Annotated in this window: 50 protein-coding genes, 5 tRNA genes, 1 pseudogene and 1 riboswitch; of the genes and pseudogenes, 39 read left to right on the top strand and 17 right to left on the bottom strand. The window is 43.5% G+C overall.

What is annotated here, in order from left to right; translation table 11 throughout:
* The first annotated feature begins 95 nt into the window (after positions 1 to 95).
* Both murD and ftsW read left to right on the top strand, forming a co-directional pair.
* Entirely contained in the window at positions 96 to 1454 is a 1359-nt protein-coding gene (gene murD / locus F973_RS13645) for a UDP-N-acetylmuramoyl-L-alanine--D-glutamate ligase (protein WP_004762358.1), read from the top strand.
* A gap of 11 nt (positions 1455 to 1465) precedes the next feature.
* Complete coding sequence (ftsW, locus tag F973_RS13640; RefSeq protein ID WP_004762357.1) at positions 1466 to 2671, top strand: putative lipid II flippase FtsW; 1206 nt, start codon at positions 1466 to 1468, stop codon at positions 2669 to 2671.
* A gap of 59 nt (positions 2672 to 2730) precedes the next feature.
* Here ftsW and gluQRS read toward each other — a convergent pair whose 3' ends face one another.
* From gluQRS to thiC, 5 genes are all read right to left on the bottom strand, one after another.
* A complete protein-coding gene (gluQRS, locus tag F973_RS13635; protein WP_004762355.1) occupies positions 2731 to 3594 on the bottom strand; it encodes a tRNA glutamyl-Q(34) synthetase GluQRS in 864 nt (287 codons plus the stop codon).
* Positions 3595 to 3672: 78 nt separating this feature from the next.
* Positions 3673 to 4206: an RNA polymerase-binding protein DksA gene (gene dksA / locus F973_RS13630; protein ID WP_004680758.1), complete on the bottom strand. Its 534-nt coding sequence runs from the start codon at positions 4204 to 4206 to the stop codon at positions 3673 to 3675.
* A 191-nt stretch (positions 4207 to 4397) separates the two neighbouring features.
* Positions 4398 to 5213, bottom strand: a complete 816-nt coding sequence (cpdA, locus tag F973_RS13625; protein WP_004680757.1) for a 3',5'-cyclic-AMP phosphodiesterase — start codon at positions 5211 to 5213, stop codon at positions 4398 to 4400.
* Between the two features lie 21 nt (positions 5214 to 5234).
* Positions 5235 to 5846 (bottom strand): NUDIX domain-containing protein, encoded by a 612-nt coding sequence (locus tag F973_RS13620; protein WP_004762353.1) that lies wholly within the window; start codon positions 5844 to 5846, stop codon positions 5235 to 5237.
* Between the two features lie 75 nt (positions 5847 to 5921).
* Positions 5922 to 7817, bottom strand: coding sequence for a phosphomethylpyrimidine synthase ThiC (thiC, locus tag F973_RS13615; protein ID WP_004762352.1), 1896 nt, complete (start codon positions 7815 to 7817; stop codon positions 5922 to 5924).
* Positions 7818 to 7901: 84 nt separating this feature from the next.
* A riboswitch (TPP riboswitch) is annotated at positions 7902 to 8035 on the bottom strand.
* Positions 8036 to 8174: 139 nt separating this feature from the next.
* On the opposite strand from thiC, the gene phoU reads away from it, so the two are divergent.
* The gene (gene phoU / locus F973_RS13610; protein ID WP_004762350.1) at positions 8175 to 8897 is read left to right on the top strand and encodes a phosphate signaling complex protein PhoU; all 723 of its coding nucleotides are present in this window, start codon (positions 8175 to 8177) and stop codon (positions 8895 to 8897) included.
* A gap of 293 nt (positions 8898 to 9190) precedes the next feature.
* On the opposite strand, the gene F973_RS13605 is transcribed toward phoU, so the two are convergent.
* A complete protein-coding gene (locus F973_RS13605) occupies positions 9191 to 9463 on the bottom strand; it encodes an oxidative damage protection protein (protein ID WP_004762347.1) in 273 nt (90 codons plus the stop codon).
* A gap of 9 nt (positions 9464 to 9472) precedes the next feature.
* Positions 9473 to 10906 carry an argininosuccinate lyase gene (argH, locus tag F973_RS13600; RefSeq protein ID WP_034432690.1) on the bottom strand — a complete coding sequence of 478 codons (1434 nt, stop codon included), beginning with the start codon at positions 10904 to 10906 and terminating at the stop codon, positions 9473 to 9475.
* Here argH and F973_RS13595 point away from each other — a divergent pair.
* The 29 genes from F973_RS13595 (at position 10897) to F973_RS13455 (ending at position 39673) form a co-directional block, all read left to right on the top strand.
* Complete coding sequence (locus F973_RS13595) at positions 10897 to 12051, top strand: sensor histidine kinase (RefSeq protein ID WP_004762343.1); 1155 nt, start codon at positions 10897 to 10899, stop codon at positions 12049 to 12051. The two genes, argH and F973_RS13595, sit on opposite strands and share 10 nt — an antisense overlap.
* A 57-nt stretch (positions 12052 to 12108) precedes the next feature.
* Complete coding sequence (locus tag F973_RS13590; protein WP_004762341.1) at positions 12109 to 12849, top strand: LytR/AlgR family response regulator transcription factor; 741 nt, start codon at positions 12109 to 12111, stop codon at positions 12847 to 12849.
* Positions 12850 to 12952: 103 nt separating this feature from the next.
* Positions 12953 to 13870 (top strand): hydroxymethylbilane synthase, encoded by a 918-nt coding sequence (hemC, locus tag F973_RS13585; RefSeq protein WP_004762339.1) that lies wholly within the window; start codon positions 12953 to 12955, stop codon positions 13868 to 13870.
* Positions 13870 to 14646 carry a uroporphyrinogen-III synthase gene (locus F973_RS13580; RefSeq protein ID WP_004762336.1) on the top strand — a complete coding sequence of 259 codons (777 nt, stop codon included), beginning with the start codon at positions 13870 to 13872 and terminating at the stop codon, positions 14644 to 14646. The genes hemC and F973_RS13580 overlap by 1 nt, the downstream gene beginning before the upstream one ends.
* The gene (locus F973_RS13575) at positions 14643 to 15473 is read left to right on the top strand and encodes a hypothetical protein (RefSeq protein WP_004762334.1); all 831 of its coding nucleotides are present in this window, start codon (positions 14643 to 14645) and stop codon (positions 15471 to 15473) included. The genes F973_RS13580 and F973_RS13575 overlap by 4 nt, the downstream gene beginning before the upstream one ends.
* A gap of 6 nt (positions 15474 to 15479) precedes the next feature.
* Complete coding sequence (locus F973_RS13570) at positions 15480 to 16673, top strand: heme biosynthesis protein HemY (RefSeq protein ID WP_034432781.1); 1194 nt, start codon at positions 15480 to 15482, stop codon at positions 16671 to 16673.
* An 8-nt stretch (positions 16674 to 16681) separates the two neighbouring features.
* Positions 16682 to 17122, top strand: a complete 441-nt coding sequence (locus F973_RS13565) for an acyl-CoA thioesterase (protein WP_004762331.1) — start codon at positions 16682 to 16684, stop codon at positions 17120 to 17122.
* A 387-nt stretch (positions 17123 to 17509) separates the two neighbouring features.
* Positions 17510 to 17836: an H-NS histone family protein gene (locus F973_RS13560; RefSeq protein ID WP_004680745.1), complete on the top strand. Its 327-nt coding sequence runs from the start codon at positions 17510 to 17512 to the stop codon at positions 17834 to 17836.
* A 179-nt stretch (positions 17837 to 18015) separates the two neighbouring features.
* Positions 18016 to 18759: a type II secretion system protein N gene (gene gspN, locus F973_RS13555; RefSeq protein ID WP_034431288.1), complete on the top strand. Its 744-nt coding sequence runs from the start codon at positions 18016 to 18018 to the stop codon at positions 18757 to 18759.
* Complete coding sequence (locus tag F973_RS13550; RefSeq protein WP_004762328.1) at positions 18759 to 19601, top strand: type II secretion system protein N; 843 nt, start codon at positions 18759 to 18761, stop codon at positions 19599 to 19601. The genes gspN and F973_RS13550 overlap by 1 nt, the downstream gene beginning before the upstream one ends.
* Positions 19602 to 19671: 70 nt before the next feature.
* Entirely contained in the window at positions 19672 to 21930 is a 2259-nt protein-coding gene (gene gspD, locus F973_RS13545) for a type II secretion system secretin GspD (RefSeq protein WP_004762326.1), read from the top strand.
* 64 nt (positions 21931 to 21994) lie between these two features.
* Entirely contained in the window at positions 21995 to 22618 is a 624-nt protein-coding gene (locus F973_RS13540) for an FHA domain-containing protein (RefSeq protein ID WP_004674333.1), read from the top strand.
* 66 nt (positions 22619 to 22684) lie between these two features.
* Positions 22685 to 23377, top strand: a complete 693-nt coding sequence (locus tag F973_RS13535) for a phosphoglycolate phosphatase (protein WP_034432686.1) — start codon at positions 22685 to 22687, stop codon at positions 23375 to 23377.
* Positions 23378 to 23458: 81 nt separating this feature from the next.
* The gene (gene trpE, locus F973_RS13530; protein WP_004762324.1) at positions 23459 to 24952 is read left to right on the top strand and encodes an anthranilate synthase component I; all 1494 of its coding nucleotides are present in this window, start codon (positions 23459 to 23461) and stop codon (positions 24950 to 24952) included.
* A gap of 98 nt (positions 24953 to 25050) precedes the next feature.
* A tRNA-Thr gene (locus F973_RS13525) sits at positions 25051 to 25126 on the top strand.
* Between the two features lie 52 nt (positions 25127 to 25178).
* Positions 25179 to 25262, top strand: a tRNA-Tyr gene (locus tag F973_RS13520).
* A 33-nt stretch (positions 25263 to 25295) separates the two neighbouring features.
* Positions 25296 to 25371: transfer RNA gene (locus F973_RS13515), tRNA-Gly, on the top strand.
* 11 nt (positions 25372 to 25382) lie between these two features.
* Positions 25383 to 25457: transfer RNA gene (locus tag F973_RS13510), tRNA-Thr, on the top strand.
* Positions 25458 to 25622: 165 nt separating this feature from the next.
* Entirely contained in the window at positions 25623 to 26813 is a 1191-nt protein-coding gene (tuf, locus tag F973_RS13505; RefSeq protein ID WP_004762323.1) for an elongation factor Tu, read from the top strand.
* A 54-nt stretch (positions 26814 to 26867) separates the two neighbouring features.
* Positions 26868 to 26943: transfer RNA gene (locus F973_RS13500), tRNA-Trp, on the top strand.
* 76 nt (positions 26944 to 27019) lie between these two features.
* Complete coding sequence (secE, locus tag F973_RS13495) at positions 27020 to 27457, top strand: preprotein translocase subunit SecE (RefSeq protein ID WP_004674339.1); 438 nt, start codon at positions 27020 to 27022, stop codon at positions 27455 to 27457.
* Between the two features lie 7 nt (positions 27458 to 27464).
* On the top strand, positions 27465 to 27998 hold the full coding sequence (gene nusG, locus F973_RS13490) for a transcription termination/antitermination protein NusG (RefSeq protein ID WP_004674340.1): 534 nt from the start codon (positions 27465 to 27467) through the stop codon (positions 27996 to 27998).
* Between the two features lie 112 nt (positions 27999 to 28110).
* Complete coding sequence (gene rplK / locus F973_RS13485) at positions 28111 to 28539, top strand: 50S ribosomal protein L11 (protein ID WP_004637639.1); 429 nt, start codon at positions 28111 to 28113, stop codon at positions 28537 to 28539.
* A gap of 3 nt (positions 28540 to 28542) precedes the next feature.
* The gene (rplA, locus tag F973_RS13480) at positions 28543 to 29238 is read left to right on the top strand and encodes a 50S ribosomal protein L1 (protein WP_004674343.1); all 696 of its coding nucleotides are present in this window, start codon (positions 28543 to 28545) and stop codon (positions 29236 to 29238) included.
* A 248-nt stretch (positions 29239 to 29486) separates the two neighbouring features.
* Positions 29487 to 29993 carry a 50S ribosomal protein L10 gene (gene rplJ, locus F973_RS13475; protein WP_004659354.1) on the top strand — a complete coding sequence of 169 codons (507 nt, stop codon included), beginning with the start codon at positions 29487 to 29489 and terminating at the stop codon, positions 29991 to 29993.
* Between the two features lie 48 nt (positions 29994 to 30041).
* A complete protein-coding gene (gene rplL / locus F973_RS13470) occupies positions 30042 to 30410 on the top strand; it encodes a 50S ribosomal protein L7/L12 (RefSeq protein ID WP_004762322.1) in 369 nt (122 codons plus the stop codon).
* Between the two features lie 309 nt (positions 30411 to 30719).
* Positions 30720 to 34808: a DNA-directed RNA polymerase subunit beta gene (gene rpoB / locus F973_RS13465; RefSeq protein WP_004674346.1), complete on the top strand. Its 4089-nt coding sequence runs from the start codon at positions 30720 to 30722 to the stop codon at positions 34806 to 34808.
* Positions 34809 to 34951: 143 nt separating this feature from the next.
* Positions 34952 to 39145, top strand: a complete 4194-nt coding sequence (gene rpoC / locus F973_RS13460; RefSeq protein ID WP_004762321.1) for a DNA-directed RNA polymerase subunit beta' — start codon at positions 34952 to 34954, stop codon at positions 39143 to 39145.
* Between the two features lie 162 nt (positions 39146 to 39307).
* Entirely contained in the window at positions 39308 to 39673 is a 366-nt protein-coding gene (locus F973_RS13455; protein ID WP_004680734.1) for a hypothetical protein, read from the top strand.
* A 163-nt stretch (positions 39674 to 39836) separates the two neighbouring features.
* Here the strand turns inward: F973_RS13455 and F973_RS13450 are convergent, their stop codons facing one another.
* Positions 39837 to 40799, bottom strand: a complete 963-nt coding sequence (locus F973_RS13450; protein WP_004682288.1) for an IS30 family transposase — start codon at positions 40797 to 40799, stop codon at positions 39837 to 39839.
* Positions 40800 to 40977: 178 nt separating this feature from the next.
* Here F973_RS13450 and F973_RS13445 point away from each other — a divergent pair, with 178 nt between their 5' ends.
* Complete coding sequence (locus F973_RS13445; RefSeq protein ID WP_004762320.1) at positions 40978 to 41337, top strand: YMGG-like glycine zipper-containing protein; 360 nt, start codon at positions 40978 to 40980, stop codon at positions 41335 to 41337.
* A 59-nt stretch (positions 41338 to 41396) separates the two neighbouring features.
* Here the strand turns inward: F973_RS13445 and F973_RS13440 are convergent, their stop codons facing one another.
* Positions 41397 to 41909 carry a DUF4442 domain-containing protein gene (locus F973_RS13440; RefSeq protein WP_034432681.1) on the bottom strand — a complete coding sequence of 171 codons (513 nt, stop codon included), beginning with the start codon at positions 41907 to 41909 and terminating at the stop codon, positions 41397 to 41399.
* Positions 41910 to 42001: 92 nt separating this feature from the next.
* Between F973_RS13440 and F973_RS13435 the strand changes: the two genes are divergently transcribed.
* From F973_RS13435 to htpG, 4 genes and pseudogenes are all read left to right on the top strand, one after another.
* A complete protein-coding gene (locus tag F973_RS13435; protein ID WP_004762318.1) occupies positions 42002 to 42874 on the top strand; it encodes an alpha/beta fold hydrolase in 873 nt (290 codons plus the stop codon).
* A gap of 76 nt (positions 42875 to 42950) precedes the next feature.
* Positions 42951 to 44315, top strand: a complete 1365-nt coding sequence (locus F973_RS13430) for a Na+/H+ antiporter family protein (protein WP_004762317.1) — start codon at positions 42951 to 42953, stop codon at positions 44313 to 44315.
* Between the two features lie 29 nt (positions 44316 to 44344).
* Positions 44345 to 44631, top strand: a pseudogene (locus tag F973_RS15315) (lysozyme inhibitor LprI family protein).
* 103 nt (positions 44632 to 44734) lie between these two features.
* Complete coding sequence (htpG, locus tag F973_RS13420) at positions 44735 to 46654, top strand: molecular chaperone HtpG (protein WP_004762314.1); 1920 nt, start codon at positions 44735 to 44737, stop codon at positions 46652 to 46654.
* A gap of 91 nt (positions 46655 to 46745) precedes the next feature.
* Here htpG and F973_RS13415 read toward each other — a convergent pair whose 3' ends face one another.
* From F973_RS13415 to F973_RS13400, 4 genes are all read right to left on the bottom strand, one after another.
* Entirely contained in the window at positions 46746 to 47807 is a 1062-nt protein-coding gene (locus F973_RS13415) for a hypothetical protein (RefSeq protein ID WP_004762313.1), read from the bottom strand.
* Positions 47808 to 48131: 324 nt separating this feature from the next.
* Positions 48132 to 49556 carry a hypothetical protein gene (locus tag F973_RS13410; protein WP_004762311.1) on the bottom strand — a complete coding sequence of 475 codons (1425 nt, stop codon included), beginning with the start codon at positions 49554 to 49556 and terminating at the stop codon, positions 48132 to 48134.
* Between the two features lie 11 nt (positions 49557 to 49567).
* Positions 49568 to 49753 carry a hypothetical protein gene (locus F973_RS13405; RefSeq protein ID WP_004762310.1) on the bottom strand — a complete coding sequence of 62 codons (186 nt, stop codon included), beginning with the start codon at positions 49751 to 49753 and terminating at the stop codon, positions 49568 to 49570.
* A gap of 392 nt (positions 49754 to 50145) precedes the next feature.
* Positions 50146 to 50841, bottom strand: coding sequence for a DsbA family oxidoreductase (locus tag F973_RS13400; protein WP_004762309.1), 696 nt, complete (start codon positions 50839 to 50841; stop codon positions 50146 to 50148).
* Between the two features lie 176 nt (positions 50842 to 51017).
* Here F973_RS13400 and F973_RS13395 point away from each other — a divergent pair, with 176 nt between their 5' ends.
* Entirely contained in the window at positions 51018 to 51767 is a 750-nt protein-coding gene (locus F973_RS13395) for a hypothetical protein (protein WP_004762308.1), read from the top strand.
* Positions 51768 to 51825: 58 nt separating this feature from the next.
* Here the strand turns inward: F973_RS13395 and F973_RS13390 are convergent, their stop codons facing one another.
* Positions 51826 to 52524, bottom strand: coding sequence for a YidX family protein (locus F973_RS13390; RefSeq protein WP_004762306.1), 699 nt, complete (start codon positions 52522 to 52524; stop codon positions 51826 to 51828).
* A 304-nt stretch (positions 52525 to 52828) separates the two neighbouring features.
* Between F973_RS13390 and F973_RS13385 the strand changes: the two genes are divergently transcribed.
* Positions 52829 to 53341 carry a hypothetical protein gene (locus F973_RS13385; protein ID WP_004762305.1) on the top strand — a complete coding sequence of 171 codons (513 nt, stop codon included), beginning with the start codon at positions 52829 to 52831 and terminating at the stop codon, positions 53339 to 53341.
* Between the two features lie 55 nt (positions 53342 to 53396).
* Here F973_RS13385 and F973_RS13380 read toward each other — a convergent pair whose 3' ends face one another.
* From F973_RS13380 to fadB, 3 genes are all read right to left on the bottom strand, one after another.
* Positions 53397 to 54020, bottom strand: a complete 624-nt coding sequence (locus F973_RS13380; protein WP_004762302.1) for a PH domain-containing protein — start codon at positions 54018 to 54020, stop codon at positions 53397 to 53399.
* Positions 54021 to 54185: 165 nt separating this feature from the next.
* Positions 54186 to 55361 (bottom strand): acetyl-CoA C-acyltransferase FadA, encoded by a 1176-nt coding sequence (fadA, locus tag F973_RS13375; protein ID WP_004762300.1) that lies wholly within the window; start codon positions 55359 to 55361, stop codon positions 54186 to 54188.
* Positions 55362 to 55373: 12 nt separating this feature from the next.
* A complete protein-coding gene (fadB, locus tag F973_RS13370; protein WP_004762298.1) occupies positions 55374 to 57527 on the bottom strand; it encodes a fatty acid oxidation complex subunit alpha FadB in 2154 nt (717 codons plus the stop codon).
* Positions 57528 to 57671 lie beyond the last annotated feature (144 nt).

Here is a 57671-nt window from a genome sequence, read left to right as displayed (position 1 = left end):
AAAAAAGCCTGAATAAAACCAAAACTGAAAAAGCATTTAAAACAGTAAAGTGCTAACATTTTTGCCATTCTGTGAACTGCAAAAATGGAACGAAAATGTTAATACAACGTGGTGGATTAAAAGTCGTGGCGGGCCTGGGGATTTCAGGTGTGTCGGCGGTTAACTTTTTACATGAACAAGGCTACCAGGTTGCAGTTACGGATTCTCGGGAAACTCCCCCTGGGCATGACCAGATTCCCGCTGGAGTGAAAACCAGCTTTGGGAAACTCGATTCAGAACTTTTACAACAAGCAGAAGAAATTATCCTAAGTCCAGGCCTTGCGCCGCAGCTACCTGAAATCCAGCAGGCGATTGAGCAGGGTATTGCTGTTGTGGGCGATATCCAACTGTTACGTCGCGCAACAGCAGTTCCAATTATTGCAATTACAGGCTCAAATGCAAAAAGCACCGTGACCACATTGGTTGGCTTGATGGCGCAGGATGCAGGTAAAAAAGTGGCTGTGGGTGGCAACCTTGGCCGTCCTGCACTGGATTTACTGAAAGATCAACCTGAGCTGATTGTGCTGGAACTGTCCAGCTTTCAGCTTGAAACAACTTCCCACCTGAATGCGGAAGTGGCTGTGGTGTTGAACATGAGTGAAGATCATTTGGATCGTCATGGCAATATGTTGGGATACCACAAGGCCAAGCACCGTATTTTTCAGGGCGTGAAAAAAGTAGTCTATAACCGTGATGACAACCTAAGCCGTCCACTGGTTCCAGATGTCACGCCGATGCAAAGTTTTGGTCTTAATGCGCCTGACCTGAATCAGTATGGCGTGTTGCGAGATGCAGATGGTACCATGTGGTTGGCGCGTGGACGTGAACGGTTACTTAAAACTTCCGAAATGTACATTCAGGGGATGCACAACGTTGCCAATGCACTGGCCTGCCTGGCATTGGGTGAGGCGGTTGGCTTGCCAATGCAATCCATGCTTGACACCCTAAAAAACTTTAAGGGGCTGGAACATCGTTGCGAATACGTCAAAACAGTTGATGGAGTACGCTACTATAACGATTCCAAGGGAACGAATGTTGGCGCAACACTGGCGGCAATTGATGGTCTGGGGGCTGCGATTGAGGTCAAGAAAGGCAAGCTGGCACTGATTCTCGGGGGGCAGGGCAAGGGACAGGACTTTAAGCCATTACGTGATGCCATCCAGAAATATGTCAAGAGTGTGATTCTGATTGGTGAAGATGCGGCAGTGATTGAACAGGCCATTCAGGGAACCACCATCATCCAGCATGCCAATAGCCTAAAGCATGCGGTGGATTTGGCCCAACAGGCGACCCATGCAAAGGATGTGGTTTTGCTCTCGCCAGCATGCGCCAGCTTTGATATGTTTAAGAGCTACAATGATCGTGGACATCAATTCGTGGCCTGTGTAAATGCCTTGAATGAAAATAAAAACTAGGGATTAGAGTTATGGCTGATTTAGCCCAAAACGCTATACAAAAGACTGTACAGAAGATTTCACAGCTGCTGAATCGTTTGCCCAAGTTTCCAGCAGAAATGACAGCACGCAATATCCTGATTTTCTCTGTGATTTCCCTGCTGTGCTTCGGTTCGGTGATGGTGGCGTCAGCCTCGATGCCGTATGCGGAATATATTCATGAAAACCCATTCTACTTCCTGATTCGTCATGGTATCTCGATTGTGGTTGCGGCGGTGGTGGCATTTTTAACCTATCGGGTCTCCCTCAATCTATGGTTTAAAAATGCATTCCCGTTATGGTTGATTACAGTCGTCTTGCTGCTCGCCGTACTGGTTGTGGGTTCCGAAGTGAATGGGGCACACCGCTGGATTAAGGTGGGTGGCTTTACCTTGCAGCCTACAGAGATTGCCAAGATCGTGATGGCAATTTTTACCGCTGACTATGTGGTTCGCCGTGCCAAAGAGGTGCGAACGCACTGGAAAGGTTTGCTGCGCCTGAGTGGTGTCATGGCCCTAACCGTTGGCTTCATTGTGGCTGAGCCTGACTTGGGGGCCACCGTCGTGATTGTTTTGATGATGGTGGGTGTATTTTTTCTGGCAGGTGCGCCAGCAACACAGTTCCTGATTATGCTGGGGGCAATTGTTGCGGGCGTGACGGCACTGATCCTGTTTGAGCCTTTCCGCTTTCAGCGCCTGATTTCATTTACCAATCCCTGGGCTGATCCATTGGGCGTTGGCTACCAGCTTTCCAATGCATTGATGGCATTTGGACGTGGTGAATGGTTTGGCACGGGATTGGGGCACAGTGTCCAGAAGCTGTCCTATCTTCCAGAAGCACATACCGACTTTATGTTGGCAGTTCTGGGTGAAGAGTTTGGTTTTGTTGGCGTGACCATTGTGATGACGCTGTCATTTACCATGCTGGCATGCTGTATTCGTATTGGACACCGTGCATTGCAACACAACTACCTGCGTGCAGGCTATTTGGCCTATGGCATCAGCATTATTTTCCTGCTACAGATTTTGGTGAATGCAGGCATGAATATGGGCTTGATGCCAACCAAGGGTTTAACACTGCCATTCATTAGTTATGGTGGTACATCGTTGATGATGTGTGCAGCCATGATCAGTTTGATTTTGAAAATTGATGCATCAACGCAAGAGTTAAATCCTGTGAAAGAAGAATCAAACTTCTAGTCCATCAAGCCTAAAAGTTTTACAGAAGCCCTTTGCCATGCCTAGGGCTTTTTTATTGCCTATAGGTATATTCCAGCCAAATGAAAGCCTTTTGGAATTAAAGCAATATTCCATTGTTGCACCGCTTGTTTGAGCATGATTCGGGGCTGGTCAAGTTCAATATCAGGCTGACCTAGCGCTAAAATCGCCTGCTGTAGCAGTTCAGGAGCTTTAGAAGTGTCTAATGCTCGCGCCATATTCTGCTTTGACAGTTTTTGTCCCTGATCATTCATGGCAAGCGGGAGGTGCATATAACTCAAAGTCGGATAGTTTAGCAGCGAACCGAGCCAGATTTGGCGAGTGGTATTATCCAGTAAATCTGCACCACGAACCACATGGGTAATCCCCTGTAAATAATCATCGACCACGACAGCCAATTGGTAGCTAATAATGCCATCTCGGCGTTTTAGGACAAAATCGCCGAGATCATGTTGCAAGTTTGAGCATTGCTGGCCCTGTAAACGATCATCAAAACAAATGAGCTGATCAGCGACCTTAAGACGAATCGCCTGCTGGCTGAAATCAAGACGGAGGTCACGACAAGTACCTGTATAGATATGATTAGAGCCCAGCATTTTACGTGTGCATTGGCAGGCATAAACCGCCTGGAGTTGTTTAAGCTGTTCAAGCACCTGTTCATAAAGCTCTAAACGATCTTTTTGAAAAATGATTTCGGCATCAGGTTCAAACTGAAATGCATCAATACAGGAGAGAATGTGGGCTTCACTATGGGGATAAATGCGTGGAATGTCGGTATCTTCAATGCGAACCAGCCATTTGCCATGATTGGCTTTGGCATCACAATAGCTTGCGACTGCGGTAAGCAGGGACCCAAAGTGCAGTGGACCTGTCGGGGAGGGTGCAAAACGTCCGATGTAAGACATGGGGAAAGTCTCACGAATCTAAGTAAACATTGACTTCGTGAAGTCCCCCTCCCTTTAAGGGAGGGGCTAGGGGAGGGTTTATCCGTTGTTTTGCTTTTCTTTGATTTCTGCCAAAGTTTTGCAATCGATACATAGCGTTGCCGTTGGACGTGCTTCCAGACGGCGTAGGCCAATCTCGATACCACAGGTTTCACAGAAACCATAATCTTCGTTCTGGATCGCCTCAATCGACTGTTCGATTTTACGAATCAGCTTACGCTCACGGTCACGGGTGCGTAACTCAATCGCAAACTCTTCTTCCTGTGTTGCTCGGTCATTGACATCAGGCAATGCAGTTGATTCATCCTGCATGGTGTTCAGGGTGCGGTCAACTTCAGACATTAACTCAGCTTTCCATGCATTCAAAATCTGGCGGAAATGCTCAAGCTGCCTTTCAGACATATATTCTTCGTTTTTCTTTGGCTGATAAGGTGCGATGCCAAACAGACTTGCGGTGGTTCCACCTTCCGCAGACTTGGGTTTGGTTTTACGCACACGTTTTACAGGCGCTTTTTGATCGTCAATCACTTCTGTCTGTTCGTCCAGGACTTGATTTTGGTTGTCATTCGCCATATAGGGCATTCCTCATCATACACGTACTATCTATACGCAAAAAATATGGTGATATGCAAGTGTTTTTATATAAACCGAAGATGGTTTTCCCCATCAGGGGTCGTCATCATATAGAGTTTTTAGACAAGATGGTAGTCATTCCTGTCTAGATTTCGTGAGAAATCGTGGATGTGATTTGTAATCAACAGTCGCTAATCATATCCCAAAACTTCTGAGCTGTTCATACGCTGGGAAGTCGGAAGCCGATAGACCTGTGTTTCCAGTTCTCCATTGGCCTTAAGGCAGATATAACGGTAACCAGGATGTTCCTCATCCAGGGCGAATTTATCACTTTTAGGCTTGAATTGAATACAGGTTGATGGGGTTGATAAAAATTGAATATCTTGCCATCCGTTAATAGAGTCTTGGTGGACATGACCACAGATGATGGCTTTGATATTTGAAAAAGGTCGAATCGTTTCGAGTAAATCAGATGAGTTCTTTAGTTTATGTTGATCAATCCAAGCAGATTCCATCGCAAAAGGATGGTGATGGCAGGCAATAAGCACATAGCGGTCTTTTAACTGTTGTAATAGTCTGGTCAACTGTGCCAACTGACCATCCGCGATTTTTCCATCAATACGCTGTGGCTGTGCACTGTTCAGTAAAATAATGCACCATTTGCCAAGTTCAACAACCGTTACCTGTGTCTGGTCGCTTTCATGGAAAGGAAAATGGACAACATCATCATGATTGCCTGGGGTATGGAAGAAAGGAATGCCCAGACTCTGCATATGTTGCAGATAGCGATTGTAGGTCACTGGTGTCGGGTTCTGAGCCAGATCACCTGTATGCACAATCAGGTCAATATGGGGGTGCTGTTGGCGCATCAAGTCGATTACTGCATGAAAGCTTTGCTCGGGATGCATCCCGACAAACTCCAGATGCGGATACTCCAGTAAATGGGTATCAGTAATCTGTATCATCACAAAATCTTTTTGCGATAACGCTGAGACCTGGAAAGTCACCGTCTGTAGCCCCTCAGATTCTTATCGTTGTTGTAAGTGTTGAACCAGCCACTGCAATGCCATAATCACAGGTGCATTTCTCAAACGCCCATTCCTAAGTAAAGTGCCTACTTCTGAATAGTCAAATAAATGAAGCTGGATATTTTCCCCTTCATCTGGCATCCCAAAGATGCCCCCCATTTTTGGTAATTCTACTTCTGCCGCATACAAGTGAAAAAATTCCGAGCATGCCCCCGCAGAAGGGTAAAAACTAAATAAATGCTGGAGCTGTTGAACCTCACAACCCGATTCTTCCAGGCTTTCCCGACGGATACAGTCTTCTGGTGCTTCGTCTCCATCCAGCACACCAGCAATGACTTCAAGTTGCCATGCTGACTCGGAGTCATTTAATGCACCGACCCGAAACTGCTCAATGAGTGCAAAGCGTTGTTGTTGGTCATTATAAAGCAAGACACCAGCGGCTTCTGGGCGATGGATCAGCTCACGCTGAATCACGGGTGAGTAATCTGGCTGATTAAACAGTCGGTGTCGAAAGCTCACTTTCTCAACTTGAATGAATCCTCGGAATAAAAACTCTCGAGATTCTATCGTAACGTCGGATGCTGAATAGCTGGCGTGGTCAAGAATATTCATCTTCAATCAGGATGAGATTGTACATATCTCATCCTAACCGAGAATGATTCGTGGGCAAATCTTTTTTTAGGCGATTTACAGCTTGTGGTACAATTTTTGACCATGTTCCTGATAAGCGGTTTTCATGGCACTGAGACCTGCTTCAATATCTTTTTCCACATCATTTGACTGATTGGCATTGTGTTGATTTTGCGCATAATATCGCACATTCTGAGTAATCTTCATGGAGCAGAATTTTGGTCCGCACATGGAGCAGAAATGCGCTGATTTATGTGCCTCTTTTGGCAGGGTTTCGTCATGCATGCTGCGTGCCGTATCTGGGTCCAGACTCAGGTTAAACTGGTCATCCCAACGGAACTCAAAACGTGCCTTGGACAGTGCGTTGTCACGTACCTGTGCACCTGGATGGCCCTTTGCCAGGTCCGCTGCATGCGCCGCAATCTTGTAGGTGATAATCCCATCCTTGACATCTTTCTTGTTGGGTAGACCTAAATGCTCTTTTGGTGTGACATAACAGAGCATGGCAGTACCATACCAGCCAATCATCGCGGCACCAATCGCCGAGGTGATATGGTCATAACCTGGAGCAATGTCAGTTGTTAATGGCCCCAGTGTATAGAATGGCGCTTCCTTACATACTTCCAGTTGCAGGTCCATATTCTCCTTGATCATATGCATTGGCACATGACCAGGTCCCTCAATCATCACCTGTACATCATGTTCCCAAGCGCGATGTGTCAGTTCACCTAATGTCTTAAGTTCACTAAATTGTGCTTCGTCATTGGCATCCTGCACACAGCCTGGACGTAACCCATCACCTAAGCTAAATGAAACGTCATAGGCTTTCATGATTTCACAGATTTCATCGAAATGCGTATACAAGAAGTTTTCTTGATGATGCGCAAGACACCATTGCGCCATAATTGAACCGCCACGAGAAACAATACCAGTGAGACGATTTGCGGTCATAGGCACGTAGCGTAATAATACACCTGCGTGAATGGTGAAATAATCTACACCTTGTTCAGCTTGCTCAATCAAAGTGTCTTTAAAGATTTCCCATGTCAGGTCTTCGGCAACGCCATCGACTTTTTCTAAAGCTTGATAAATAGGCACGGTACCAATTGGTACAGGAGAGTTACGGATGATCCATTCTCTGGTTTCATGAATATTCTTACCCGTCGATAAGTCCATAATAGTGTCGGCGCCCCAACGCGTTGCCCATGTCATTTTAGCAACTTCTTCATCAATCGATGAACCGAGTGCCGAGTTGCCAATATTGGCATTAATTTTTACTAAAAAGTTGCGACCAATGATCATTGGTTCAATTTCAGGATGATTAATGTTGGCAGGAATAATCGCACGACCTGCGGCAACTTCTTGACAGACAAACTCAGGGGTGATTTCTCTTAAATTCTGAGCACCAAAGTTTTGTCCTGCATGCTGACGCATGTCTACGCCTTCACCTTGGCGTTGATTTTCACGAATGGCAATATATTCCATTTCAGGCGTAATAATGCCCTGTTTCGCATAATGCATTTGCGTAACATTTTTACCTGCCTTAGCTCGACGAGGATTTTGAATGTGAGCAAAACGAATGTCAGCAGTACGAATATCTTTTAAGCGAGCTTGACCAAAATCAGAACTTAAACTTGAGAGTACATCGGTGTCATCACGTTCTTCAATCCAAGTTTGGCGGACAGAAGGTAGACCTTGATTTAAATCAATTTTTACATCAGGATCGGTATAAACACCTGATGTGTCATAAACCATAACAGGTGGATTGTATTCACCACCTAGACCTGTCGGTGTTTCTGTCAAGCTAATTTCGCGAAATGGAACTTGGATATCTGGGCGAGAGCCTGTTACATAGACTTTTTTTGATGCGGGTAAAATACGGGTTAAATCTTTCGCATCTTGCTCATGTTGAGTGGAAATATCAGCAGAGGGAAGATTCGTTAATTGGTTCATGGCATGATCCTTATGTATTACATTAACGAATCAAGCACGAGCAAAAACGATAGCGAATTTATCTCTTTGATAAATAAAGGCGAGGCTTTTGTTGGGCTTGATTCCTACGCAGGTGTTAACCTGATCAGGTTCAACGGTACTTGTCTTTAAATCCTTATGATAAAAAATAGGATTAAGACAATCTCAGCAGTTAATTAACTGCGCTCCGTCAAGCTAGGTATTTAGACTAACAGATTTTTGGCTTTTTGTTGTATCAATTCACACCATTCTACAATGCGCATGTTATTGTCATAAAAGTTTCATGATTGCTGTGTTTTAATCACCCATCATTTTCCATGTGTCTAGTGGAGGCATACTGTGAGTCCAAGTAATCCTGTGTTAAGTCACCATATTTCTTCACAATTTAATGAAGACTTACAAGATGTACATACCAAGTTTATGACCATGGGCGGTTTGGTCGAGCAGCAGGTTGCCAATGCAATTCATGCCCTGCTGGATACCGACGCAAACCTGGCGATTGATGTTCAGTTCAAGGACAATACCGTCAATCAGCTTGAACGTGATATTGATGAGGGCTTAACCCTGATTCTGGCACGCCGCCATCCCGCAGCGATTGACCTGCGTATGGTCATTGCGATGAGCAAGGCCAATACCGACCTTGAACGTATTGGTGACGAAGCGGCAAAGATTGCGCGTATTGCCCAAAACCTGTGTGAAGAGGGAGAGTCTCCACGCGGTTATATGGAAACACGCCATATTGGTAACCAGGTTCGCGTGATGATTCATGATGCTTTGGATGCCTTTGCCCGTCTGGATGTGGATCAGGCCTTAAAGGTGGTGATGGCGGATGTGGATATTGACCGTGAATACCAGTCGGCAACGCGTACCCTGATGACCTATATGATTGAAGACCCGCGCCATATTTCGCGTGTCATCAATGTGATGTGGGTGCTGCGTTCATTAGAACGGATTGGTGACCACGCGCGCAACATTTCCGAGCAGGTGATTTATATGGCTAAGGGAATGGATGTGCGCCACACCAGCATTGAAGAAATTGAACAGAAAGTAAATCAAAAATAATTTCAGGAATTAATATTGACCACTGAATTTGAATAATCAGTGGTTTTTTATTGGAAAAAATCCAGATAAAAAAATCCCAGACTTCGGGGGAAAAGTCTGGGAGAGAAATATCATGCGTTCTGAGATATCAATATATCTCTTTATCTTTCTTAGACTCACTGTAATTATATTCCCCTCAACTGTCATGTAGACAACTGTGTATACTCTGTAAGGCTTTATTACTTATGTAAATGTCACGTAAAAAGAGAGCTATATTTAACTCTCTTTTATTGAGTGATATTAGATGAAACGATTTACTTTTGTTCCGTCCAACCTTCTGCTTTTTCAACACTTTCGTCATTGTTGAAGAACTTCTCTCGTTGCTCTTCAAGAAACTTCTTCGCATCGGGTTCGAATACATTGAGTCGTTTTTCATTAATGAGCGTGGTTTGGTGTTTTAACCATTCTTGCCAAGCCTGTTTTGAAACGTTTTCAAAGAACTCTTGACCTTTTGCACCTGGGAATGGTGCAAAGTCTAAACCGTCAAGCTCTTGTTTATATTTGCGGCAAAATACTTGTCTAGTCATGATTTATCCTTAAGCGTATAACTGTTCTAAGCGAGTGTGTGCACGAGTAATAGCTGCTTCAACTTGTTTTGGTGATGTCCCGCCGATATGATCACGTGCATTCACAGAAGCTTCTAAAGTTAAGGCTTTATCAAATACATCTGTTTCGATCAAATCAGAGAATTGTTGTAGCTGTTCCAGTGTCAATTCAGATAAATCTTTTTCTTCAGCCACACCAAGCGCAACTGCTTTACCTACAATTTCGTGTGCATCACGGAAAGCAACACCTTTCTTGACAAGGTAATCAGCAAGGTCAGTTGCTGTAGAGAAACCACGAAGTGCTGCTTCACGCATAATTTCAATGTTTGGAACCAGTGCAGGCACCATGTCTGCAAAGGCCATTAAGCAACCACGAACGGTATCAATTGCATCAAACAAAGGTTCTTTATCTTCTTGATTGTCTTTGTTATATGCCAAAGGTTGACCTTTCATTAAAGTCAATAAGCTGATTAAATCACCAAACACGCGACCTGATTTACCACGAACAAGTTCAGGTACATCTGGATTTTTCTTCTGCGGCATAATTGAAGAGCCTGTGCAGAAACGATCTGGGATGTTCACGAATTTAAATTGTGCCGAAGTCCATAAAATCAGTTCTTCAGACATACGTGATAAATGCATCATGATCAATGATGCAGCAGCGTTAAATTCAATGGCAAAGTCACGATCGGAAACAGCATCGAGCGAGTTTTCTGAAACTGCTTCAAAACCCAATAATTCGGCTGTATATGCGCGATCAATTGGGTAGGTTGTTCCTGCCAAGGCTGCGGAACCGAGTGGCATGCGATTAACACGCTTGCGGCAATCTTGAAGGCGTTCAGTATCGCGAACCAACATCTCAAACCAAGCCAATAGGTGATGACTAAAAGTCACGGGCTGAGCTGTTTGTAAATGAGTAAAACCAGGCATAATCGTATGCGTATTTTGACTTGCTAAACTCAGTAGGCCTTTTTGTAAGCGTAGTAATAAACCTAAAATGTCATCAATTTCATCGCGCAAATATAAACGGATGTCAGTTGCAACCTGGTCATTACGGCTACGACCAGTATGTAATTTTTTACCTGTGATGCCGATACGTTGAGTCAAGCGAGACTCAATGTTCATGTGTACATCTTCTAAATCAATACGCCATTCGAAATTACCCGCTTCGATTTCAGCTTTGATTGTATTCAAACCTTGGATAATATCATCACGTTCAGCCTCAGTCAGTACACCAACTTTAGCAAGCATGGTTGCATGTGCAATCGAACCTGCAATATCTTGTTTATAAAAACGTTGGTCAAATTGAACAGATGCGGTAAATTCTGCAACAAATGCATCTGTTGCTTCAGAGAAGCGACCGCCCCACATTCCAGAGGTTTGATTAGGGCTTGCTGAAGAAGAGGATTGAGAAGATGTGGTCATGGCAGCTCAGTAAAATAAAAAAGAGTATAGCAAATCCAAACGCAGTTGCCGAAACTCGACGCAACAAGTTATCGCAAATGCGTCATGACAATGTACAGGATCAGACATCAGCTTCCTATTTTTTTACGAAAATTGGGCAATGGCAACACTTATTGGAATTAATTGTTGCTAGTAATGTGCTGGCGATGGTGTTGGCACTGGCAGAGGCACGTTCATGGCAGGCATTGGAAACCGCCCGTGTTTTGCAATATATGTGCTTTATTAACTGGGTGATTCTGTCCTTTTCTGCACTGGTTGATTATTTTCAGGAGTTTTTTGCCAAATTTAGTCAGAAAATGGCATTAATTTTAGGCTTTATTTTGCTTCAACTGGTTGTTTTGTTTACCACTTGTGCGGTAAATATAATCCAGTACTGGGCTTCACATTCAACAGACTTTTCAGAACAGGTTTTATTTCAGGGTGTGGGCCTGCATTTAAGCTACGGCATATTGCTGGGCGCGTTTTGCATGCGTTACCTATATATGCGTGAACAATGGCTCAAACAGCAATACAGTGAGTTGAATGCACGCATTCAGGCAATGCAGGCCCGTATTCATCCACACTTTTTATTTAACAGTTTAAACAGTGTAGTGAGCCTGATTGCGATAGACCCCGATCGCGCTGAAAATATGCTGATCAGTTTGTCCCGTTTGTTCAGGGCAAGCTTTCAGGAGCTTAAACTGGTGAGTCTGGGGGAAGAGATTGATCTGTGCCAGCAGTATTTAAGTATCGAAAAAATGCGTTTAGGAGAGCGTTTAAAGGTAGAATGGAATATACAGGCAACGTCTTTGGAATTAAAACGAGTCACGATTCCATTATTAACATTGCAACCTTTGCTAGAGAATAGTATTTTTCATGGGGTAGAAAAAGTTTTACAGCCCTCAACCATTAGTGTATTGGTTGAAATATTGCAAAATCAAGTCAGTATAGTCATTACTAACCCTTATTCTCACGATACAATAAAATCGAGAAAAGGGAATGGAATTGCGATAGAAAATGTAAAACAGCGCCTGAAAGCCTATTATGGACAAACGGTCAAGTTTCAGGTTTATGGGGGAGTATCGTTATATACCACGGTGGTAAGTTATCACTATCGAGTAAAATAATAAGTTAAGTTAACCATAAAAATGACGGATGAAGTTAACGGTGACAAGGAGGAGAGGATGAAAGTTCTGATTGCTGATGATGAACCTCTCGCGGTAGAGCGTTTGTCACGTTTAGTGACCCAAATGGGTCATGAAGTGATTGCGACGGCGCATCATGGGCAGGATGTGTTAAACCATATTGAAAATGATTCGCCCGATGTTGTTCTATTAGATATTCAAATGCCTGGAATGAATGGATTGGAGTGTGCTGAACAGATCAGTCATCTTAGCCCTCGTCCAGCTATTATTTTTTGTACAGCATATGATCAACACGCATTGGAAGCGTTTAAGTTTCAAGCACAGGGATATTTGCTCAAGCCTATTGCACAACAAGATTTACAACAGGTGTTTAATAGTCTGACGCAACTTACACAAGCACAAATGACTGGTTTACAACAACAAGACGATATGTACGATACTAAAACTCAACGTCATCAAATTGCTGCGAAAACTTATCGCGGGGTCGAACTTATTCCAATAGAAAATATTTACTATTTTCTAGCAGATCAGAAATATGTCACAGTACGCCATAAAAATGGCAGTGTATTAATTGATGAAACTTTAAAAGAGCTAGAATCTGAGTTTTCAGATCGTTTCATTCGAATTCATCGTAATGCTTTAGTTTCTCTTGATTATTTAGAAGGGTTGGAGCTGATTGCTGCTGGTCAGTATCAGGTTAGATTACGTGAGCTGGATGAACGCCTGTCGGTGAGTCGCCGTCATTTACCAGGCTTAAGAGAATGCATGCATCAATTATAAAATATTGAACTTAAGTCAGATGAAAAATCAGTTTTTGCTTGCAATTTTAGGTGAGCAAGTTAAGTTTGAAACAATTGTTTTGACCCATGCTTAACTTGAATTTATGAAAACCTTGAAAATTGCGACTCGACAAAGCCCTCTTGCACTTTGGCAGGCGGAGCATATTCGCTCCCGTTTAAATGCGCTTTATCCCGATTTAACGGTTGAGTTGGTTAAGTTTGTGACGCAGGGTGATAAAATTCTAGATACACCTTTGGCAAAAATTGGTGGTAAAGGATTATTCGTTAAAGAACTGGAAGCTGCATTGCTGGATGGGCGTGCTGATTTGGCGGTCCATTCAATGAAAGATGTGCCGATGCACTTACCAGAAGGTTTAACACTTGCTGTGACTTGTGAGCGAGAAGATCCACTTGATGCCTTTGTTTCGAATCATTACCAAAGTTTTGATGAGTTACCTCAAGGCGCCAAAGTAGGTACATCTAGTTTGCGTCGCAAATGCCAGATTTTACAAATACGCCCTGATTTAGAGATTATTGACTTACGTGGGAATGTGGGTACACGTTTATCAAAACTTGATGATGGTTTATATGATGCCATTATTTTAGCTAGTGCAGGTCTAAAGCGTTTAGGTTTAGCGGATCGAATTCGTCATTGTTTAGCGCCTGTTTTGAGTTTACCTGCTGTTGGTCAGGGTGCATTGGGCTTAGAGTGTCGTGCAGACGATATGGAATTATTAAAAATCATTCAACCATTACAGCATGAAGAAACCTCAATTTGTGTGCGTGCAGAACGTGCGTTTAATGCCTATTTAGAAGGTGGCTGTCAAGTTCCAATCGCAGGGTATGCAACTTTAGCCAATGATCAGCTCAGCATAGAAGGTCGTGTGGGAAGTGTGGACGGTAAAACCTTGCTCAAACAACGGTTGATTGGAACTTCAGAAGATGCTGAACAATTAGGTGAACAACTTGCACAATGCTTATTGGAGCAAGGCGCAGGTGAATTGTTAAAAGCGTTATATTGATGCTGTTCATTAATACCCGCCCTTCAGACCGTGCCTCCAGCCTCACCCAGGCATTGACTGAGGCAGGCTATCAGGTTGAAAGCCTACCCTTGCTGGAATTGGTGGCGGAATCTTTTTCTGAGGCATTGCAGCAACTTTACCAACAGCTTGAACAGGTGCAGGTGATTGTTGTGGTCAGTCCAACCGCTGTTGAGATCGGGATGCGTTATCTGCAACATGCAGGTATCACTTTGGAACGGTTGGCGCATATTCAGTGGATTGCGGTTGGAAAAACCACCGCACAGGCATTAGCAAAGTTTAATATTAAAAGTGATGCACCTGAGATTGAAAACTCTGAGGGCATGCTGCAACTGCCGATTTTAAGGCAGCATCCCCATTTAAGTCGGATTGCGTTTTGGCGTGGTCAAGGTGGGCGACAGTTTATGATGCAGCAGTTGCAACAGCGGGGTATCAGTATTCTTAACTTTGTGCTGTATCATCGACAGTGTCCTGAAATAAGCTTGAAGCGTTTTCCCGATATCTTATCAAGAATTCAACGCGATCAACCGACGATGGTGTTGATCAGCAGCGAGGCAAGCTGGAATTACTGGCAACAGCTTTGCGGCCAGGACCTTATTCAAGCACAATGGGTTTATCTGGTATTGGGTGAGCGTTTGGTGAAGATAATGGAAAATGCAGCAACGCAGGCAGGCGGGGCATTTAACATTATTCCGCTTGAAAATTTGTCTGCATCAGGGATGATTCAACGCATAAATGACTGGCAAGGAAATCTATGAGAAAAATTGTATATTTAATATTAGCACTGGGTTTGGTGTGGTTGGCCAAGCTTAGTTATGATGTTGCACAATATTCTCAAACGATTCCCCAGCTTCAACAGCAGCTTGATCAAACACAACAGCGCTATGCACTGCTGAATGACCAGTTTGTTGCTGTACAGCGTCAGGCCCAGAATAACCGTGTTGTGGAACCTGCTGAAGACATGGTGACGATGCCAGCGACAATGACAGGCGTCGCGCCTATTATTCTGATTAAGCAACACTTGCAGTTGATTCAGTTTGCAGTGGAACAGCAGCAGTTTATCTATGCACTTGAGCATTTAAATCAGTTACAGCAACAGATCGTTCAATATGCGGTTGCTCCTGCATTGCAACAAAGTTTAATGAAAGCAATTGAACAGGATCGGCTAGCTATTCAGCAGTTTGTACTGGCACAAACACAACAACAACAGCAACTGGATCATCTACTGCAACAACTGGATCAAAAAATACAGCAAGAAATCTCCAATCCCAACATTACGCTGCAAAAGACTGCAACTGGTTCATGGTGGCAATTGTTCAGGCTGGAAAGGGTTGAACAGCCCGCTACGGATTTAATGAACCGTCATGTGCTGCTCAAGGAGGCGCAGTTACGATTATTGCTGGCATCCCAGGCCTTAAATCAGGGGCAAACTTCTGAATACCGAAAGTCAGTTCAGGAAGTCATACAGTTACTGGTGAAACTACCTGACCAAAATAGCCAACAGATCAGGTCCCGACTGGAGAAAGTATTGAATTTACCTGCTGTGCCAACGCCAAAACTGACAACACTTGGTTTGTTGGGGTAGCGAATGATGAAACAGCTTGTATTGATTTATCTACTTGTCGGTCTATTAATCTTTGCCCTGCTTGCCGTATTGAACTATGGCTATGGCGCGGGTTATGTCTATATCTACTGGCGCGATTGGCAATTCCAGAGCAGCGTTTGGGGTCTTATCCTGCTGTTTATTTTGGTGAGTCTGTTTGCACAGTTATTATGGATATTTGCTCGGCGTTATTTAGCACGTCAGCAACGAAAAAAAGAAACAGTTTTACATTTTAGAGACCTGCATCCCTATGAACAACTCGGCATTGTTTGGTTGCTGGATGCTGCCAAGGACCAGCAGGTATTTATAGAACGTGTTTTTACACAATCAGGCTTGCTGAATAATATTGTGGATGCGCAGTTTGATTATCGAAATGGAGATTATGAAACTGCGTTGCAGCATCTGGAAAAATCGGCGCCTATGGCTTTTGAACTGGCTGAGTTACAGCGTATTGATATTTTTCTGGCGCAGCAGCAAACTGAAAAGGCGTTGACCCATTTGGAATTTCTTGCCCAGCACCAGCTTTCTCCCTGGTTAAGTGAAATTGAAACAGCATATCAGCAATGTATCACGATTTTATGGGGCAAGCTGGCATTACAAAAACCGTGGTTATTTTTACGTACCACGCAGCAGGGTTTACTTGATGCTGAACATCGTGATTTATGGTTGCAGCAGTTACTGATTCAGTTTGACCAGGCTTCAGTCGATGATTTAATTGCCTTGCAGCGACGTTATTTGGCACTGCAAAGCGAGATTCAGGCGCGACCATACAGCAGTAAAGTCCTGTGGCTGAAATTAATGGCACGACTGCCAGAAATGAGCCTGCAACACGAAGATTTAGCCTTACATTTATTGCAGGAACATTTTGACCCAGAGGTGTTTTATCTTTGGTTCCAGCAGCAGTTATTAAAGCAGATTCCAGATTATGCTTATGTGGAACAGCGTATAATCCAGCTTGAGCAGCGTTATACCAGTGTACCCATGTTGACGTTCGCCAAGTGGCATATTTATGTGGCGACACAGCGCCAGCAAGAGGCGGAACAGCTCTTAAGCCTATATCCAGATAACATTTTAATGAGCTACCTGCGCATTAAAACCGTGCTTGGCGATAATCCTGATTTAATCAGGCAGTTAAATTTAATTTTTGAAAATGATGTTAATTTTCTTAACTTTAAAATATGAGTGGAAATATGCAAGAACTGTCTATCTATCCTGTTGTTCACGAGCAAACTGTGGCTTGGGGAGATATGGATGCTTTTGGCCATGTCAATAATGTGCAGTATTACCGATATATTGAAAGTGCGCGAATTGCGTACTTAATGGTATTAAATATATTTGAAAATGATATATTGACTGTGGTGGCTTCCAGCCAGTGTAAATATTTAAGACCAGTATTCTATCCCGATGTATTGTATATTGGGGCACGTATTGAAGAACTGAGAAACAGTGCATTTCGTATGCATTATATGTTATGGAGTCAGGCACAAAACCAGGTTGTTGCAACGGGTGAAGCTGTGTTGGTATGTGTGGATAAACAAACTTCACAGAAAGTGAATATCCCAGAGTTGATTAGGAACAGGATCATTCAGCTTGAAGCCAGTGTAGGACACAATCTAGCTGCTGGTGAATAGTAAAGACAATTATGTCTATTTTACGGAATTAAAATAGACATTTATTGCATCAAATTCTTGCATATTTCTGATCATGACTTGTGTGAAGAGAGGCAGTATTTTATTTCTCAAATAAGAAAAAATGAGTCAAAATTAAGAAAAAAATTAATATTCTTTTTGATAGATCTTACAGTCTGCTTATTTGGATTAATTTCATTTGATTGAGCAAAGCTGTCCATATTTTATTTAATTATAAATAAAAAGCTCATTTTATGGATTGATTTGATTAAGTAGACTATTCTGATATTGATTATTTAATCACTTATAAATTAATATAGTTTTGAATTTTAAAATTCATTTTTTATTTTTGAGTGATATATTTCCTTTTTTAGATTTGGAGCATTTCGAATGAAACCTGATATTAGTAAATTATCTGTTGAAGAATTAAAACGCTTACAAGTAGAAGCTGAGGCTTTAATTGTAAGTAAAAAAGATCAAGCAATTGAAGATGCTTATGATCAGATTGTTGCGATTGCGGATGGTCTGGGCTTTAGCATTGAAGAACTATTGGAACTTGGCGAGCAAAAACGTAAAAAAACAACGCGTAAAGCCGTAGAACCACGTTACCGTAATAAAAATAATCCTGAAGATACTTGGACTGGACGTGGTAAGCAGCCACGCTGGTTGGTTGCTGAGTTAGAGAAAGGTGCAAAACTTGAAGATTTCTTAATCTAATCGAGTTTTAAAAGTCATGATTTTGTCATACGATGACTTTACCCTGTTTCAAAAGCCAGGCTGAAAAAGCTTGGTTTTTTTATATCAGAGAATTGGCGATGTTGAAAAAGTATGCATAATGTCATTCGGAGAGCAAGTTTCTCAAAATGGACGGTCTGTTGCATGTTGGTAAGGATGGAATGAAGAAAAAAACCAAACAATGGAAATGGTGGATTTTCGCCATATTTGCATTTTTAATTTTTATTATTTTACAAATTCCAGCAACATGGTTAATTGCGAAATTTTCAAAAGATAATCAAATATTACATAATGTCAGCGGCAATATCTGGCAGGGACAGGCAGATTGGCAGCAAGGCCAGCTGCGCGGTTCCGTGCACTGGAAAACACGTCCTTTAGACCTGTTGCTCATGCGTTTGGGTGCCAACCTCGATATTCATAGTGGCAATACCCAGTTCAATGGTGTGTTTGGCTATGGTTTTGGCCAGAAAATCATGGTCAGGGACTTACAGGGAACAATTTCGCCTGAGACGCTGAAATATTTTGCAAATTGGCAATGGCCCCAAAATGCGATTCAGCTCAAGGATGTGCAGTTAAACTATCAGAAAGAAAAAGGTTTTGGTTCGGCAAAAGGCCAGTTGCATTGGGGTGGCGGTGAATTGAGCTATACCTTTGGCCAGCGTCAGGATCGTATGAATGTACCATCCCTGATCGCTGAATTAAAGGATGAAAACGGGCAACTACAGATAGATGTCCGTGACCAGCGCAGCCAGAAAATGGCAAATCTTAGCTTAGATCCGAGTTTCATGTTGGATGTACAGTTGACACAACGTATGCTGTTGAATATTCCATCATATCAAGGTAAGGCTGGACTGGACACCTATGTGATCAGTTCCCGTCAGCCATTGTTGCAGGGTGGTTTTTAATGAATGCATTGACGCAGAGAATGCGGCAACTACGCTGGCAAAAGCTGGATAAACTCAGTGCACTGGTTCTGGGATTGCTGATTTTATGGCTATGCTGGAAGCTGGCCTCATTGTTCTGGTGGGTGGTTGCGCCCCCACAGCCGATGCAGTTTGATCGGGTTGAGCTGGGTTCACAGCAGGCAAGGGTGCCAAACATCAGTTCATTTGCACTGTTTAATGAACCTGCTGCAACAACGGCACAGGACAATGTGAATTTGGAACTACAGGGTGTGTTGCTGGGGTACCCAAGTTATTTATCTTCCGCGGTGATCAAGCTGAATGATACCGCCGAGCGTTATCGTGTAGGGGAAACAATCGGTTCAACTTCATATCAACTGGCGGAAGTATATTGGGATCATGTCATTTTAAGGCAGGGCAATGGTGCAACCCGTGAAGTCAAGTTCAAGGGGCTTGATAAGGGGCTTTATCAGCCAATTGCACCAGTATCCACGAATAATAACAGCAACAGTGTGCCACCTCAGACACCACCAGCACAGAATAATACTACACAATCTGCTCTAGGTCAGGCTATTCAGCAAATGCAGGACAACCGTGAGCAATATCTGAAAAATATGGGTGTCGCTGGCGGAGCGGATGGTTATGAAATATCGGATCGGACCCCCAGTGCCTTAAAAAACACCTTGGGTTTACGCTCGGGTGATCGTATCCTATCGGTCAACGGTCAGACCATTGGACCAGGACTCAGCGAAGTACAATTACTAGAGCAGGTACGTCGTGAGGGGCATGCCAAAATAGAAATAAAACGTGGTGATCAAGTGATGACCATACAACAGAGTTTTTAGAACCCCCTATAATTCCCCCTTGTCAAAGGGGAATACAAAAGGGTTTACAAGTTAGGAACAAGTGCAAGTTATGGCTTTCTTGAATCATCAACGTCCACTTTGGGCACTACTTGCTGCCGCGCCTTTGGTTGCGACCATCAGTACCAATGTGCAAGCACAAACATGGAAGATCAACCTACGTGATGCAGACTTAACTGCATTCATTAATGAAGTTGCTGATATTACAGGCAAGAATTTTGCAGTTGACCCTCGTGTGCGTGGCAATGTGACGGTTATCTCCAACAAGGCGCTCAATAAAGATGAGGTGTATGACCTGTTTTTGGGAGTGTTGAATGTCAATGGCGTGGTGGCGTTACCCTCTGGAAATACGGTAAAACTCGTTCCCGACAGTAATGCGAAAAACTCGGGTATTCCTTATGATGCACGTAACCGTGCAGGTGGCGACCAGATTGTCACCCGTGTCATCTGGCTGGAAAATACCAATCCGAATGACCTGATTCCTGCACTACGTCCACTGATGCCACAGTTTGCACATTTGGCAGCGGTTGCTGGCACCAATGCATTAATTGTTTCAGACCGCGCGACCAATATTTACCAACTGCAAAACATTATTCGCAATCTGGATGGTACAGGCCAGAATGATATTGAAGCCATTACACTGCAATCGAGCCAGGCCGAAGAAATTATTGGTTTGCTGGAAACCATGAGCGCCACTGGAGCATCCAAGGACTTTATTGGTTCGCGTGTACGGGTCATTGCTGATAATCGAACCAACCGAATCCTGATCAAGGGTGATCCTGATTCACGTAAGCGTTTGCGCCATACCATTGAAATGCTGGATGTACCATCGGCAGACCGTTTGGGTGGCTTGAAGGTATTCCGTTTAAAATATGCCAGTGCAAAAAATCTGGCTGAGATCCTGCAAGGATTGGTGACGGGACAGTCTGTTTCCTCATCATCTGGCTCAAATAATGCGAATAAATCCAGCTCGATTAATAACCTGACTTCCAATAGTCAAGGTCAGACTGGTAATTCTTCCTCAGGTGTTAATCCATCCATTAACCTGAACAGTGGTTTTAATAACAGTCAGAACAATGCTGGCATCACCAGTTTTAATGGCAATGGTGTCAGTATTATCGCCGATGGTACTCAAAATGCCTTGGTGGTAAAAGCTGACCCGCAACTGATGCGTGAAATTGAAGCGGCAATTCAACAACTGGATATTCGTCGTCAGCAAGTATTGATTGAGGCCGCAATTATTGAGGTATCAGGAAATGATGCAGATCAATTGGGAATTCAATGGGCATTGGGTGATTTAAGCAGCGGCGTTGGCCTTATGAGTTTTAGTAATGTCGGGGCAAGTCTAGCATCAATTGCCGCAGGTTATGCCAGTGCTGGGGCGACTGGTGCAGCCGCAGCCATTGCTGGAGATGCGAGTAAAGGCAATGGCGCTACATTTGGGATGGGTAGTTTTGAGAATTCACGCAAAGCCTATGGTGCGCTGATACAAGCCTTGAAAACCAACACCAAATCCAATTTTCTGTCTACGCCCTCAATTGTGACGATGGACAATGAAGAAGCCTATATCGTTGTTGGTCAGAACGTTCCGTTTGTGACAGGTTCAGTATCGACAGGAACTTCGGGTACGGTAAACCCTTATACCACTGTTGAGCGCAAGGACGTTGGTGTCACCTTAAAGGTGGTTCCGCATATTGGTGAAAACGGTACAGTTCGCCTTGAGGTTGAACAGGAAGTTTCGGACGTTCAGAACAATAAGGGCCAGGCAACCGACCTTGTCACCAATAAACGTGCCATTAAAACGGCTGTGCTTGCTGAGCATGGTCAAACTGTGGTGCTGGGTGGTTTGATTGCGGACAATACTGCATTGTCACGTCAAGGTGTTCCTGGACTGAGTGATATTCCTTATCTGGGGCGTTTATTCCGAGCTGATAGTAGAAGCAATGAAAAGCGCAACCTGCTGGTGTTTATCCATCCAACCATTGTGGGCGATGCTGATGATGTTCGCCGTTTATCGCAGCAACGCTATAATCAGCTTTACAGCCTACAGCTTGCGATGGATAACAAAGGCAACTTTGCAAAATTACCAGAAAATGTGGGGGATATTTACCAGCAACAAGCTGTGTTGAATAGCTCACCCTATCAAAAAGTTCCAACAGCGATACAAAGCAAGACAGTTGTGGTGACCACACCTGTTGCCGTTGATGCGCCACCTGTGCAGAGGCAAAGCATACAGCTTCCCGCTAAGGCGACTGAACGGAGCAGGAATACGGTGACAACAACGACTATTCGCCCTACGTATTCACAGTAGATGCACAGAAGCGCTTGTGTCAAAATGTTATCATGACAAGAAAATATGATAAGGATAGGCATCTATGACTTGGAAACTGCAAGCCATTACAGGTGAATTTACGGGGCAGGAAATTAGTGTCGAACGTGACATGCTGGTGGGGCGGCATCAGGACGCTGAAATTTTGTTGCAGTCTACTGATATTTCACGAAAACATGCTGCATTACTGTTTAGAGATGACCATATTTGGGTAAAAGATTTAAAGTCTACAAATGGAACATTTGTGAATGGTGAGCGTGTTGAGCAGGAACAGGAGATGGAATTGCATGATGGGGATATGCTCCAGTTTGCCAGTTTTATGTTTATGATTCTTGCTCCTGAGCGTTATAAGGCTCATTTACCTGAAATTGACGTTGAGCCAGTAACGACAGTGCCGCATGATCAGGGAATGCCAAGCATTGCCGAGCGTGCCGCTGAAACAGGTATTACACGTGATGGCATGCCACAACAGGTTTCCATACCAAAACCTGCACCAATACCAGAAAATGTGCAAGTTGAGGCGGTTGCTGAGCCAAAGCCTGTGCCTATGCAAGAACCAGTCTCCCGTGTAGCTCAGGAAAAGGAGCAGCAGAAAAATGCTTCAGTTGGCCTGATTTCCATTATTATTTTAGTGATTTTGGCGGTGATTGCCTGGCTGTTCTTTAAATAATCAGTCTAAGCTTCTACAATCAAAGGCATGCTAGAAAGCATGCCTTTTTATTTCTGGGTAAATTCAATGTCTGTTGCACAGTTACAAAGTCGTCATCTTATTTTGTTTGATCTGGATGGAACACTGGTTGATTCCGCAGTTGATTTATATCGGGCCATGAACCTGAGTCTGGAAAAGCTACAATTTCCTCTGGTGACAGAGGAACAAGTGCGTGCATGGGTGGGTAAGGGCGCGGCAAAACTATGTGAGGCCGTACTTGAACATATATTTGGGCAGGTGAATACTGAGCAGCAAAAGCAATTGCTGGATACGTTTGTGGACATTTATGCTCAGGAGTTGTGTGTCAATACTCAGGTCTACACAGGTATCTTGCCTTTTCTGGACTATTGCCAGAGCCATAACATGGTGATGGCATGTGTCACCAATAAACCTGAACATTTGGCAAAAGGGATATTACAGATTCTTAAACTTGATCATTACTTTAAATTGGTCATTGGCGGTGATACCTTGCCTGAGCGCAAACCCCATCCATTACCATTACTGCATTGTATGCAGCTGTGTCAGGTATCCGCGGCGGAAACCCTGATGATTGGGGACTCAAGTAATGATGTGGAGGCTGCAAGACGTGCAGGTATAGATTGTATTGTGGTCAGCTATGGCTATAATCATGGAGAAAATATCCATGACTGCCAGCCACAACAGGTGGTGGACAGTCTGGAAGAGTTGCTTGAGGAAGATCTGGAGAGGAGAAAGGCATGAAAGCTGTTATGGTTTTTCGATGGCGGGCTTGAAGCAGCATTAAACGAAAACGCACAAAAATCGAAACTATAGAGAAAATTCATGACCACCCTCGTACAATTTGAGCAACTCAAGGCCGCTGGCTATAACACCATTCCTGTATACCGTCAGCGACTGGCAGATACAGAAACACCACTCTCAGTTTTCGCACGTTTTAAAGAGCAAAAGCAGGCCTACTTATTTGAATCAGTGGAAGGCGGGGAGAACTGGGCGCGTTATTCAATGATCGGCTTGGGCGAGTCAACTGTCTTTTCATGCAATGCGGGTATCCTCACGGTTCAGCAGGCGGATGGTTCGATATCCCAGCAAGACTGTAGCGATCCATTTCAGTATATTCGCGACTTCCAAAGCCAGTTTAAGGTTCCCACCCAAAAAGAATTGCCTGATCTACCTAGCTTTACAGGTGGACTGGTTGGATATTTGGGCTATGACGCAGTTCGTTATATCGAGCCAAAACTAAAAAATGTTCCAGCCGCTGACCCTGTCACCTTGCCTGACTTGTGGTTGATGCTGTCCCAAACCGTGATTGTGTTTGACAACCTGAAAGATACGCTGTTCCTGATTCATCATGCCGATGCAAACCAGGCAGATGCCTATGTACAGGCACAAGCCAGGCTGGACCAGCTGGAGCAACTGCTTGCAGTCCCTGTTAGCCTACAGGCCAAGCCACATACACCACCGCATTTTGAATCCATTACAGGTAAAGCGAGGTTTCTTGAGACCATTGAAAAGGTCAAGGAATATATCCGCGCTGGTGATGTGATGCAGGTGGTACCTGGACAGCGGATGGTGTCTGATTTTGATGGTGAAGCCTTGCAGGTTTACCGTGCATTGCGTCACCTCAATCCATCACCCTATTTGTTTTTGGTGCAAGGACAAACCCTGACAGACCAGAAACCTTTTCATATTGTGGGTTCTTCGCCAGAGATTTTATCCCGTCTGGAAAATGGCATTGCAACTGTACGGCCTTTGGCGGGTACACGACCAAGGGGCAAGACCAAGGAGGAAGATCTGGCCTTGGAGCAGGACTTGCTGGCAGATGAAAAGGAGATTGCTGAGCATTTAATGCTGATTGATCTTGGGCGTAATGATGTGGGGCGTGTCTCCAAAATTGGCAAGGTGCAGGTGACTGATCAAATGGTGATCGAACGCTATTCGCATGTCATGCATATTGTTTCCAATGTGCAGGGAGAGGTGCGTGATGATGTGGATGCGTTGGATGTCTTTAAGGCAACTTTCCCTGCGGGCACGCTTTCAGGCGCACCAAAAATCCGTGCAATGGAGATCATTGACGAAGTTGAGCCTGTAAAGCGTGGCGTATTTGGTGGGGCAGTCGGTTATCTGGGCTGGCATGGGGAGATGGATATGTCGATTGCAATCCGTACCTGTGTCATCCGTGATCAAAAGGTCTATGTGCAGGCGGGGGCAGGACTGGTGGCGGACTCAAATCCTGAGTCTGAGTGGAATGAAACCCAGATAAAAGCTCGCGCGGTGATCAAAGCGGTTGAATTATCGTCAAACGGATTGATTTTATGAGTTTTTCGCAGTTTTTCTAAAAAACTGCTTGCATCATGTGTGAGTTTTGCTAAACTGCACACCGTTCCGATACGAAACGTATCAAACGCTAAGATAAAGCCGGCATAGCTCAGTTGGTAGAGCAACTGACTTGTAATCAGTAGGTCCACAGTTCGAATCCGTGTGCCGGCACCATCTTAAAGTTGATAGGTTGAATAAAGGATGGCGCTGCAAGTAAGTGCGATATGGTGGGATTCCCGAGCGGCCAAAGGGGGCAGACTGTAACTCTGCTACGAAAGTTTCGAAGGTTCGAATCCTTCTCCCACCACCATTCGACTTCGATATAAGTGGTCAGTACCAACATGCGGGAGTAACTCAGTTGGTAGAGTGGCAGCCTTCCAAGCTGCATGTCGCGAGTTCGATCCTCGTCTCCCGCTCCATCGAAGAGATCGCTCTTATAGCTCAGTGGTAGAGCACTCCCTTGGTAAGGGAGAGGTCTCGAGTTCAAATCTCGATAAGAGCTCCAGATATACAGCTTAGTAGAAAATATCTACAAAATTTAAAGAAGCAGGCTATTATAGTCTGCTTTTCAAGTATTAGGTGTCTAGTTTTTTAGGCGAATGTCGATAAAGAAAGTTTTTCAGGGTTGTTTTTCTCTAAACTGGTGTCGACGTAAACGAGGAAGATCATCATGGCTAAAGCCAAGTTTGAACGTAATAAACCACACGTAAACGTGGGTACAATTGGTCACGTTGACCATGGTAAAACAACTTTAACTGCTGCGATTGCAACTATCTGTGCAAAAACTTACGGCGGTGAAGCGAAAGATTACTCACAAATCGACTCAGCTCCTGAAGAAAAAGCACGTGGTATTACCATTAATACATCACACGTAGAATACGATTCTCCAATCCGTCACTACGCTCACGTAGACTGCCCAGGCCACGCCGACTATGTTAAAAACATGATCACTGGTGCTGCTCAGATGGATGGCGCGATCCTTGTATGTGCTGCGACTGATGGTCCAATGCCACAAACTCGTGAACACATCCTGCTTTCTCGTCAGGTAGGTGTACCTTACATCATCGTATTCTTAAACAAGTGTGACCTTGTTGATGATGAAGAATTACTTGAATTAGTAGAAATGGAAGTTCGTGAACTTCTTTCTACTTATGACTTCCCAGGTGATGACACTCCAATCATCCGTGGTTCAGCGCTTCAAGCATTGAACGGCAATGATGGCGAATATGGTGAGAAATCAGTTCTTGCACTTGTAGAAGCGCTTGACTCTTACATTCCAGAACCAGAGCGTGCAATCGATAAACCATTCTTGATGCCAATCGAAGACGTATTCTCTATCTCTGGTCGTGGTACAGTAGTGACTGGTCGTGTAGAAGCTGGTATCGTTAAAGTTGGTGAATCTGTTGAAATCGTTGGTATCCGTGATACTCAAACGACTACAGTTACTGGCGTTGAAATGTTCCGTAAACTTCTTGACGAAGGTCGTGCGGGCGAGAACTGTGGTGTTCTTCTACGTGGTACTAAGCGTGAAGATGTACAACGTGGTCAGGTACTTGCTAAACCAGGTACAATCAAGCCACACACTAAATTCGATGCAGAAGTATACGTACTTTCTAAAGAAGAAGGTGGTCGTCATACTCCATTCCTTAACGGTTACCGTCCACAGTTCTACTTCCGTACAACTGACGTAACTGGCGCGATCAAACTACAAGATGGCGTAGAAATGGTAATGCCTGGTGACAACGTAGAAATGTCAGTAGAGTTAATCCACCCGATCGCAATGGACCCAGGTCTACGTTTTGCAATCCGTGAAGGTGGTCGTACTGTAGGTGCTGGTGTTGTTGCGAAAGTAACTGCATAAGCTCCATACTGTGTTAGACTCAAATCGAAAGCTTCGGCTTTCGATTTGCTTAATAGGTCAGTAGTTCAATTGGTAGAGCGTCGGTCTCCAAAACCGAATGTTGGGGGTTCGAGTCCCTCCTGGCCTGCCACTTTTTTTAAATAAAAAAGCTTGATTCTGGCTAAGTTGTCATATAATAAGTCGCGAATTGAACGACGAGTAAAAAAATGTCGAATGATAAATCGCGTGACGCATTAAGCGACGCGCCAATCCCTCAAAGAAATAATGCAGAAGTTGTAAGTTCAGGTTCGCCATTGGATGCTGTCCTGTGGTTGGTTGCTATTGCTTTGCTAATCGGTTCTGCATTGGTAAATCAGCATTTACCTGCCTATTGGGCGCCTGCAAATGATATTTGGGTGCGCGTTGGGGTAATTTTGGCTTGTATCGTTGTCGCTTTAGGTTTATTATACGCCACCCATCAAGGTAAAGGCTTTGTGCGCTTGTTGCAAGATGCACGAATTGAACTGCGTCGAGTGACTTGGCCGACGAAACAAGAGACGATCACCACTTCGTGGCAGGTGCTCTTGGTAGTAATTATTGCATCTCTAGTGTTGTGGTGCTTTGATTATGGGTTAGGTTGGTTTATTAAGTTAATTATCGGGTAAGAGCGCCATGAAACGTTGGTATATTATTCATGCCTATTCAGGCTTTGAAAAACAAGTGTTGCGTTCGCTTAATGAACGTATTCAACGTAGCACGGTAGCTGACAGCTTTGGTGAAGTCCTAGTTCCTACTGAAGAAGTAGTTGAAATGAAGGATGGTAAGAAACGTAAATCTGAACGTAAGTTCTTTCCAGGCTATGTGTTAGTCGAAATGGAAATGAATGATGATACTTGGCACATTGTAAAAGAATGTCCAAAGGTTCTTGGTTTTATCGGCGGTACGCCAGAAAAACCAGCACCAATTTCTCAACGTGAAGCTGATGCGATTCTTGCTCGTGTACGTAATACTGGTGAAGCACCGCGTCCTAAGACGATGTTTGAACCAGGTGAAGAATTACTCGTTATTGATGGTCCGTTCACTGACTTTAAAGGAGTCGTGGAGGAAGTTCAGTACGAAAAGTCGCGTTTAACGTTGACAATTAATGTATTCAATCGACCAACGCAAGTTGAACTTGAGTTTCGACAAGTCGAAAAAACGATTTAATTTGAGTTGGTTGGTAAGCGCCCGATTTGATCGGGCATTGTTGTTCTAACACTTTGGTGTTGTTTAATTTTTTGGGGAGCCTGACGGCGTCTGTACCCAGAGGTAATTTTCAATGGCTAAGAAGATTGACGGCTATATCAAGCTGCAAGTTCCAGCTGGTAAAGCAAATCCATCTCCACCAATTGGTCCTGCTTTAGGTCAACGTGGTGTAAACATCATGGCATTCTGTAAAGAATTCAATGCTGCTACACAAAAACTTGAAGTTGGCTTGCCAATTCCTGTCGTGATCACTGTGTACAATGATAAATCGTTCACATTCATCATGAAAACTCCACCTGCATCTATTCTTCTTAAGAAAGCTGCTGGTATTCAAAAGGGTTCTTCTGTACCGAACAAAACTAAAGTTGGTAAGTTGACTCGTGCTCAATTGGAAGAAATTGCGACTACTAAAGAACCAGATCTTACTGGTGCTGATTTAGACGCACGTGTACGTACCATTGCTGGTTCTGCACGTTCTATGGGCTTGGAAGTGGAGCTATAAGACATGGCAAAGTTAACTAAACGTCAAAAAGCCATTGCTGCTGCTGTAGAAGCAAACAAAGTTTATACTTTGGAAGAAGCGGTACAAGTTCTTAACAGCCTTCCAGCTGCGAAGTTCAAAGAATCATTAGACATCTCTGTAAACCTTGGTGTTGATCCACGTAAATCTGATCAGGTTGTTCGTGGTGCGACGACTTTACCTGCAGGTACAGGTAAAACTGTACGTGTAGCAGTATTTGCTCAAGGTGCTGCTGCTGAAGCTGCAAAAGAAGCTGGTGCAGATGTTGTTGGATTTGATGACCTTGCTGAAAGCATTCAAGGTGGAAATCTTGATTTCGACGTGGTGATTGCTGCTCCTGATGCAATGCGCGTTGTTGGTAAGTTAGGTACAATTCTTGGTCCGCGTGGCTTAATGCCAAACCCTAAAGTGGGTACAGTGACTCCAGATGTTGCTAATGCAGTTAAAAATGCTAAATCTGGTCAGGCACGTTACCGTGTAGACAAGGGTGGTATCATCCACGCTGCAATCGGTCAACTTGGCTTTAGCGAAGAAGCTGTACGTCAAAACGTTGAAACTTTAATTGCAGATTTAAAACGTTTAAAACCTGCAACCTCTAAAGGTGTATACGTTAAGAAGATCACTTTAAGCTCGACTATGGGCCCAGGTCTTACTGTTGACGTAAACAACGTTTCTAAGTAATTAGACAGAATTTTAAAGCCTCGGTCTCTTTTGTTAAAAGAGGGTCCGAGCAAACTTTGAATTGATAAATGAAGGTTTATCAGCGTCAAAGACCTCAGGCGAGGCAGGTTTTAGGATTTGCTTCTTAAAATACCAGTCTGAGTAGACGCGGTGGTGTGATTTGTTGCTCCTCCGCGTGTAAGTCGAAAGACTTACGAATTGGGAGTGTACCTGTGTAGGTACATAAATCACCGTTAGGAGGTTTTACAATGGCTCTTCTTATCGAAGACAAAAAACAGATCGTTGCTGAAGTAACTGAAGTTGCTTCTACAGCGTTCGCTGCCGTTGTTGCTGACTACCAGGGTTTAACCGTTGAGCAATTAACTGCTCTTCGTGTTGAAGCTCGTAAACTAGGTGTTGCTACACGTGTTGTACGTAATACTTTAGCTAAACGTGCTCTTCAAGATACGCAATTCTCTATCTTGAATGACAATCTGGTTGGTCCAACAATCTTAGCATTCTCAACTTCTGAAGACGATATGGGTGCAGCTGCACGCTTGTTCGAAGAATTTGCTAAAACTAACAAAGCATTTGAATTAAAAGCTGCTGCATTTGACGGCAAACTTTATCAAGGTGAAGAAGTTAGTATTATTGCAAACCTTCCGAACCACGAAAAAGCACTTACTATGCTTGCGTCTGTTCTTCAAGCTCCTATTTCGAAATTGGGTCGTTTACTTACAGCGCTCCAAGAGAAAAACGAGTCAGAAGCTGCTTAAGCTTAAATCTACTTTCACACCATTCAATATCCATTTGGAGTTATTCTCATGGCTTTAACAAACGAACAAATCTTAGACGCAGTTGCTGAATTAAAAGTTATCGAACTTGTTGACTTAATCAAAGCATTTGAAGAGCGTTTTAACGTATCTGCTGCTGCTGTAGCTGTAGCTGCTGGTCCTGCTGCTGCTGCTGCTGTTGAAGAACAAACTGAATTCAACGTTGAGTTGACTTCTTTCGGTGCTAACAAAGTTGCTGTAATTAAAGCAGTTCGTGAAGCTACTGGCCTTGGTCTTAAAGAAGCTAAAGATCTTGTTGAAGGCGCTCCTGCAGTTCTTAAAGAAGGCGTTTCTAAAGAAGAAGGCGAAGAACTTAAGAAGAAGCTTGAAGAAGCTGGTGCTACAGTTACACTTAAGTAATGCTGTAGGGAGTCGATTTTTTCAAAATCGGCTCCAAAAAATGGCTGATGGCTCTTGGGTCATCAGCCTTTTTGCGTTACAATAATCGGCTCGTTTTTTGATAGTTTTACGTTCATTGTGCGTATTATTTAAACAAAATTTATGAAATCAAACGCTTACCAATATTTTTTTGCTTATAAAAATATTGTTAAGCGTTTTAATACCACTAAAAATTGCAGCATTTGTAAACAGTGGTGGCCATATCGGCCTGCGTAATTCTTTCTAGACCCGTTCTGCAGGCGGGTTTAGTTTACTTTCCGAGGACTCCAGATGGCATACTCATATACCGAAAAGAAACGGATCCGTAAGAATTTTGGTAAATTGCCCCACGTAATGGAAGCACCGTACTTACTTTCGATTCAGGTCGATTCGTACCGTACATTCTTACAAGGCGGTAAAACTCCAAAAAATCGCGAAGATATCGGTCTCCAAGCCGCATTTCGTTCAGTTTTTCCTATTGAAAGTTATTCTGGCAATGCTGCTTTAGAATTTGTTGAGTATAGTCTTGGTAAGCCTGAGTTTGACGTACGTGAATGTATTTTACGTGGTTCAACTTATGCAGCACCAATGCGCGTAAAAATTCGTTTGATCATTAAAGATCGTGAAACGAAATCAATTAAAGACGTGCGTGAACAAGAAGTTTATATGGGTGAAATGCCACTCATGACCGATAACGGTACTTTCGTTATCAACGGTACTGAGCGTGTCATCGTATCTCAATTACACCGTTCACCAGGTGTATTCTTTGACCATGACAAGGGTAAAACCCACTCAAGTGGTAAAGTGTTGTATTCAGCACGTATTATCCCTTACCGTGGTTCATGGTTAGATTTTGAATTTGATGCTAAAGATTTAGTATTCGTACGTATTGACCGTCGTCGTAAATTGTTGGCGACTGTGATCTTACGTGCTTTAAATTATAGCAATGAACAAATCTTGAATTTGTTCTATGAAAAAGTACCTGTATATCTTGATATGGGTAGCTATCAAATTGATCTTGTTCCAGATCGCTTACGTGGTGAAATGGCACAATTTGATATCTTGGACAATGATGGTAAAGCGATCGTTGAACAAGGTAAACGTATTAACGCACGTCACGTACGTCAAATGGAAGCTGCGAACTTAGCCAAGCTTTCTGTACCTGATGAATATTTATATGAGCGTATTACAGCTGAAGATATCACACTGAAAAGTGGTGATGTGATTCCTGCGAATACCGTTCTTAGCCATGACATCATGGTGAAGATCGCTGAAAATGGTGTGAAGCAGTTTAACATCCTGTTCACGAATGACATCGATCGTGGTTCGTTCATTGCAGATACATTGCGTGCGGATACAACAACAGGTCGTGAAGAAGCACTTGTTGAAATCTATAAAGTCATGCGTCCAGGCGAGCCACCGACGAAAGAAGCTGCTGAAAACCTATTCAATAATTTGTTCTTCTCTTCTGAGCGTTATGACCTTTCTCCAGTGGGTCGTATGAAGTTCAACCGTCGTTTGGGGCGTCCTTACGAAGTCGGTACTGACCAGAAGTCACGTGAAGTTGAAGGTATTCTGTCACACGACGATATTATTGATGTATTACGTACATTAGTAGAAATCCGTAACGGTAAAGGTGAAGTCGATGATATCGATCACTTAGGTAACCGTCGTGTACGTTCTGTGGGTGAAATGACAGAAAACCAATTCCGTGTTGGTCTAGTCCGTGTTGAACGTGCTGTGAAAGAGCGTTTAAGCCAAGCAGAAACTGATAACTTGTCTCCGCAAGATTTAATTAACGCCAAACCAGTTGCTGCGGCAATCAAAGAATTCTTTGGTTCAAGCCAATTGTCTCAGTTCATGGACCAAAATAACCCATTGTCTGAGATTACCCACAAACGTCGTGTATCTGCGCTTGGTCCTGGTGGTTTGACGCGTGAACGTGCAGGCTTTGAAGTACGTGACGTACATCAAACTCACTATGGTCGTGTTTGTCCAATTGAAACACCTGAAGGTCCAAACATTGGTTTGATCAACTCGCTTTCTGTCTATGCTAAAGCGAATGACTTCGGTTTCTTGGAAACACCATACCGTAAAGTTGTAGATGGTCGTGTGACAGATGAAGTTGAATATTTATCTGCAATTGAAGAAGTAGGCACTGTCATTGCACAAGCCGACTCAGCAGTGGATAAAGATGGCAACTTGACTGAAGAAATGGTTTCTGTCCGTCATCAAGGTGAATTTGTGCGTATGTCGCCTGAGCGCGTCACACATATGGATGTTTCTGCACAGCAGGTTGTTTCTGTTGCAGCATCATTGATTCCATTCCTTGAACACGATGATGCGAACCGTGCATTGATGGGTTCGAACATGCAACGTCAGGCTGTTCCTACATTGCGTGCTGACAAGCCGCTTGTGGGTACAGGTATGGAAGCAAACGTCGCACGTGACTCAGGTGTGTGTGTAATCGCCAACCGCGGTGGTGCGATTGAATATGTTGATGCATCTCGTATCGTGATTCGTGTCAACGAAGATGAAATGATTGCGGGTGAAGCAGGTGTAGATATCTACAACCTGATTAAATATACACGTTCAAACCAAAATACCTGTATTAACCAGAATGTCATCGTGAACCTGGGCGACAAAGTTGCTCGTGGTGATATTTTGGCTGACGGTCCATCGACTGACATGGGTGAACTTGCGCTGGGTCAAAACATGCGCGTCGCGTTCATGACATGGAACGGTTATAACTATGAAGACTCGATCTTACTTTCTGAGCGTGTGCTTCAAGAAGATCGTTTAACGTCGATTCACATTCAGGAATTGTCATGTGTCGCACGTGATACTAAGTTGGGCTCGGAAGAAATTACCGCTGATATTCCAAACGTTGGCGAAGCAGCTTTATCTAAGTTGGATGAGTCAGGTATTGTGTATATCGGTGCGGAAGTGACTGCGGGTGACATCCTTGTTGGTAAGGTAACGCCTAAAGGTGAAACTCAGTTAACACCTGAAGAAAAATTACTTCGTGCAATCTTTGGTGAAAAAGCAGCTGACGTAAAAGACTCATCTTTACGTGTTCCATCGGGTACTAAAGGTACAGTGATTGACGTTCAAGTCTTCACACGTGATGGTTTGGAAAAAGATGAACGTGCGCAGGCAATTGAGAAAGCTCAGCTTGATGCATACCGTAAAGACTTGAAAGAAGAATACAAAATCTTCGAAGAAGCAGCACGTGAACGTATTGTTCGTTTGTTGAAAGGTCAAGAATCTAATGGTGGTGGTTCAACCAAACGCGGTGATAAACTTTCTGCAGAGGTATTGTCTGGTTTAGAGTTGGTTGATTTACTTGAAATCCAGCCAAATGATGAAGCAATTGCTGAGCGTTTAACTCAAATTCAAGTGTTCTTGAAAGAGAAGAGTTACGAGATTGACGAGAAGTTTGCTGAGAAGAAGCGTAAACTTTCTACAGGTGATGAATTAACAACTGGCGTATTGAAAGTTGTTAAGGTTTACCTGGCAGTTAAACGTCGTATCCAGCCTGGTGATAAGATGGCGGGTCGTCACGGTAACAAGGGTGTTGTATCAAACATCTTGCCAGTTGAAGACATGCCACATGATGCGAATGGTGTGCCAGTCGACATCGTATTGAACCCACTTGGTGTACCGTCACGTATGAACGTGGGTCAGATTCTTGAGACTCACTTGGGTATGGCGGCGAAAGGTCTTGGCGATAAGATCGAAAAAATGTTGAAAGAACAACGTACAGTGATTGAACTGCGTGAATTCTTAGACAAGATTTATAACAAGGTTGGTGGTGAGCAGGAAGAGCTTGATAGCTTGACTGACGCAGAAATCTTGGCGCTTTCAGGTAACTTACGTGCTGGTGTTCCATTAGCGACTCCTGTATTTGATGGTGCTGAAGAAAGCCAGATCAAAGACTTACTTGAATTGGCAGACATTTCTCGTACAGGTCAAACAGTATTGTTTGATGGTCGTACAGGTGAACAGTTTGACCGTCCTGTAACTGTAGGTTACATGTACATGCTGAAACTGAACCACTTGGTTGATGACAAGATGCATGCGCGTTCAACAGGTTCTTACTCACTTGTAACTCAACAACCGCTTGGTGGTAAAGCACAATTCGGTGGTCAGCGTTTCGGTGAGATGGAAGTATGGGCACTTGAAGCATACGGTGCAGCATATACGCTCCAAGAAATGCTTACTGTGAAGTCGGATGACGTCGAAGGCCGTACACGCATCTATAAGAATATTGTAGATGGGAACCATTATATGGATCCAGGTATGCCTGAATCGTTCAACGTATTGACCAAAGAGATCCGTTCTTTAGGTATCAACATTGAACTGAAAAATGGTGACTAAATCCCCCTCGTTCCCCCTTTAAAAAAGGGGGGAAGTTCCCCTCTTTGAAAAGAGGGGCTAGGCGGAGATTCCATAATTTCAGTAAAAACAATATTTGTGACCCAGTCGGAAGAGCGTAGCTCCCCGACACACGGAGAAAAAAATTGAAAGACTTGCTCGATATCATGCGTAAGAAAACGGATTCAGAAGGTCATGCACCTGTTGAATTTGACCGTATCCGTATTGGTCTTGCGTCACCAGAGATGATTAAGTCATGGTCTCACGGTGAAGTTAAAAAGCCTGAAACCATTAACTACCGTACTTTTAAACCTGAACGTGATGGTTTGTTCTGTGCCAAAATTTTTGGTCCAGTAAAAGATTATGAATGCTTGTGTGGTAAATACAAGCGTATGAAATATAAAGGCGTCATTTGTGAAAAATGTGGCGTTGAAGTAACGACTGCTAAAGTTCGTCGTGAGCGTATGGGTCATATTGACCTTGCTTCTCCAGTTGCACACATCTGGTTCTTGAAATCATTACCGAGCCGTATCGGTTTACTTCTTGATATGACATTACGCGATATCGAGCGCGTATTGTATTTCGAATCTTATGTTGTTACTGATCCTGGTATGACACCGTTTGAAAAGTATCAACTTTTAAGTGACGAAGAATACTACAACGCACTTGAAGAACACGGTGATGAATTCACTGCGAAAATGGGTGCAGAAGCAATTCAAGATTTGCTTAAAGATATCGATTTAGATGCTGAAATCGCGCGTTTACGTGAAGAAATTCCACAAACGACCTCAGAAACTAAGCTGAAAAAATCGTCTAAGCGTTTGAAGTTGATGGAAGCATTCAAAGAGTCAAACAACAAGCCTGAATGGATGGTGATGAACGTACTTCCAGTACTTCCACCAGACTTACGTCCGCTTGTACCACTTGAAGGTGGTCGTTTTGCGACTTCAGACTTAAACGATCTATATCGTCGTGTGATCAACCGTAATAACCGTTTGAAGCGTCTTCTTGACCTTGCAGCACCAGATATTATCGTACGTAATGAAAAACGTATGTTACAAGAGTCTGTTGATGCGTTGCTTGATAACGGTCGTCGTGGTCGTGCAATTACAGGTTCGAACAAACGTCCATTGAAATCTTTGGCTGATATGATCAAAGGTAAACAAGGTCGTTTCCGTCAAAACTTACTTGGTAAACGTGTTGACTATTCAGGCCGTTCGGTCATTACCGTAGGTCCTACTTTACGTCTGCACCAATGTGGTCTTCCGAAGAAGATGGCACTTGAACTGTTCAAGCCATTTATTTTCGCGAAACTACAAGCTTCTGGTCAAGCAACAACCATTAAAGCTGCGAAGAAAATGGTTGAGCGTGAAACTCCAGAAGTTTGGGATGTTCTGGCATCTGTAATTCGTCAACACCCAGTGATGTTGAACCGTGCGCCTACACTTCACCGTTTAGGTCTGCAAGCATTTGAGCCGATCCTGATTGAAGGTAAAGCGATCCGTCTACACCCGCTCGTTTGTGCTGCGTTTAACGCTGACTTCGACGGTGACCAAATGGCGGTACACGTACCATTAACGCTTGAAGCACAGTTAGAAGCACGTGCATTAATGATGTCAACCAACAACATCCTGTCACCTGCAAATGGTGAGCCGATCATTGTACCATCTCAGGACGTGGTCTTGGGTCTTTACTACATCACCCGTGATGCGGTAAATGCCAAGGGTGAGGGCATGGTGTTTGCGGATACACATGAAGTGAACCGTGCCCTGGCGACAGGTAAAGTGAATATTCATGCGCGCGTGAAAGTACGTGTACATCAAACCGTGATTGATGAAAATGGTCACCGTGAAAAGCAGACCATTATTGTTGATACTACCCCAGGCCGCTGCCTGTTGTGGGAAGTGGTTCCACAAGGCTTAAGCTTTGATATGATCAACCTTGAGATGACCAAGAAAAACATCTCGAAGTTAATCAACTCTTGCTACCGTAAGCTTGGCTTGAAAGACACTGTTATCTTCGCTGACCAGTTGATGTATTTGGGTTTCCGTCAAGCGACGCGTTCAGGTGTGTCCGTCGGTATGGAAGACATGTTGATTCCACCAAACAAAGAAGCGATTATTGCTAAATCTGAAACTGAAGTTCGCGAAATTGAACAACAGTTTGAGCAAGGTTTCGTAACTGCGGGTGAGCGTTATAACAAAGTAGTCGATATTTGGGCACGTACCAACGACCAAGTTGCGAAAGCGATGATGGATAACTTGTCTTATACCGTTGTGAAAAACAAACAAGGTGAAGATGAGAAACAGAAATCATTCAACTCGATTTATATGATGTCTGACTCGGGTGCCCGTGGTAGTGCGGCGCAGATCCGTCAGCTTGCTGGTATGCGTGGTTTGATGGCGAAGCCAGATGGCTCGATCATTGAGACTCCGATTAAAGCGAACTTCCGTGAAGGTTTAACAGTACTCCAGTACTTTATTTCAACACACGGTGCACGTAAAGGTTTGGCCGATACTGCATTGAAAACTGCGAACTCGGGTTACCTGACCCGTCGTCTTGTAGACGTGGCACAAGATTTGGTTATTACTGAATCTGACTGTGGTACAGCTGGCGGCTTGGTGATGACACCATTCATTCAGGGTGGTGATGTCATCGAGCCATTACGTGACCGCGTATTGGGTCGTGTAACTGCTGAAGACGTACGTCGTGCATCTGATGATGAAGTTGTATTACCTCGTGGTACGTTAATTGACGAGAAAATCGCAGCTCAGCTTGAAGAAGCTGGTGTCGATGAAGTTAAAGTTCGTTCAGTTATTGCGTGTGAATCTACATTCGGCGTATGTGCGCGTTGTTATGGTCGTGACCTCGCACGTGGTCATTTGGTGAACCCAGGTGAATCTGTTGGTGTAATGGCTGCACAGTCAATTGGTGAGCCAGGTACACAGTTAACCATGCGTACGTTCCACGTGGGTGGTGCTGCGAGCCGAACTTCTGCTGCGAACAGTGTTCAAGTGCGTAACAAAGGTACTGTACGTTTCCACAACGTGAAAACTGTACAACATGCCAAAGGTCACTTGGTATCGGTTTCTCGTTCAGGTGAAATTGGTATTGCGGATGACTTGGGACGTGAGCGTGAGCGTTACAAACTTCCTTATGGTGCAAGCATCTTGTTGAAAGATGGTGAAGCTGTAGAAGCTGGCGGTATCGTAGCGACTTGGGATCCGCATACACATCCATTGGTAACAGAAGTTGCTGGTAAAGCACGTTTTAGCCAGATCGCTGATGGTGTAACTGCAACCTCTAAGACGGACGATGCAACAGGTATGACCACTGTTGAAATCTTACCTGTAACAGCACGTCCTGCTTCTGGTAAAGATTTACGTCCTGCAATCGTGTTGGATACAACCGATGGCGGCGAACAGTTCTACTTCCTGCCACAAAATACAATTGTAACTGTCCGTGATGGCGAAACGATTGGTGTGGGTGACGTTATTGGTCGTGTACCACAGGAATCTTCTCGTACCCGTGATATTACAGGTGGTCTGCCACGCGTAGCTGACTTGTTCGAAGCACGTAAACCGAAAGAGCATGCGATTCTGGCAGAAGTGTCTGGTATCGTGAGCTTTGGTAAAGAGACCAAAGGTAAGAACCGTTTAGTGATTACACCAGATGATGGCTCGGAAATTTATGAAGAGCTGATTCCGAAATGGCGTACCATGAACGTGTTTGAAGGCGAGCATGTCAACCGTGGTGAAACGGTGTCTGATGGCCCACAAAACCCACATGACATCTTACGTTTGAAAGGTGAAGTGGCATTAACCAACTATATCGTGAACGAAGTTCAGGACGTTTACCGTCTGCAAGGTGTAAAAATCAACGATAAGCACATTGAAGTTGTTGTACGTCAAATGTTGCGTAAAGTTGATATCACTGATGGCGGTGATACAAGTTTCATTAAGGGCGAGCAAGTGGATTACATCCGCGTTGTTCAAGAGAACCAAGCTGTCTTGGCTCAGAACAAGTTCCCTGCGAAGTTTGAACGTCAATTGATGGGTATCACCAAAGCATCGCTTTCTACTGACTCATTCATTTCTGCTGCATCGTTCCAGGAAACAACACGCGTGTTAACTGAAGCTGCTGTAACAGGTAAAGAAGATGATTTACGTGGCTTGAAAGAAAACGTTGTTGTGGGTCGCTTGATCCCAGCGGGTACGGGTCTTGCGTACCACTTAGAGCGTCGTCGTCAAGAGGCTGAAGCTGCGGAGTTTGAACTTCATAACGATTTCAGTGAAGTTGACCAGGCATTTAGTCAAGCGCTGAACTCAGACCAGTTCTAAGTTCCAGCAAATCAAAAAAGGCACCTTACGGTGCCTTTTTTGTGGAAAAACAAGCAAATGTTACAAAAACACATTACAGCATTAGCACTTGATTACTTAATCAAGGTAAATGCTTCATGAAAGCAGTCTATGCTACGTTAAATTGAGAGAGGAGAAATTCTAATGAAAAAAATGATGATGATTGTGAGTGTTGGCCTAATGTCAACCACATTGTTTGTGGGTTGCCAAAATGTAAGTCCAGAAAATAAGCGTATTGGTTCGGCTGCCATTGGGGGTGGTGCAGGTGGTGCTGTCGGAAAAGGTTTAGGCGGTAATATTGGTGCGGGACTGGGCGCTGCGATTGGTGCGGGTGTTGCTGCCAATGCAAAAGGTGCGAATAGTAAAAACACCAGAAACAGTGCGATTGGTGCTGGTGTGGGTGCGGCTCTGGGTGGTGCGGTCCTGGGTGGAGAAGCTGGTGCTGCGGTAGGTGGCGCACTGGGCGGTAGTGCTGGCGCAGCTTATGGTGAGAAAAAAGGCAAATACTAAATACTAGAATTTAGAAGTACGCCAAGTATTGTTTAAAAATTAGGAAGAAGCCCTTGTCTAGGATAAGGGCTTCTTTTCGTCATTTAAAGCGTCAATTTAGTGATATAAAAATGGAAAGTCTTTACAAAACATTAATCGATTCGGACATTCTAATAAGGCGGATTCAAGCGGCAAGTGCAACAGTATAAAAACCAGCCATAACTTCACTCGGTGTATACCAACCTAGGGTTTTTCTAGGACGATGGTTGAGTGCAAATTCTATCTGCTCTATTTGTTCCTTTGACACGTCATCAAACGATGATGATTTTGGCAGATATTGACGGATTAAACCATTCGTATTTTCATTTCTAGCTCGCTGAATAGACTTGTAAGGATCAGCAAAATACGTCTCTATGCCAGCATCAGTAATTCTTTTGTGTTCGGAAAATTCTTTGCCATTATCAAATGTCACACTATAAGCATGGCTCATTTGTAAACGATCTAGTGCACAAGTAATCGTTTGAGAGGATGCTCTCGTTGGCCCTAAATGAACAATATGTACATACAGGCTCTTTCGATCAACGAGAGTCAATAAAGCACCTTTATGATGTTTACCAATCACCGTGTCACCTTCGAAATCTCCTAAACGTTGTCGTTGATCAATGACCTGGTCTCGGCAGTGAATACTTGTTTTATCAATGATTTGACCCCTACGATCCGTGTTTTTGTAACCGCGTTTTCGATATTTCTTCTGATGCCTTAAGTGTAGATGAAGTTTACCACCTTTTGATTTATCTTGATAAATGTACTGGTAAATCCACTCATGTGAAGGTACATCCAGCCAACCGCGTTGTGTTAAAGCACCTGAAATTTGTTCGGGTGACCAGTCCAAACCAATCAAATAATCAATATAAGCGAAGGCAAATGCTGTCATTGATGATGAAGGACGGTACCGTCTTTGACTTGCAAATTTAGCTGCCTGTTGAGCTCTATATCCACGTTGCCCAGTATTTCTTTTTAATTCACGGTAGATGGTTGATCGTGAACGTCCTAACTCCCGAGCAAGGGTAGCGATTGAACTTTTACTTTTCAAAGTAGCATAAATTTCGTATCTTTCATCTTGAGAAAGTTGGGTGTATTTCTTCATTGTGTGCTTTCCAATTGCGAGTTGAAAAAGTCTAATGATTCTATGAATACACCTAACTTTTTCAACTAATTACAAATGTGTTGCACTTGGGATTTGAATCTGCGTAACACAATCAGATCAAATTCCCCATAAAAGAAGATTATGCTTTTTATTAGAACCAACAGGAGTGAGTATCGTCATGAAAAAAACAATGGGTTTAGTTTCTACTTTGATGTTATCGGCGGTGATGTTTACAGGCTGCCAGAATATGAGTGCGTCTGACCAGCGTATTGGTGCGGCGGCACTGGGTGGTGCTGTTGGTGGTGGTGTAGGTAACCATGTCGGTGGTAGTCTTGGTGCAGGTGTCGGTGCGGCAGCGGGCGCAGGTGTCGGTGCAAACGCCAAGGGTGGCAGCAGCAACTCAACCACAAGTAGTGCAATTGGCGCAGGTATTGGTTCTGTGATTGGTAAATCAATCTTTGGTGGTGATTCTGGTGCTGCGATTGGTGGTGCAATCGGTGGTGGTGCTGGTGCAGCCATTCAGGAGAAGAAAAAATAAGTTTTATCTGATTGATTTAAAAATGCCTGCTATTGTTTGCAGGCATTTTATATTTAGGTTCATCCTGAAGCGCTGGCTTTGGGTTTCTTACGACGGATGTATAAAACCTTTTCAACTTCTGCAATTCGCGTTCCCGCATCATCCACAATATTCAATGTATAGTTTCGAAACACAGATTCATGATTTTCAGCCAATTGCTTAATTTTCGCAATTTCAGTGGCACTGAGCTGTATATCGGCATAGACGGTGCTGCGACCTGGTGACAGGAAATTAATCGAGGCACTTTTATCCCACACAATGTATTTATGGCCTAAATGGTGCATCAGGATCAGCATATAAAATGGGTCAACCATTGAGTATAAACTTCCACCAAAATGTGTCCCAACAATGTTACGGTTTTTTCGGGTGAGCGGCATTTTGACACGGATGTGGTAATTGTCCATATCAATGGTTTCAATTGTGATTCCTGCACCACGGTAAGGTGAGTAGTGGTTGATCATAAATTTAGAAACCACAGGAATGGTTCGAATTTTTTTGAAAATGTCTTTCATGGTCAATTTTTTTTCTTGCAACTCTATTCATACTCCATAAGTATCATTTTTATCGTATCGGTGGCAATGGCTTTTCTATGACCATGCCGACTGAAAAAAAATGGGAAAGAATTATGCAAGTACAAGTAAAAACCGTCACCACATCTGATCAGCAAACACTTTGTGTCAAGACATGGGGTGATGAGAAAAAGACACCATTGGTGCTGGTACATGGCTATCCAGACAATCAGGAAGTATGGGAACCGATTATTGAGAAGTTGGTAAATGACTATTTTGTCGTGACCTACGATGTTCGTGGTGCGGGGTTGTCTTCCATTCCTAAACGCATCAAGCATTATCGTTTGCCACGTTTATCTCTGGATTTGCAGGAAGTGGTTGGTCAGGTTCTGCCAAACCGTAATTTTCATATGGCAGCGCATGACTGGGGTTCTATACAGTCGTGGGAATCGGCAACTGAGCCAAAACTAAAGGGTCGCTTATTGTCCTATACTACCATTTCGGGACCTTGCCTGGATCACGCCTCTCTGTATCTACGTGAGAAATTTAAGTCCGCTCCAAGCAATGTCTTGAAGATGCTGACTAAATCATGGTACATCGGCGCATTCCATTTACCATTGCTTGCGCCAACAGTTTGGACATTCTTTAGTCCAGAGAAATGGGGCAAGATTTTAAGTGGTCTGGAGAAAAAACAGGATCTACCATTGAATGCCAATATTGTGGCGGATGGTAAATATGGAATCAATCTGTACCGTGCCAACTTTATTCCATCCTTGACCCAGCCACGCCAGCGTTATGCACAGTGTCCTGTGCAGGCAATTGTATTGAAGCGGGATGCTTTCGTAAGCCCTGAATACATTACGGAATCCATGCCAAAATGGGTTGAGGAATTTGAATATGTTGAGCTGGATGCGAATCACTGGGCGGTACTGAGCCAGCCAGAAAAAATTGCCGATTATATTCGCCAATTTATCGTGAAAAATGCATAAATAAAAATCAACTGACGGCAATCACGGAATTTAAACTCTGGTAGAATGGCGCCCTCGTTTCATTTAGTTCAAAGTTATGTTCGCGATTATTGCAGCGGTTGCTGTTATGTTCGGCCTATCCCTGGGGCGGGTTCCAGTTGTTTTTGCACTTGTAATTGGAGCTTTAACGGGAGGTTTGTTGGCAGGTCTGGGGGTACAGGGTACGTTAGATGCATTTAATAATGGTCTAGGCGGCGGTGCTCAGATTGCACTTGCTTATGGGGTGCTCGGTGCTTTCGCTTTGGCGCTTGCCCGTTCTGGCTTACCTGATTTACTTGCCTATAAATTGGTTAAAAGTCTAAAAAATGATGCAGATATTGGTACCCAGAAGAAAGTGAAATTTCTCATTTTTCTTACAGTTGGTGCGGCTGCGGTGGCATCGCAAAATGTCATTCCAGTACATATTGCGTTCATTCCTGTCCTGATACCACCATTATTGATTGTTTTCAACCATCTACGCCTGGATCGTAGAGCGATTGCGTGTGTGCTGACGTTCGGTTTGGTCGCAACGTACATGTTTTTGCCAATGGGGTTTGGTGCGATCTTCCTGAATGATATTTTGGCGCACAACATTAACCATTTTGGTCAAAGCTACGGCTTTCATATCAGCAATGATCAAATTCCGCGAGCAATGCTGATCCCTGTATCAGGAATGTTCCTTGGGATGTTAACAGCGGTTTTTATCAGCTACCGTAAACCGCGAGATTATGAGGACAAGGCCTTGCATAATGTTGCACGTAGTATCGTGGGTGAAATGACCCAGGAGCAGCAAGCACCCCAGATTGCAAAGTTCACGTTATTCATGGCTGCATTTGCCATTCTTGCAACGATTGTCGTACAGCTCTATTCAGATTCAATGATTGTCGCAGGCTTGGTCGGTGTGGCAATCCTGAGTTGTGCTGGAATCTTTAAATGGAAAGAAGCCGATGATGTGATTGTGACAGGTATGCGTATGATGGCACTGGTTGGTTTTACCATGATTGCTGCACAAGGTTTTGCTGCGGTCATTGAAGCAACCAATCAGGTTCCTGAGCTTGTGAAAGCAACAGCAGGCTGGATTGGGGATAGTAAGGCCCTGGCTGCCTTTGTCATGCTCTTGGTTGGTCTTTTGATCACACTTGGTATCGGTTCTTCATTTTCTACCGTACCGATCCTGGCCATCATGTATGTGCCATTATGTTTGCAGTTTGGTTTTAGTCCGATGGCAACGATCGCAATTATTGGGACTGCCGCCGCACTGGGTGATGCGGGTTCTCCAGCCTCTGATTCGACTTTGGGACCAACCGCTGGTTTGGGTGTTGATGGTCAACATGATCACATTTGGGATACTGTTGTGCCAACATTTATACACTTTAATATCCCACTGCTTATTTTTGGCTGGATTGCTGCAATGGTTTTATAAAAAATTAAAACAATGTTTAGGCTCTATTTATAGAGCCTTTTTTATTGATGGAGGCCAAATTAAAAGCTGAACAGCAAATCTGCCAGAATATTGGACTGAATGATGTTGATATAAAACTGGCAACCATCTATCAGATTATCCTGCTGCATTGCCAATGGGCGGGCGGGATGCAGAAAAGGACAAGCAGTTCCACTGGTTAAAGCAGCGTAACTCCTATGGGGCCAATACACCATGCCTGAAACGTGCCTATGCACAGCGACAGTTGCAGCTTGACCAGTTGTTGCAGGGTCGCGTGCTGAGCCATGGGCCATTTTAATGGTGGCGCGTATAAAAAATTTAGTCATAAGCATTGAAAAATCATGGAAATACTCCATTCATAAATCATTCTAAATTTAAGCCTCACAAATAAGGAGTGATTTATGAGTGAACAAGCCTCAAAAAATTATAGTTTCCAAGCTGAAGTTGCTCAGTTATTGCATTTGGTGACGCATTCCCTCTATTCCAATCCTGAAATTTTCCTGCGTGAATTGATTTCCAATGCATCGGATGCCTGCGATAAGCTGCGTTTTGAGGGGATCAACCATCCTGAATATTATGAAAATGATCCAGACCTGCATGTTCGTGTCATTCTGGATAAAGACAACAAGACCTTGACCATTTCAGATAACGGTATTGGTTTAAGCCAGCAGGAAGCGATTGACAACCTTGGTACCATTGCAAAATCAGGCACCAAGGACTTTATGTCCAAACTGACAGGTGACCAGAAAGCCGATGCACAACTGATTGGCCAGTTTGGTGTGGGTTTCTATTCAGGCTTTATTGTTGCCGATAAAATCACGGTGGAGTCCCGTCGTGCGGGGCTGGATGCGGCCGAGGGTGTGCGCTGGATCAGTGGTGGTACAGGCGAGTTCGAAGTTCAGCAAATTGATAAGGCGAGCCGTGGTACAGACATCATTCTGCATTTACGTGATGATGCGCTGGAATATCTTGAGTCGTGGAAAGTTAAACAGATCATCAATAAATATTCAGACCATATTAGTCTGCCAATCCAGATGCAAAAAGAGGTTTGGCAAGAGGAAGAGGTTGCCGAGGGTGAGGAGCCTAAAGGCGGCCAAATGGTGAAGACGGATGAATGGGAAGCGATTAACTCAGCAAGTGCGTTATGGACACGTAATAAGAGTGAAATCACTGATGAGCAATACATCGAGTTTTATAAAAACCTGAGCCACGATTTTGCAGAGCCTTTGGCATGGGCGCATAACCGTGTTGAGGGCAGCACCGAATATACCCAGTTGCTGTATATCCCAAGTCAGGCGAAGCAGGACTTATTCACGCGTGAGGCAAAGGCGGGCATCAAGCTCTATGTTAAACGTGTATTCATCATGGATGAAGCAGACAACCTGATTCCAAACTACTTGCGTTTCGTTCAGGGCGTGGTGGACAGTGCCGATCTGCCGTTGAATGTCAGCCGTGAATTGCTGCAGGAAAGCCGTGATGTCAAAACCATTCGTGAGGGCAATGCTCGCCGTGTTCTAACCTTATTGGATAGCTTGGCAAAATCGGAAGATGAGAAAGATCAGGAAAAATTCAAGACCTTCTACACTGAATTTGGTTCAGTGTTAAAAGAAGGTCTGGGTGAAGATATGGCTAACCGTGAGCGTATCTTAAAGCTGTTACGTTATGCGACATCGACCAATGATGAAATCTCAACCTCTTTGGCTGACTATAAAGCCCGCATGAAAGAGGGGCAGAAAGCCATTTATTATGTGACAGCAGATAACTTAACCGCCGCGAAAAATTCACCACAGCTTGAAGTGTTCAAGAAAAAAGGCATCGAAGTGTTACTCATGGCAGACCGTGTCGATGAGTGGGCAATGAATTTTGTCTTTGAGTTTGATGGTACGCCATTACAGAACGTGTCTAAAGGTGCGGTGGATTTAGGTGATCTACAGGATGCGGATGAGAAAAAGGCGCTTGAGGAAGCAGCTGAACAGTTTAAACCTGTGGTGGAGCGTTTAAGCACTTCATTGAAGGACAAAACCAAGGAAGTCCGTGTGACCACCCGTTTGGTTGACTCACCTGCATGTTTGGTCACCAGTGAGGGTGAACTCTCTCCACAGTTGATCCGTATGCTGAAACAGGCAGGTCAGGCGGTTCCTGAAAGCAAGCCAACGCTGGAAATTAATCCTGAACATCCATTAGTGAAAAAACTGGAAAGCTCAGCACAGTTTGATGACCTTGCCAATGTGATTTTTGATCAGGCGGTGATTGCCGAGGGGGGCTTGCCAGAAGACCCTGCGGCTTATGTCAAACGCATCAATAGCCTGTTGTTGAAGTAGCCCCTTAAATAATAAAAACCTCTGATCCGTCAGAGGTTTTTTGTCTGTATGGATAACATTAAAGTTATCCACAATTATGCTGGTGTTTTCATCAGAACAATGTTTCAAAGCGAATAAAAGTACTGACATAATGGCTACGGTCTTCGCGGTGGTCATTGAAGTAGTTCAGGTCGCCCTGTACATAGAACCATTCACGCCACAGCGGTTGCCGCCATGAGACAAATGGCCCCCAACTGTTTAGGCGGAGGTCATTATTGTTGTAATAACCACCAGTATATATGCCATAGTTGAAATTGTTGTGGGCAAAAAATTGATGCTGGCGGAAGGTCCTGTTCTCCCAGGTCAGGTCATCATCCTGCTCATCGGCATAGATCAGGCTAAACTGGTTGGATAAAAGGGGCTGGTTGGGACGTGCGTGGGTCAGTTCCAGATTGGTGCGTAGATAATTTTCACTATCACTGCCGTAACGATAAATCTGTTCCGCATTGAAATGGAAGTCATTGCGTAGAGTCCAGTTTTTCTCAGCTCTTAAACGTAGATAGACATCATCGCCTGAACGGATACCAATATCGGCATCGGTCTCGAAAGGCAGGCGTTTGGAGAGGTTTGAAAAACGCAGGGCAATGGAGCCATTGTTGTCGCGTGTCTGTTCGGAATTAAGTCTTTTGTTGCCATCCTGATTCGGTTGATTGTTGATGTTGGCAATATTGTTGTCAAATTCATCGTCCAGCGTATCATCACCGAAGACCAGACTCAGGCGTTTCTCCAGAGTTGGGAGCTTGATCTTCCCACGAATACGGGGTTTCACCTCGTAATTGTCATATTCATTCCAGTAATTATCGAGCATAAAGCGGATGGTGGCGGAAGCAGGCTTTTCTGGATCTATCTCCCCAAACCAGTCATCAATCTTAACTGAGGTGCGGTCAGTCCATTCGCGGATAGTGCGCTGTTTGCGATCAATCCATGTTCTGTCTTCCGTTTCCGCCGTTGGCGGCACAATCGGCTGATTGGACTGTTCAGGAAAAACGATTGGGGTCGCATCCACCCATTTTGGAATATAGTCCAGAAAATTTTCAGATGTCGCCGCTTCTGTCTGTGGAGGTTGGGGCTGCGGTGGATTCTGTGGCTCAATGTTTGAAGCCGCATAGACCATGCTGGTTGAACCTAAAGAGCACGCCATAAAGCTATAAAATAGAGGTCGTGACACTGTTTTTGGGAAAATCATCATAATGCAGGCTTATATATTGTTCTTACCCCCACTCTTGATGATTTACTGAATAAAATCAAGTGATAGACACAAAAAGTAGTCATATCAACAAAGCTTGTTGACACTTGGTTGGAGGATATTTCAGAGGTAGATAGTGAACAGGTCAATCAGTGGAAAATAAGGGCTTGCAATAAAAGTCCATCATCTCCAGCCACAACTGGAATGTTGTAGGAAAAAATGATGGACTAAGGGGTAAAATTTAGGATGGTTTTAAGATGATTCTGAGGCCGCACTGCTTTCCAGTGCCTGATAAAGGTCATGTACAGAAATGGGTTGTGGCAGGCGGCTAATCACCTGACGGATCAGTTGCCAGGTATATCCCTCGGCACGGTCCAGCAATAGGTATGGATAGGCCTGGTCTTCACTGGATAGCCTAACGCGTTCCGAACCGTGAATGATGCGGATTTTCTGGCGTTCCCTTAACAGGATAACAGGGGTTAGGAACGTTGCCGCAGTTTCCTCGAATGGAATGAATTTCTGAGTATTGATAAATGATACAGGGATATAAGGATATACCCGCTGGTCGCGCTGCCAGACCAGAGTACCATTCATGACACATTCATTAAACAGGGTTTCATGCTGGTGGTAATGCTGCTTGAAATTTGTCCAGCTGGTCTGGTGGATGGAGCTGGTTGTGGTGTGACGCTGGTCGGTATAGGCCTGTAGGATGGTGGTCGCATATTCAATGTTGTGTGTACCCACGAGCACCACATAATGCGAGAACTGGCCTTGTGCATACAACTGCTCTGCAATAAAAACCTGTGCAGATTCCCAGATCGGCTGTACATCATTTTCTGCCTTGAGATAGAGCCAGTCGATTTTAATGTTCTGGTCAATGTCATTGTGCAGATCAACACGGTAAAGCGAAGGGAATGTACGTGCGTCTACACGTTCCAGACGACAGAGCAAACCATCCAGATTAAAGTCTTTCAGTGCAATTGGCTTGGCCTTGTTCAGGTTTGCTGCGGGGCGTACATTCTGTTTAAAACCAGATTTGGCGCGTGTGGCGGTCGCCGTGGATGCAACAGGTTGTATTTTTTCCTGAATAAGTGCTTCCAGTTGAATCTGAAAGTTCGCTGTTTCCTCTCTCATTATAGATAGCGCATCCTTATGAGCTGCCTGACCTGAAAGGCCATCTGCCGAATTCTGTTGCATGGGTTCCAGAACAGGGATGAGGTGGTCAAGCTCATCATCTGTTTTTACATAGTCGCTGGCATGGCGCTGTAGCCATTTTAACGCATCCTGAGATGAGTTCATCCACGGGCTTTTAAGGAAAGACAGGGCAGGGCGAATCACCCACACTTGCCAGTACTGTGCCTGACGTAAGGCGGCCCAGCCCATGTCCCCAGAAGCAAACAGGGCATTTTCAACGCGCCCCATAAAGTTAAAGGTGCCACGATAGGTCATGGTGTAGCCATAATCTGCGAGTTCTTCTGCGGAAAAATCTTCATTCTGGATAAATTGTTTAAACGGGATCAACTGGTCCTGAAAGGCAGGGTCATCACAAGATGCACAAATGTCTTTAATACGTTGTTTTGATTTTGCAATTTCAAAAAGCGAAGTTTTATTGTCATTGAGCCTATCAATGAGAGTTTTGAGCTCATCAACCAAAAGAGCTTTCTCTAATACGTCCATCAATAGTTTCCTTAGAGATAGGCTTGAGCCTGTTTTAAATAGTGAAGCAGTACAATATTGACAGCAATCCCTAACAGTCTGTATTCAGTTGTAGTCGTTGAAGGATGCTGTTTCGCCCACGTTACAAGCTGTTCAATGCATATTTGTTCTGGTGGGGTCCGACCTTTAATGAGGGCTTGTAACGCTTGCATTTCCATAACAAAAGAATGTCACTTTATGACGATTATAGAAGAAAACAATGCAAAATCCATAGCCTATGAGTTAGTGAAAAATCTCATTTAGCTATTCCAAATAGAGAAATTGTTCATGGTTTAGCTTTGAAAATAAAAACATTTTAAAAGTATGCATCGGTTAATTAGATCAAAAAACTAAATTGTATCTATAAATTTATGGCTGAGTTGTGACTAGCCGCACATATCTGCTGATGAAAAGTCCAGCGAAAAGGAGCGCTTAAAAAATGACAGAATGATGACCCTGGATAAAAGGTGGTTTTTCGATGATAAAAGTTTGATATAAAAAGGAATTATACAGATCTGTATATGAGTGGGTAAGCTACGGACTGATGTTGAAGCTTACCCAATGACCAGCATTATTGAGGCTTGATTTCGCAACTTTCATCATTACATTGCGCAGCAGCATTCTGCTCAATTTCTGTTATTGCCGACTGCGCCTGTTGCAGCGCCTGCAAGAAAATCTCACGTGGCTGTGCACCAGAAAGTGTGAGTTTCTGGTCAAACACGAAAAACGGTACCCCTGTGATATTGAGCTGTTCGCGGGCAATTTTTTCATCGTGACGAACGAAATCGGTCAATTCATCTGAATCAAGCACATACTCGACTTCGGCATTGTCCAAACCAATCCGAGAGGCAATTTCCTCAACCACCTCACGCTCACCAATCGCTAGCCCCTCAGTCATGTAGGCATGGAAAAAGGCCTCTTCCGCCTCATTGCCCAGACCCTTGCTCTGTGCCAGATGGATGATGCGGTGGGCATTGAAGCTGTTGCCTGAGTTGGCTTTCTGCCATTGAAAATCAATGCCTTCAGTAGCCGCCATTGCAGCTACATGACGTTGCATCTCCTCCATTTCGGCATAGCTTCGGCCATATTTTCTGGCTAGGCGCTCAGTATTGGAGCCCTCATGTTTTGCAGGTGCGTTTGGGTCAAGTTCATAACTGTGCCAATGCACCTCCAGTTCAATACCTACCTCTGCCGCCACATGCTCAAGACGTTTTTTACCGATATAACAAAAAGGACAGACCACATCTGACCAAATATCCACACGCATGGCGTATCTCTTCAATTCTAGTTAAACAGATAATAGCGGTGAAGCCAGTCAATTTAAAGCGATGAAAATGTAATGCTCCGTTACGAGAAATGAAATAAAAATCAATTAACAGTCTATGTTTGATTGATTAAACTTAAATTCAGAACATAAAAAATATAAATATACTTGGAGGCTGTATGCGCCGTTTTTTATTATTTTTAACTGTAGTCGTGATTTGTTTGGGTACATTCTTTTTCTATCAGTATCGCGTAAAGCAAAATGCAGCCAATACCGAACAAATGTTTGAAATTGTTATGGCTGAAAAAATGCGCGAACTCTATGATCAAGCGCAGGATTGGAGCAAGCCTATACAACTCAACGTGCATGATGATCGTTTATCTGGTGATTATAAGTTGATGTCCGAATTTCTACTTAGTTATTGGATGCAAAATGTTGAGGCAAGAAACGTTTATTTAAGGCAACTCAAAGCAGCAAATTGGGATACTTTTTTAGATGTCGAACGTTTAGATCAAGACCGTCAAAAAGGTTATCGTGAGACTGAAAAAATGCTTCATGATGTTCGAAAAATCTCGACTGAATACGGAATAAACAGACAGAAAATACAGGCAGATTCACTTGAACAAGCAAAAAATCTTGCCATTCATAATGAAATGAGAAAATCCTTACAAGAAAAATTGCAAAATAACCTGAAAACAGACAAGGAGCATGACATTTTTCCGATTGAACAACAAGTTATTGAGAAAGCACAAGCGATGTTTGATATGTTAAAAACTTACCCTTGGCAAAGAGAAGATAACAAGATTCTTTTTAAGGAAACAGCACAAGTCAAAAAATTTAATGCACTTTATCAAGATGTGCTCAGCTTAAATCAGAAGATGGATAAAATTAAGCAAAACAATGTTGAAGTATTAGATCAAGAATTATAATTTCGTGATGCAATGGTGCCTTGTATACATCATTGCATGACTGAGTGCGAGCTTAAGCTTAATCAAAGATCTTTTCTGCGGCTTGGAAAGGTAGACTCACCACATCAATCGCCACTGCAAATGGCAGCAGAACCAGTTTTTCGAAAGGATTCATGCCAGGTTTGGATGTGTAGCTTTGCTCTTTCTGGGTATAAATAGTGACCTGATAAGGCTTGCTCAAGGCTTTTAATGAGGTCAGGTTATTGGCAGCAGGATAGACCACACCTGCCAGCTTAATATCGAAGCAAAAGCGTTGTGCTCTCATTCGTTCGTCACTGGAGGAAGAACATTCCTTGGCGCCATTTTCAATAAAAAACTCCAGATCTTTTTTGCTTAAATCCTCTTTAAGCTTTACATAGGAAAGTGGCAAAGTGCCCGAAAAATTTCCATCGTTCTTTTCAGAATAGAAAGTTAGGTCGCGTGTGATCTGAATATTTTTAGGGTCAAGCTTGCCAATCAAGCTCACAAACTGGGAGCCACCCTGTGTGAGGATATAGCTATTCTTTTGTCCTGCAATGACGATGCTGTCTCTGGGTAAATTCGGGGCTGCCTGTGCAGGCTGTCCGAAAGCAACCACATTGTCTTCAACCAAAGTGACTCTGGTGGTTCGATTATAGGTTTTACCATCTTTGGTGATGAGGGTTTTGGTAGCACAGCCAGTTAAAAATGTGGCAATGATTGCTGTACCAAGTGTTGCCTTGACTAGGGGTGAAAACATCCATTTACTCCTAATATTTTGAATTCTAAATTAAAATAATGATTGATATTGATATAATCCTGAAAGAACGATAATAAAAAATCTTTGTATAAGCGAGGGTTTTATCAACCAAATATGACCATATTTACAAAGATTAAACATAATCAGTCTCAAACATGGATTTTATCTTTGGTTCAAATTTTGAATCATGGTGACCGTTTATCTGAGCCATACTGAATTGAACAGCACTTTGTTGTAGCCTATTCATAGATGCTTTTATTTAACTCACTGTTTTCTTATGGATGAGAGATATTTGGAGCAAGCGATGAACTTTCTAAAACGATCTGTCTTTCTTTCCCTATGTGCTTTTATGGCATTACCAACCGTGCAGGCAGAAGAGGTGACTACATTGCCAACGATTCGCGTGATGGCTGAATCTGAGTTGCGTGAAGAAGTGGGACCTGTTCCATTTCAGGAAGACATGAAAGTGCGTCAGGCTTTGCAACACCGCATATATAAGACCCATAGTGATATGCAGAATGAGCCAATAAAAGAAAGCACAGTTACAGTCGATTATCAGCCGAAAGTAGACGATCCTGATCCATCGCAGATTCCATTGACATTGCAACCCTATAATATTTTTGCTGTGGCGGCGGGTTTTCAGTCATCAGACCCAACCAATGGGCTTTTTAAAATGTTGCAACCTTTTAATATTACTCGTGATAATGTCGATGGCATTCGTGATGGAACAATAAAAATTAATTTTGATGCGGTTTTGAGATTACAGCAGCAGATTCGGGATGAGTTAAAAAGTCAAAATCAATTTCTTATGCGCTAAAGATTTTGAATTGTTGTTGGGAAAACCCCCACATATATAATGCGGGGGTAGCCTTTTATTGTTTTAGATAACGTTCAAAAATCCTAGAGAAATCATAATTTTCTATTTGTTTTCTGCGCTCTGTAAACTTGTTTTCAACCTGGATTGTGGTTTGTGAAATAATATCTGGCAAGTTTAGCAAAACCTGTTCTGATAATTCACGTAAGGAAAACATATTATTTACAGCTTGCTGAGTGATGACTAGCGAATTCATTTGGCGTTCAATTTCTTTGCATGCTTCGCCAATACTAAATAGGGCTTTATATAGATCACGGACTTTTTCAATTTGTGATTTTTCAATATCAATTGAATAACTTGCACCACCGAGTTGGAATTTGATTTCGACGTCCCGATCAATTGTACCTGCTGTTTCTAGAAGTACCCGACTGATCTGATAGTGTTTATATGGATAGCGATAAAGGGTACGTTTTTTACTGACAGCACTGGTTCCATCTAAATGTATAAAGGCAGTATTGGTAAAGCAATACTCATCCGTTTTTGCTTTGATCAAGAAGAAAATCTTTTCATTGTCTTCATGGAAAATATAGTCATCAATATCAGTTTTATCATAATCTTGCGGTTCAATAATCTTACCGATATCACTGGTTCCCATTAAATCTGCTGCCATATTTTTAAACATTGTTAGAACCTTATCGTTTATTGGAGTTAGGATCATAATTGGCGAAGTATTGTTCTGTCTAGAGTGAACATTTGTGTTTTAAGAATTCAATACAGCCTTGAAATGAGTTTCTAGTATAAAAAATCCCCGCTTAGCACGGGGATTTTCTTTTTATCTCAGTGTTGATTACACACGTTCGATAATAGTCGCGATACCTTGACCAAGACCGATACACATCGTCGCAAGACCGATTTGAGTATCTTGTTGTTCCATCACGTTTAACAATGTTGTTGTGATACGTGCACCTGAACAGCCCAATGGGTGACCCAATGCAATCGCACCACCATTCAAGTTGATGATGTCTTGTTTGTCATAGACGCCTAAGCCTTTCATGACTGATAAGCCTTGAGCAGCAAATGCTTCGTTTAATTCGATAGTTTGGATATCCGCCATCGTTAAACCAGCACGTTTAAGCGCTTTTTGAGTTGCTGGTACTGGACCGTAACCCATGATCGCAGCATCACATCCTGCAATAGCCATAGAACGAATCACAGCACGTGGTTTTAAACCAAGTGACTGCGCACGTTCAGCAGACATCAACAACATTGCAGATGCGCCGTCAGAAAGCGCAGAAGAAGTCGCAGCGGTTACTGTACCTGCTTTACTTGGGTCGAACACTGGACGCAATGCCGCAAATGCTTCAAGGTTGGCATCTGGACGAATGACTTCGTCGACATCACATAAGATTTTGAAGCCATTTTGATCGTGACCTTCAACACCCACGATTTCGTTTTTGAAACGACCTTCTTGTGTTGCAGCCCATGCACGACGGTGAGATTCAACACCGAACGCATCTTGTTCTTCACGAGAGATACCGTTCATACGACCCAACATTTCAGCAGTTAAGCCCATCATGTTAGATGCTTTGGCATAGTGTTTAGACGCTTCAGGGTTAAGGTCGATGCCGTGCATCATACCTACGTGACCCATATGCTCTACACCACCGATGATGAATACATCACCTTGATTGGTTGCAATCTGTGCAGCAGCCGTGTGGATTGCTTGCATAGAAGAACCACACAAACGGTTAACCGTTTGACCGCCAGCAGTCTTTGGAATATCAGCCAATAAACCAATATTACGAGCAATGTTCATCCCTTGCTCTAAAGTTTGGTTGACACAGCCCCAGATGACATCTTCAACTTCATTGGTGTCGAACTGGTTACGAGCAACAAGAGCACGTACGAGTTCAGCAGATAAACTGTCGGCACGTACATTGCGGAACATGCCGTTACGTGATTTGCCCATGGCAGAACGAACGCCATCGACAATCACAACGTCACGTGGATTTAAAGTAGCCATTCACGTCGCTCCTTAACCGTAGAATTTTTTGTTGTTAGCAGCCATGTCACGCAACATTTGTGGCGCTTCATAAGCCTTACCTAAGTGTGCATATTTGTCGCAAAGGGCAACGTATTCAGCAACACCTGTTTGGTCGATATAACGGCATGGACCACCACGGAATGGAGGGAAACCTACACCCATGATCATCGCCATATCTGCTTCAGAAGCAGTTGCAACAATGTTGTCTTCTAAGCAACGAACCGTTTCGTTACAGAAAGCAAGCATCATACGGTCAATGATTTCTTGTGGATCAAATTCACGCTTTTCGCCAGTCACGAAAGGCGCAATGATTTCGTAAGCTGTTGGATCAACAGTTTTCGCTTTCTTACCTTTCTTATCTAACACGTATTTGTAGAAACCAACGTCATTCTTTTGACCAAGACGTTTTGCTTCATACATCGCTTCGATAGAACCTTTGTAGTCAGGCTTCATACGATCAGGGAAACCTTCAGCCATTACTTCTGCGCCATGTACACCTGTATCGATACCAACAACATCGATCAAGTATGCAGGACCCATAGGCCAGCCAAATTTCGCCATTACATTATCCACTTGCTGGAAGTCAGCACCGTCTTTAACGAGTAGGTCGAATGCACCGAAGTAAGGGAACAATACGCGGTTTACTAAGAAACCTGGGCAGTCGTTTACAACGATCGGTGTTTTACCCATTTTCTGAGCAAGAACAACAGTTGTTGCGATGGCTTCATCAGAAGTTTTTTCACCACGAATAACTTCAACCAATGGCATCATGTGTACTGGGTTGAAGAAGTGCATACCAACGAAGTTTTCAGGACGTTGTAATGCTTTCGCAAGGCGTGTAATCGAGATTGTAGATGTGTTAGATGCAATGATCGTGTTTTCACGAACATGCTTTTCTGTATCTGCAAGTACGATTTCTTTAACTTTAGGGTTTTCAGTTACCGCTTCAATCACGATGTCCACTTCTTTAAACTCATCGTAACTTAAAGTAGGACGGATGCGAGCAAGGGTTTCGCCCATTTGTGCAGGTTTCATTTTGTTGCGTTCAACTTGCTTTGTTAGCAAGCCATTCGCTTCTTTCATACCTAATGCAAGTTGTGGGTTCCCAATATCTTTCATGATGATTGGAGTGCCTTTGCTTGCCGCTTGGTAAGCAATACCACCACCCATGATACCCGCACCTAATACAGCTGCTTGGTTGACAGGGTGAGCACCTTTTTCATATTTTTTCGCAGTTTTCTTTACCACTTGGTCATTGATGAATAGACCAATCAGTGCGCCTGCTTGAGGTGTTACCGCAGCTTTGGCAAAGCCTTCAGCTTCAGCTTTTAAAGCACCATCACGGCCTAGGCTTGCGCCTGCTTGTAATGAATCAAGTAATAGTTTTGGCGCAGGATATTGTGCAGGATTTGCTTTTGCAAGAACCGCACCCTTCGCGCTATTGAATGCCATCATTTGTTCTAAGGCATTCAACTTTACTGGGTCTAATTTTTCTTGGCGTTTCGCTTTCCAGTTTAAACGACCTGAAATGGCTTGTTTTACCAAGTCAATTGCTGCTTCTTGTAGTTTGTCAGCAGCAACAACTGCATCTACAGCACCATCTTTCAGTGCAGCAGCTGGTTTTTTCGGGTTCGCCATTGCCATCCACTCAACAGCATTGTCGATACCGATTAAACGGCTTAAACGTACACTGCCACCGAAACCAGGGTATATCCCGAGTTTGATTTCTGGTAAGCCAACCTGTGCCTGCTCTGACATGACACGATAGTCACATACCAGACACATTTCAAAACCGCCACCCAATGCTGTGCCGTTGATTGCAGCAACTTTAGGGATGTCTAAATCTTCAAAGCTGTTGAAGATTTCATGGACAGGCATAAGCCAATCAACAATTGCTTGTTCACCAGCAGCGAAGTTGTCGCCAAATTCAGTAATATCTGCACCAACGATAAATGTTGATTTAGCCGAAGTAACGATTAAGCCTTTAATGTCGTTATTGGCTTTAACTGCAGCAATCGCTGCCTGGAAGTCTTCGATGGTTGCGCGGTTAAATTTATTAACCGACTCACCTTGTAGGTCAAAGCGGAATTCTGCAATTCCGTCCGCAAGCATTTGGACGGTAATGGCATTGCCAGCGTGGATCATGCCTGATCTCCTTGTTGTGGAGGATTCTAAGTTGATGTCATAAAGCTTATGCGCCTGGAAAGGCGCAAAAATGCTTCGCTAATCTTACGATAACTATATCCAAAAAGAACATAACAAGTTGTATCAAGCCGTGACGCGAGGGTC

The sequence above is a fragment of the Acinetobacter sp. CIP 102129 genome (assembly GCF_000368305.1).
GTDB lineage: Bacteria > Pseudomonadota > Gammaproteobacteria > Pseudomonadales > Moraxellaceae > Acinetobacter > Acinetobacter parvus.
The sequence above is the reverse complement of the archived record's forward strand: the minus strand, read 5'-3'. Positions and strand labels throughout refer to the sequence as shown.

Bases quoted from the DNA above. Each gene is read 5' to 3' on its own strand.
- dksA (WP_004680758.1), bottom strand. From the start codon at position 4,206: ATGGCGAATGACAACCAAAATCAAGTCCTGGACGAACAGACAGAAGTG.
- F973_RS13450 (WP_004682288.1), bottom strand. From the start codon at position 40,799: ATGAAGAAATACACCCAACTTTCTCAAGATGAAAGATACGAAATTTAT.
- gluQRS (WP_004762355.1), bottom strand. From the start codon at position 3,594: ATGTCTTACATCGGACGTTTTGCACCCTCCCCGACAGGTCCACTGCAC.
- rplK (WP_004637639.1), top strand. From the start codon at position 28,111: ATGGCTAAGAAGATTGACGGCTATATCAAGCTGCAAGTTCCAGCTGGT.
- thiC (WP_004762352.1), bottom strand. From the start codon at position 7,817: ATGAACCAATTAACGAATCTTCCCTCTGCTGATATTTCCACTCAACAT.
- F973_RS13435 (WP_004762318.1), top strand. From the start codon at position 42,002: ATGCAAGTACAAGTAAAAACCGTCACCACATCTGATCAGCAAACACTT.
- rplJ (WP_004659354.1), top strand. From the start codon at position 29,487: ATGGCTCTTCTTATCGAAGACAAAAAACAGATCGTTGCTGAAGTAACT.
- F973_RS13565 (WP_004762331.1), top strand. From the start codon at position 16,682: ATGCAAGAACTGTCTATCTATCCTGTTGTTCACGAGCAAACTGTGGCT.
- tuf (WP_004762323.1), top strand. From the start codon at position 25,623: ATGGCTAAAGCCAAGTTTGAACGTAATAAACCACACGTAAACGTGGGT.
- F973_RS13540 (WP_004674333.1), top strand. From the start codon at position 21,995: ATGACTTGGAAACTGCAAGCCATTACAGGTGAATTTACGGGGCAGGAA.
- F973_RS13590 (WP_004762341.1), top strand. From the start codon at position 12,109: ATGAAAGTTCTGATTGCTGATGATGAACCTCTCGCGGTAGAGCGTTTG.
- F973_RS13570 (WP_034432781.1), top strand. From the start codon at position 15,480: ATGAAACAGCTTGTATTGATTTATCTACTTGTCGGTCTATTAATCTTT.
- F973_RS13620 (WP_004762353.1), bottom strand. From the start codon at position 5,846: ATGAATATTCTTGACCACGCCAGCTATTCAGCATCCGACGTTACGATA.
- F973_RS13445 (WP_004762320.1), top strand. From the start codon at position 40,978: ATGAAAAAAACAATGGGTTTAGTTTCTACTTTGATGTTATCGGCGGTG.
- argH (WP_034432690.1), bottom strand. From the start codon at position 10,906: ATGACCACATCTTCTCAATCCTCTTCTTCAGCAAGCCCTAATCAAACC.
- fadB (WP_004762298.1), bottom strand. From the start codon at position 57,527: ATGATCCACGCTGGCAATGCCATTACCGTCCAAATGCTTGCGGACGGA.
- gspN (WP_034431288.1), top strand. From the start codon at position 18,016: ATGAAGAAAAAAACCAAACAATGGAAATGGTGGATTTTCGCCATATTT.
- ftsW (WP_004762357.1), top strand. From the start codon at position 1,466: ATGGCTGATTTAGCCCAAAACGCTATACAAAAGACTGTACAGAAGATT.
- F973_RS13595 (WP_004762343.1), top strand. From the start codon at position 10,897: ATGTGGTCATGGCAGCTCAGTAAAATAAAAAAGAGTATAGCAAATCCA.
- F973_RS13575 (WP_004762334.1), top strand. From the start codon at position 14,643: ATGAGAAAAATTGTATATTTAATATTAGCACTGGGTTTGGTGTGGTTG.
- fadA (WP_004762300.1), bottom strand. From the start codon at position 55,361: ATGGCTACTTTAAATCCACGTGACGTTGTGATTGTCGATGGCGTTCGT.
- secE (WP_004674339.1), top strand. From the start codon at position 27,020: ATGTCGAATGATAAATCGCGTGACGCATTAAGCGACGCGCCAATCCCT.
- trpE (WP_004762324.1), top strand. From the start codon at position 23,459: ATGACCACCCTCGTACAATTTGAGCAACTCAAGGCCGCTGGCTATAAC.
- gspD (WP_004762326.1), top strand. From the start codon at position 19,672: ATGGCTTTCTTGAATCATCAACGTCCACTTTGGGCACTACTTGCTGCC.
- F973_RS13580 (WP_004762336.1), top strand. From the start codon at position 13,870: ATGCTGTTCATTAATACCCGCCCTTCAGACCGTGCCTCCAGCCTCACC.
- F973_RS13605 (WP_004762347.1), bottom strand. From the start codon at position 9,463: ATGACTAGACAAGTATTTTGCCGCAAATATAAACAAGAGCTTGACGGT.
- hemC (WP_004762339.1), top strand. From the start codon at position 12,953: ATGAAAACCTTGAAAATTGCGACTCGACAAAGCCCTCTTGCACTTTGG.
- rplA (WP_004674343.1), top strand. From the start codon at position 28,543: ATGGCAAAGTTAACTAAACGTCAAAAAGCCATTGCTGCTGCTGTAGAA.
- F973_RS13560 (WP_004680745.1), top strand. From the start codon at position 17,510: ATGAAACCTGATATTAGTAAATTATCTGTTGAAGAATTAAAACGCTTA.
- F973_RS13415 (WP_004762313.1), bottom strand. From the start codon at position 47,807: ATGGTCTATGCGGCTTCAAACATTGAGCCACAGAATCCACCGCAGCCC.
- murD (WP_004762358.1), top strand. From the start codon at position 96: ATGTTAATACAACGTGGTGGATTAAAAGTCGTGGCGGGCCTGGGGATT.
- nusG (WP_004674340.1), top strand. From the start codon at position 27,465: ATGAAACGTTGGTATATTATTCATGCCTATTCAGGCTTTGAAAAACAA.
- F973_RS13405 (WP_004762310.1), bottom strand. From the start codon at position 49,753: ATGGAAATGCAAGCGTTACAAGCCCTCATTAAAGGTCGGACCCCACCA.
- rplL (WP_004762322.1), top strand. From the start codon at position 30,042: ATGGCTTTAACAAACGAACAAATCTTAGACGCAGTTGCTGAATTAAAA.
- F973_RS13535 (WP_034432686.1), top strand. From the start codon at position 22,685: ATGTCTGTTGCACAGTTACAAAGTCGTCATCTTATTTTGTTTGATCTG.
- htpG (WP_004762314.1), top strand. From the start codon at position 44,735: ATGAGTGAACAAGCCTCAAAAAATTATAGTTTCCAAGCTGAAGTTGCT.
- F973_RS13410 (WP_004762311.1), bottom strand. From the start codon at position 49,556: ATGGACGTATTAGAGAAAGCTCTTTTGGTTGATGAGCTCAAAACTCTC.
- F973_RS13400 (WP_004762309.1), bottom strand. From the start codon at position 50,841: ATGCGTGTGGATATTTGGTCAGATGTGGTCTGTCCTTTTTGTTATATC.
- F973_RS13550 (WP_004762328.1), top strand. From the start codon at position 18,759: ATGAATGCATTGACGCAGAGAATGCGGCAACTACGCTGGCAAAAGCTG.
- F973_RS13385 (WP_004762305.1), top strand. From the start codon at position 52,829: ATGAACTTTCTAAAACGATCTGTCTTTCTTTCCCTATGTGCTTTTATG.
- rpoB (WP_004674346.1), top strand. From the start codon at position 30,720: ATGGCATACTCATATACCGAAAAGAAACGGATCCGTAAGAATTTTGGT.
- F973_RS13455 (WP_004680734.1), top strand. From the start codon at position 39,308: ATGAAAAAAATGATGATGATTGTGAGTGTTGGCCTAATGTCAACCACA.
- F973_RS13390 (WP_004762306.1), bottom strand. From the start codon at position 52,524: ATGTTTTCACCCCTAGTCAAGGCAACACTTGGTACAGCAATCATTGCC.
- F973_RS13395 (WP_004762308.1), top strand. From the start codon at position 51,018: ATGCGCCGTTTTTTATTATTTTTAACTGTAGTCGTGATTTGTTTGGGT.
- F973_RS13430 (WP_004762317.1), top strand. From the start codon at position 42,951: ATGTTCGCGATTATTGCAGCGGTTGCTGTTATGTTCGGCCTATCCCTG.
- F973_RS13380 (WP_004762302.1), bottom strand. From the start codon at position 54,020: ATGTTTAAAAATATGGCAGCAGATTTAATGGGAACCAGTGATATCGGT.